This window comes from Calidifontimicrobium sp. SYSU G02091 (genome assembly GCF_022631395.1).
In the GTDB taxonomy this organism is placed as follows: Bacteria; Pseudomonadota; Gammaproteobacteria; order Burkholderiales; family Burkholderiaceae_C; genus Calidifontimicrobium; species Calidifontimicrobium sediminis.
Genome location: NZ_JALBGB010000025.1, coordinates 1 through 55,012, shown reverse-complemented (window position 1 = coordinate 55,012; position 55,012 = coordinate 1). Strand labels below are relative to the sequence as shown.

General features: G+C 71.8%; 57 protein-coding genes and 1 pseudogene. 25 read left to right on the top strand and 33 right to left on the bottom strand.

The window, feature by feature from the left end; all coding sequences use genetic code 11:
- The first annotated feature begins 187 nt into the window (after positions 1-187).
- Positions 188-892, top strand: a complete 705-nt coding sequence (locus tag MOJ79_RS14620; protein ID WP_241924808.1) for a haloacid dehalogenase type II — start codon at positions 188-190, stop codon at positions 890-892.
- Positions 893-928: 36 nt separating this feature from the next.
- On the opposite strand, the gene MOJ79_RS14615 is transcribed toward MOJ79_RS14620, so the two are convergent.
- The 6 genes from MOJ79_RS14615 to MOJ79_RS14590 all read right to left on the bottom strand — a co-directional run bounded on the left by MOJ79_RS14615 (position 929) and on the right by MOJ79_RS14590 (position 6,146).
- Positions 929-1,459, bottom strand: a complete 531-nt coding sequence (locus MOJ79_RS14615; RefSeq protein ID WP_241924807.1) for a hemerythrin domain-containing protein — start codon at positions 1,457-1,459, stop codon at positions 929-931.
- Between the two features lie 51 nt (positions 1,460-1,510).
- A complete protein-coding gene (locus MOJ79_RS14610) occupies positions 1,511-2,830 on the bottom strand; it encodes a TRAP transporter large permease (RefSeq protein ID WP_241924806.1) in 1,320 nt (439 codons plus the stop codon).
- Positions 2,830-3,336: a TRAP transporter small permease subunit gene (locus MOJ79_RS14605; RefSeq protein WP_241924805.1), complete on the bottom strand. Its 507-nt coding sequence runs from the start codon at positions 3,334-3,336 to the stop codon at positions 2,830-2,832. The genes MOJ79_RS14610 and MOJ79_RS14605 overlap by 1 nt, the downstream gene beginning before the upstream one ends.
- An 80-nt stretch (positions 3,337-3,416) precedes the next feature.
- Positions 3,417-4,484: a TRAP transporter substrate-binding protein DctP gene (gene dctP, locus MOJ79_RS14600; protein WP_241924804.1), complete on the bottom strand. Its 1,068-nt coding sequence runs from the start codon at positions 4,482-4,484 to the stop codon at positions 3,417-3,419.
- A 28-nt stretch (positions 4,485-4,512) separates the two neighbouring features.
- Entirely contained in the window at positions 4,513-5,325 is an 813-nt protein-coding gene (locus tag MOJ79_RS14595) for a sterol desaturase family protein (protein WP_241924803.1), read from the bottom strand.
- Positions 5,326-5,390: 65 nt separating this feature from the next.
- On the bottom strand, positions 5,391-6,146 hold the full coding sequence (locus MOJ79_RS14590; protein ID WP_241924802.1) for an alpha/beta fold hydrolase: 756 nt from the start codon (positions 6,144-6,146) through the stop codon (positions 5,391-5,393).
- Between the two features lie 62 nt (positions 6,147-6,208).
- Between MOJ79_RS14590 and MOJ79_RS14585 the strand changes: the two genes are divergently transcribed.
- From MOJ79_RS14585 to MOJ79_RS19115, 3 genes are all read left to right on the top strand, one after another.
- Positions 6,209-7,459: an iron-containing alcohol dehydrogenase gene (locus tag MOJ79_RS14585; protein WP_241924801.1), complete on the top strand. Its 1,251-nt coding sequence runs from the start codon at positions 6,209-6,211 to the stop codon at positions 7,457-7,459.
- 164 nt (positions 7,460-7,623) lie between these two features.
- Positions 7,624-8,223, top strand: coding sequence for a GntR family transcriptional regulator (locus tag MOJ79_RS14580; protein ID WP_442863129.1), 600 nt, complete (start codon positions 7,624-7,626; stop codon positions 8,221-8,223).
- A gap of 47 nt (positions 8,224-8,270) precedes the next feature.
- Positions 8,271-9,560, top strand: coding sequence for a polysaccharide pyruvyl transferase family protein (locus MOJ79_RS19115; protein ID WP_241924800.1), 1,290 nt, complete (start codon positions 8,271-8,273; stop codon positions 9,558-9,560).
- Positions 9,561-9,588: 28 nt separating this feature from the next.
- Here MOJ79_RS19115 and MOJ79_RS14570 read toward each other — a convergent pair.
- Positions 9,589-11,192: pseudogene (locus tag MOJ79_RS14570) on the bottom strand (GMC family oxidoreductase).
- Between the two features lie 134 nt (positions 11,193-11,326).
- Here MOJ79_RS14570 and MOJ79_RS14565 point away from each other — a divergent pair.
- Positions 11,327-11,854 (top strand): CBS domain-containing protein, encoded by a 528-nt coding sequence (locus tag MOJ79_RS14565; protein WP_241924799.1) that lies wholly within the window; start codon positions 11,327-11,329, stop codon positions 11,852-11,854.
- An 87-nt stretch (positions 11,855-11,941) separates the two neighbouring features.
- Here MOJ79_RS14565 and MOJ79_RS14560 read toward each other — a convergent pair whose 3' ends face one another.
- The 14 genes from MOJ79_RS14560 to MOJ79_RS14495 form a co-directional block, all read right to left on the bottom strand.
- Positions 11,942-12,424 (bottom strand): NUDIX domain-containing protein, encoded by a 483-nt coding sequence (locus tag MOJ79_RS14560; RefSeq protein ID WP_241924798.1) that lies wholly within the window; start codon positions 12,422-12,424, stop codon positions 11,942-11,944.
- A 175-nt stretch (positions 12,425-12,599) separates the two neighbouring features.
- Entirely contained in the window at positions 12,600-13,046 is a 447-nt protein-coding gene (locus MOJ79_RS14555) for an OsmC family protein (RefSeq protein ID WP_241924797.1), read from the bottom strand.
- A gap of 16 nt (positions 13,047-13,062) precedes the next feature.
- Positions 13,063-13,347 carry a metal-sensing transcriptional repressor gene (locus MOJ79_RS14550; protein WP_119353163.1) on the bottom strand — a complete coding sequence of 95 codons (285 nt, stop codon included), beginning with the start codon at positions 13,345-13,347 and terminating at the stop codon, positions 13,063-13,065.
- Between the two features lie 59 nt (positions 13,348-13,406).
- Positions 13,407-13,637, bottom strand: a complete 231-nt coding sequence (locus MOJ79_RS14545) for a YgaP family membrane protein (protein ID WP_241924796.1) — start codon at positions 13,635-13,637, stop codon at positions 13,407-13,409.
- A gap of 18 nt (positions 13,638-13,655) precedes the next feature.
- Complete coding sequence (locus MOJ79_RS14540) at positions 13,656-16,967, bottom strand: efflux RND transporter permease subunit (protein WP_241924795.1); 3,312 nt, start codon at positions 16,965-16,967, stop codon at positions 13,656-13,658.
- Between the two features lie 10 nt (positions 16,968-16,977).
- Positions 16,978-18,033, bottom strand: coding sequence for an efflux RND transporter periplasmic adaptor subunit (locus tag MOJ79_RS14535; protein WP_241924794.1), 1,056 nt, complete (start codon positions 18,031-18,033; stop codon positions 16,978-16,980).
- A gap of 108 nt (positions 18,034-18,141) precedes the next feature.
- Positions 18,142-19,470 carry an OmpP1/FadL family transporter gene (locus tag MOJ79_RS14530; protein WP_241924793.1) on the bottom strand — a complete coding sequence of 443 codons (1,329 nt, stop codon included), beginning with the start codon at positions 19,468-19,470 and terminating at the stop codon, positions 18,142-18,144.
- Positions 19,471-19,531: 61 nt separating this feature from the next.
- A complete protein-coding gene (locus MOJ79_RS14525) occupies positions 19,532-20,158 on the bottom strand; it encodes a Rieske 2Fe-2S domain-containing protein (RefSeq protein WP_241924792.1) in 627 nt (208 codons plus the stop codon).
- A complete protein-coding gene (locus MOJ79_RS14520) occupies positions 20,155-21,006 on the bottom strand; it encodes a universal stress protein (RefSeq protein WP_241924791.1) in 852 nt (283 codons plus the stop codon). The genes MOJ79_RS14525 and MOJ79_RS14520 overlap by 4 nt, the downstream gene beginning before the upstream one ends.
- A 20-nt stretch (positions 21,007-21,026) precedes the next feature.
- Positions 21,027-21,455, bottom strand: coding sequence for a hypothetical protein (locus MOJ79_RS14515; protein WP_241924790.1), 429 nt, complete (start codon positions 21,453-21,455; stop codon positions 21,027-21,029).
- Positions 21,446-22,399 carry a sulfite exporter TauE/SafE family protein gene (locus MOJ79_RS14510; RefSeq protein ID WP_241924789.1) on the bottom strand — a complete coding sequence of 318 codons (954 nt, stop codon included), beginning with the start codon at positions 22,397-22,399 and terminating at the stop codon, positions 21,446-21,448. The genes MOJ79_RS14515 and MOJ79_RS14510 overlap by 10 nt, the downstream gene beginning before the upstream one ends.
- Positions 22,400-23,332 carry a dimethyl sulfoxide reductase anchor subunit family protein gene (locus tag MOJ79_RS14505; protein ID WP_241924788.1) on the bottom strand — a complete coding sequence of 311 codons (933 nt, stop codon included), beginning with the start codon at positions 23,330-23,332 and terminating at the stop codon, positions 22,400-22,402.
- A gap of 1 nt (position 23,333) precedes the next feature.
- Entirely contained in the window at positions 23,334-24,059 is a 726-nt protein-coding gene (locus MOJ79_RS14500) for a 4Fe-4S dicluster domain-containing protein (protein ID WP_241924787.1), read from the bottom strand.
- Positions 24,056-26,887 (bottom strand): molybdopterin oxidoreductase family protein, encoded by a 2,832-nt coding sequence (locus MOJ79_RS14495; protein ID WP_241924810.1) that lies wholly within the window; start codon positions 26,885-26,887, stop codon positions 24,056-24,058. The genes MOJ79_RS14500 and MOJ79_RS14495 overlap by 4 nt, the downstream gene beginning before the upstream one ends.
- Before the next feature lie 562 nt (positions 26,888-27,449).
- On the opposite strand from MOJ79_RS14495, the gene MOJ79_RS14490 reads away from it, so the two are divergent.
- Positions 27,450-28,658, top strand: a complete 1,209-nt coding sequence (locus tag MOJ79_RS14490) for a GAF domain-containing sensor histidine kinase (RefSeq protein WP_241924786.1) — start codon at positions 27,450-27,452, stop codon at positions 28,656-28,658.
- Positions 28,655-29,341, top strand: a complete 687-nt coding sequence (locus MOJ79_RS14485) for a response regulator (protein WP_241924785.1) — start codon at positions 28,655-28,657, stop codon at positions 29,339-29,341. The genes MOJ79_RS14490 and MOJ79_RS14485 overlap by 4 nt, the downstream gene beginning before the upstream one ends.
- 38 nt (positions 29,342-29,379) lie before the next feature.
- Here the strand turns inward: MOJ79_RS14485 and recQ are convergent, their stop codons facing one another.
- Together recQ and MOJ79_RS14475 are read right to left on the bottom strand one after the other, a co-directional pair.
- Complete coding sequence (gene recQ, locus MOJ79_RS14480) at positions 29,380-31,260, bottom strand: DNA helicase RecQ (RefSeq protein WP_241924784.1); 1,881 nt, start codon at positions 31,258-31,260, stop codon at positions 29,380-29,382.
- A gap of 25 nt (positions 31,261-31,285) precedes the next feature.
- A complete protein-coding gene (locus MOJ79_RS14475) occupies positions 31,286-32,689 on the bottom strand; it encodes a chloride channel protein (RefSeq protein WP_241924783.1) in 1,404 nt (467 codons plus the stop codon).
- Positions 32,690-32,784: 95 nt separating this feature from the next.
- Here MOJ79_RS14475 and ssb point away from each other — a divergent pair, with 95 nt between their 5' ends.
- From ssb to MOJ79_RS14455, 4 genes are all read left to right on the top strand, one after another.
- Positions 32,785-33,255 (top strand): single-stranded DNA-binding protein, encoded by a 471-nt coding sequence (gene ssb / locus MOJ79_RS14470; protein ID WP_241924782.1) that lies wholly within the window; start codon positions 32,785-32,787, stop codon positions 33,253-33,255.
- 205 nt (positions 33,256-33,460) lie between these two features.
- Positions 33,461-33,688 carry a sulfurtransferase TusA family protein gene (locus MOJ79_RS14465; protein WP_119289948.1) on the top strand — a complete coding sequence of 76 codons (228 nt, stop codon included), beginning with the start codon at positions 33,461-33,463 and terminating at the stop codon, positions 33,686-33,688.
- A gap of 99 nt (positions 33,689-33,787) precedes the next feature.
- On the top strand, positions 33,788-34,258 hold the full coding sequence (gene dsrE2, locus MOJ79_RS14460) for a sulfur carrier protein DsrE2 (RefSeq protein ID WP_119353147.1): 471 nt from the start codon (positions 33,788-33,790) through the stop codon (positions 34,256-34,258).
- A gap of 170 nt (positions 34,259-34,428) precedes the next feature.
- Positions 34,429-35,556, top strand: coding sequence for a YeeE/YedE family protein (locus tag MOJ79_RS14455; RefSeq protein WP_241924781.1), 1,128 nt, complete (start codon positions 34,429-34,431; stop codon positions 35,554-35,556).
- Between the two features lie 24 nt (positions 35,557-35,580).
- Here the strand turns inward: MOJ79_RS14455 and MOJ79_RS14450 are convergent, their stop codons facing one another.
- The 10 genes from MOJ79_RS14450 to MOJ79_RS14405 all read right to left on the bottom strand — a co-directional run bounded on the left by MOJ79_RS14450 (position 35,581) and on the right by MOJ79_RS14405 (position 42,138).
- Positions 35,581-36,645, bottom strand: a complete 1,065-nt coding sequence (locus MOJ79_RS14450) for an Sfum_1244 family protein (protein WP_241924780.1) — start codon at positions 36,643-36,645, stop codon at positions 35,581-35,583.
- Complete coding sequence (locus MOJ79_RS14445) at positions 36,642-37,118, bottom strand: hypothetical protein (RefSeq protein ID WP_241924779.1); 477 nt, start codon at positions 37,116-37,118, stop codon at positions 36,642-36,644. Before MOJ79_RS14445 ends, MOJ79_RS14450 begins: the two co-directional genes overlap by 4 nt.
- 4 nt (positions 37,119-37,122) lie before the next feature.
- On the bottom strand, positions 37,123-37,347 hold the full coding sequence (locus tag MOJ79_RS14440) for a hypothetical protein (RefSeq protein WP_241924778.1): 225 nt from the start codon (positions 37,345-37,347) through the stop codon (positions 37,123-37,125).
- 22 nt (positions 37,348-37,369) lie between these two features.
- Positions 37,370-37,702 carry a S24 family peptidase gene (locus tag MOJ79_RS14435; RefSeq protein WP_119289934.1) on the bottom strand — a complete coding sequence of 111 codons (333 nt, stop codon included), beginning with the start codon at positions 37,700-37,702 and terminating at the stop codon, positions 37,370-37,372.
- A gap of 2 nt (positions 37,703-37,704) precedes the next feature.
- Positions 37,705-39,180: a 2Fe-2S iron-sulfur cluster-binding protein gene (locus tag MOJ79_RS14430; protein WP_241924777.1), complete on the bottom strand. Its 1,476-nt coding sequence runs from the start codon at positions 39,178-39,180 to the stop codon at positions 37,705-37,707.
- Positions 39,165-40,115: a TauD/TfdA family dioxygenase gene (locus tag MOJ79_RS14425; protein ID WP_241924776.1), complete on the bottom strand. Its 951-nt coding sequence runs from the start codon at positions 40,113-40,115 to the stop codon at positions 39,165-39,167. Before MOJ79_RS14425 ends, MOJ79_RS14430 begins: the two co-directional genes overlap by 16 nt.
- Positions 40,115-40,723 (bottom strand): hypothetical protein, encoded by a 609-nt coding sequence (locus MOJ79_RS14420; protein WP_162910990.1) that lies wholly within the window; start codon positions 40,721-40,723, stop codon positions 40,115-40,117. Before MOJ79_RS14420 ends, MOJ79_RS14425 begins: the two co-directional genes overlap by 1 nt.
- A gap of 148 nt (positions 40,724-40,871) precedes the next feature.
- Positions 40,872-41,201: a TusE/DsrC/DsvC family sulfur relay protein gene (locus MOJ79_RS14415; protein ID WP_119289926.1), complete on the bottom strand. Its 330-nt coding sequence runs from the start codon at positions 41,199-41,201 to the stop codon at positions 40,872-40,874.
- Positions 41,202-41,249: 48 nt separating this feature from the next.
- Entirely contained in the window at positions 41,250-41,891 is a 642-nt protein-coding gene (gene cas6 / locus MOJ79_RS14410) for a type I-MYXAN CRISPR-associated protein Cas6/Cmx6 (RefSeq protein ID WP_241924775.1), read from the bottom strand.
- Positions 41,892-41,904: 13 nt separating this feature from the next.
- Positions 41,905-42,138 (bottom strand): DUF6967 family protein, encoded by a 234-nt coding sequence (locus MOJ79_RS14405; RefSeq protein WP_241924774.1) that lies wholly within the window; start codon positions 42,136-42,138, stop codon positions 41,905-41,907.
- 257 nt (positions 42,139-42,395) lie between these two features.
- Here MOJ79_RS14405 and dsrA point away from each other — a divergent pair, with 257 nt between their 5' ends.
- The 14 genes from dsrA to MOJ79_RS14335 all read left to right on the top strand — a co-directional run bounded on the left by dsrA (position 42,396) and on the right by MOJ79_RS14335 (position 54,925).
- Complete coding sequence (gene dsrA, locus MOJ79_RS14400) at positions 42,396-43,694, top strand: dissimilatory-type sulfite reductase subunit alpha (RefSeq protein WP_241924773.1); 1,299 nt, start codon at positions 42,396-42,398, stop codon at positions 43,692-43,694.
- A 71-nt stretch (positions 43,695-43,765) separates the two neighbouring features.
- On the top strand, positions 43,766-44,833 hold the full coding sequence (dsrB, locus tag MOJ79_RS14395) for a dissimilatory-type sulfite reductase subunit beta (RefSeq protein ID WP_241924772.1): 1,068 nt from the start codon (positions 43,766-43,768) through the stop codon (positions 44,831-44,833).
- A 16-nt stretch (positions 44,834-44,849) separates the two neighbouring features.
- On the top strand, positions 44,850-45,209 hold the full coding sequence (tusD, locus tag MOJ79_RS14390; RefSeq protein ID WP_119353134.1) for a sulfurtransferase complex subunit TusD: 360 nt from the start codon (positions 44,850-44,852) through the stop codon (positions 45,207-45,209).
- Positions 45,210-45,211: 2 nt separating this feature from the next.
- Complete coding sequence (gene tusC, locus MOJ79_RS14385) at positions 45,212-45,568, top strand: sulfurtransferase complex subunit TusC (protein WP_119289914.1); 357 nt, start codon at positions 45,212-45,214, stop codon at positions 45,566-45,568.
- Between the two features lie 13 nt (positions 45,569-45,581).
- On the top strand, positions 45,582-45,881 hold the full coding sequence (tusB, locus tag MOJ79_RS14380; RefSeq protein ID WP_241924771.1) for a sulfurtransferase complex subunit TusB: 300 nt from the start codon (positions 45,582-45,584) through the stop codon (positions 45,879-45,881).
- A 42-nt stretch (positions 45,882-45,923) separates the two neighbouring features.
- Complete coding sequence (locus MOJ79_RS14375; protein ID WP_119289910.1) at positions 45,924-46,256, top strand: TusE/DsrC/DsvC family sulfur relay protein; 333 nt, start codon at positions 45,924-45,926, stop codon at positions 46,254-46,256.
- A 37-nt stretch (positions 46,257-46,293) separates the two neighbouring features.
- Complete coding sequence (locus MOJ79_RS14370; protein WP_241924770.1) at positions 46,294-47,022, top strand: respiratory nitrate reductase subunit gamma; 729 nt, start codon at positions 46,294-46,296, stop codon at positions 47,020-47,022.
- Between the two features lie 10 nt (positions 47,023-47,032).
- Positions 47,033-48,565, top strand: a complete 1,533-nt coding sequence (dsrK, locus tag MOJ79_RS14365; protein ID WP_241924769.1) for a sulfate reduction electron transfer complex DsrMKJOP subunit DsrK — start codon at positions 47,033-47,035, stop codon at positions 48,563-48,565.
- A gap of 39 nt (positions 48,566-48,604) precedes the next feature.
- The gene (locus MOJ79_RS14360) at positions 48,605-50,563 is read left to right on the top strand and encodes an NAD(P)-binding protein (protein WP_241924768.1); all 1,959 of its coding nucleotides are present in this window, start codon (positions 48,605-48,607) and stop codon (positions 50,561-50,563) included.
- 107 nt (positions 50,564-50,670) lie between these two features.
- Positions 50,671-51,153: a hypothetical protein gene (locus tag MOJ79_RS14355; protein ID WP_241924767.1), complete on the top strand. Its 483-nt coding sequence runs from the start codon at positions 50,671-50,673 to the stop codon at positions 51,151-51,153.
- The gene (gene dsrO / locus MOJ79_RS19045; protein WP_272885392.1) at positions 51,150-51,935 is read left to right on the top strand and encodes a sulfate reduction electron transfer complex DsrMKJOP subunit DsrO; all 786 of its coding nucleotides are present in this window, start codon (positions 51,150-51,152) and stop codon (positions 51,933-51,935) included. The genes MOJ79_RS14355 and dsrO overlap by 4 nt, the downstream gene beginning before the upstream one ends.
- On the top strand, positions 51,932-53,152 hold the full coding sequence (nrfD, locus tag MOJ79_RS14345; protein WP_241924766.1) for an NrfD/PsrC family molybdoenzyme membrane anchor subunit: 1,221 nt from the start codon (positions 51,932-51,934) through the stop codon (positions 53,150-53,152). Before dsrO ends, nrfD begins: the two co-directional genes overlap by 4 nt.
- Positions 53,149-54,558: a cobyrinate a,c-diamide synthase gene (locus MOJ79_RS14340; RefSeq protein ID WP_241924765.1), complete on the top strand. Its 1,410-nt coding sequence runs from the start codon at positions 53,149-53,151 to the stop codon at positions 54,556-54,558. The genes nrfD and MOJ79_RS14340 overlap by 4 nt, the downstream gene beginning before the upstream one ends.
- A 25-nt stretch (positions 54,559-54,583) precedes the next feature.
- Positions 54,584-54,925, top strand: a complete 342-nt coding sequence (locus tag MOJ79_RS14335) for a HesB/IscA family protein (protein WP_241924764.1) — start codon at positions 54,584-54,586, stop codon at positions 54,923-54,925.
- Positions 54,926-55,012 lie beyond the last annotated feature (87 nt).

The window sequence follows — 55,012 nt, the reverse complement described above, 5'->3', positions numbered from 1 at the left end:
CATCTGCTTCATCGTCATCCTCGCATCTTGCATCGACACCTCCAACGCATGTCACTACGATGCGGTGGACTTGATCAGCGTTTCCCTAGAAGGGGCCGCGACCGTGGGTCTGCCCGATGGCTGTCTGCATCCCTGTTGAGCTGCCCCGCCGCCGCGCGAACGGCGCGGCACGGGTGCCGGCCGTGCGATGAATGCGCCGGGCGCACTCGTCTTCGACGTCTTCGGCACCGTCGTCGACTGGCGGTCGACCGTGATCGCCGAGGGCCGCATGCGCGGCGCGCGCCTCGGCCTCGACGTCGACTGGGCCGCGTTCGCTGACGACTGGCGCGCCGGCTATCCGCTGGCGATAAACGAGGTGCGCCGCAGCGCGCTGCCGTGGACCAACCTCGACGGCCTGCACCGGCGCATCCTCGACCGGCTGCTCGCGGCCCGTGGCATCGTGCTCGACGATGCCGAAGCCGCCGAGTTCAACCGCGTCTGGCACCGCCTCGACCCCTGGGCCGACAGCCTCGAGGGACTGACGCGGCTGAAGGCGCGGTTTCCGATCGCGACGCTGTCGAACGGGAACGTGCGGCTGCTCGTCGACATGGCGCGGCACGCCGGGCTGCCTTGGGATGCGATCTTCAGCGCCGAGCTGTTCGGCCACTACAAGCCCGACCGCGAGGTCTATCTCGGTGCGTGCCGCCTGCTCGACCTGCTGCCGTCGCAGGTGCTGATGGTCGCGGCGCACCCGAGCGACCTGCGCGCGGCACGCGCCGCCGGCCTGATGACGGCCTACATACCGCGCCCGCTCGAGCGCGGCGCGGGCGCGGCGATGGAGCCGTGGAGCGACGGCGAGTTCGACCTCGTCGCCGACGACTTCGTCGACCTCGCGCGCCGACTCGGCGTCTGACCCCGGCGCCGGGCGGCTCGGGCGGCCGATGGCCGCTCACACCATGCCCCACTTCGCGGCCGGCAGCCGCGACAGCAGGACCGCGATCGCGAGACGGTCCTGCGCGTCGGGCGACAGCAGGCATCGCGCGAGCGGCACCAGCACCTCGTCCTCGAGCTGGGCGTGCTGTCGATAGGCCTCGACGAGGCGGCGCAGCGCCTGCGCGTCCACCGCCTCGCGCTGGCCGGCCGCGATGCCGTGCAGCGAGCGGGTCGCCTGCGTCCACAACCGCTCGAGCTCCTCGTGCTCGGCCTGCAGGTGCTGCGCGAGGCCCAGGACGCTCTCGCGCTGTTCGGCGGTGGCGTCTGCGCGTGCGACGAGCGGCCAGAACTCGCGCTCCTCCTCGCGATGGTGCGGCACGATGACCTGCTCGAACACGCCCAACAGGTCGCACGCCGACGCCCGCTGCTCGTCGCCGTAGGGCGTCTCGGCGGGCCACGCCGCGAGCTGCTCGAGCTGTGCCAGCGCGTGGCGGATCGCGTCGTGCGCGCCGAGAAACAGGGCGAAGGGGTCGCGGGTGGGCTTCATGGTGCGTCCTGTGCGGGCTTGCGTGCTCGCGGCGCCACGGCCGGCTCGTCGTCAGCGCAGCTGCAGCGCGAGCTGCGGCAGCCACGTCACCAGGGGCGGCCAGTACAGCGTCGCGGCGAGCACGATCAGCTGCAGGCCGATGAACGGCACCATGCCGGCGTACATGTGCCGCATCGTGATCTCCGGCGGGGCGACGGCGCGCAGGTAGAAGATCGCGGGCGCCAGCGGCGGCGTCAGGTAGCTGGTCTGGATCATGATGAGGAACAGGATGCAGAACCACACCGGATCGAAGCCGGCGGCCGTCACCAGCGGCGTGAAGATCGGCAGGAAGATCAGGACGATCGAGATCCAGTCGAGGAAGAAGCCGGCGATGAACAGCACCAGCAGCAGCAGGAGCAGCAGCGCCCACGGCCCGAGGTTCATCTCGCCGATCAGCGTGCTGGCCAGCCCGATGCCGCCGCTGCCGACGAACACGCCGGTGAACAGCGTCCCGCCGAGCAGCACGGCCATGATCATCGCCGTCACACGCACCGTCTTCAGCAGTGCGTCGTACATCCCCACCCACGTGAAGCGGCCGTACATCACCGTGAGCAGCACCGCGCACACGCAGCCGATGCTCGCCGCCTCCGTCGGCGAGGCCACGCCGCCGAGGATGGAGCCCAGCACCGCGACGATCATCGCCAGCGGCGGCACGAGGTTGCGGGCCGTGATCGCGAGCTTTTGACCCAGCCCCGGCTCGTCGGGCTCGCGCGGGATCCGCGGCCCGTGCCCGGGCTTGACGATGCACAGCGCCAGGATGTAGACGAGGTACAGGCCGGCCAGCAGCAGCCCGGGCAGCACCATGCCGTACATCAGGTCGCCGACCGACACGTTGGCCAGCGGCCCCATCACGATGACGACGACCGACGGCGGGATGATCGTGCCCAGCGAACCGCCCGCGCAGATGACGCCGCTGATCAGCCGCTTGTCGTAGCCGTAGCGCAGCATGATCGGGATCGTCAGCAGGCCCACGATCGACTCGGTCGCGCCGATGACGCCGCTCGAGGCGGCGAAGATGATGCACATCACCACCGTCGCGATTGCCAGCCCGCCTGGCAGGCGCCGCGTCCAGATGTGCACCGCCTCGAAGAGCCGGTCGGCGATGCCCGACTTCTCGAGCACCGCGCCCATGAACACGAACAGCGGGATCGCGGCGAAGACGAAGTTGGACGCGAGGTCGTCGATCTTCTCGACGAACTGGTGGACGACCGCCGCGCCGAAGGTGACGAGACCGAACAGCGTTGCGGTCAGCAGCATCGCGAACGCGACCTGCACGCCGAGGAACATCAGCCCGAACGCGACGGGCAGCATCAGGAACGGCAGGTACTCCATCACGACGGCCGCCGAGGTTGCGCCAGCGCGGCGAGCGACTTCAGCAGCTCGCACAGCACCTGCAGGCACAGCGTCGCGAAGGCGACGCAGAAGACGAGCCGGAACGGCCACACCGGCAGGTTGAGCGCCGACTGGCCGGACGTCTCGCCGCGCGCGTAGCCCTCGCTCATGTAGCGCCACAGCGTCGCGACCAGCCAGACCAGGATCGGCAGCACGAGGGCGTAGACGACGGCGTCGACGGCGTGGCGCAGCCGTCGCGGCATCTTGCCGCTGAGGACGTCGATGCGGATGTGCTCGCCCTGGCGCAGGGTGTACGCCAGCGCCAGCAGGAAGTGCGCGCCGGTGAGCGTGTAGCCGACTTCGTAGGCCCAGATCGTCGGCGCGCCGTACGCATACCGCGCCACGACCTCCCAGGTGGTGGCCAGCACCAGCGGCACCAGGAGCAGCGCGGCGAACGTGCCGATGCCCACGACCAGCCGTTCGGCATGGCCGATGAAGTGATTCACGGATGTCCCCTGTGGTCAGCGGGCCGTGGCGACCCGCGGCAGCGGCGCGCGCCTGCACGGGCGCGCGCCGCGCGAGACGCTCAGGCCCTCTGCACCTTGACCTTGCGCCAGCTGTCGGCGTCGCGCCAGGCGAGGTCGAAGTCCTGCTGGCTCTTGTGCACCCGCGCGAACCACTTGAACTTGCCCTCCTGCGCGGTCTTCGCCGCCCACTCGAGCCCGAGCTTGCGGGTCGCGAACTGCACCTCGTCGTCCAGCTCGATCATCGTGACGCCGTTCTTCCTGTAGAAATCGAACGCCTTCGCGTCCTCGACACCGATGCGCGCCCAGCTCTCGAACGTGACCAGCTTGGCGACGACTTCGACGAGGCGGCGGTCGTTGGCGGGCATCTTGTCCCACACGCCCTTGTTGATGACGAGCTCGAACGGCGCGCAGGGCTGGTGTACGCCGGGGTAGCTCAGGAACTTGGCGACCTTGAAGAAGCCCGGCGAGATGTTTTCCCACAGCGTGCCCCACTCGGTCGCGTCGATGGCGCCGCGCTCGAGCATCGGGAACACGTCGCCGCCGGCGGTGGTGACCGGGGCTGCGCCGAGGTCCTTCGCCATCTCGAGCCACGCCCCGGCGGTGCGCAGCTTCAGCCCCTTGAGGTCGGCCAGCGTGCGCACCGGGCGGCGCGAGTGCAGGAAGACCTCCGCGGTGCGCATGAACAGCGGGAACGAGACCACGCCGTCGACCTCTTCGCGGAACTCGCGCTGCATCTCGGCGCCGCCGGCCTCGTACAGCCAGTGCAGCATGCGCTCGGCGTCGAAGCTGCCGGCGTAGCCGCCGAACAGCACCGTCGTCGGGTCCTTGCCCCAGTCGTAGCCGATCCAGGTGTGGCCGCACTCGGCGAGCCCGTTCTTGACGGTCTCCGGAACCTTCAGCGCATTGCCGAGCGCGCCGCCCGGGAAGGTCTGGATCTTGAAGCGCCCCCCGGACAGGAGTTCCATGCGTTCGGCGAACGCCTTCGCGCCGATGTCCATCAGCGGGCCGCCCGCCCAGCCGGTGGCCATCTTCCAGTTGTAGGTGGGTCCCGTCTGCGCCTGCGCGCCGACGGTGGCGAGCATGCCGAGCCCGGCCACGCCGGTGCCGATGAGGTGGCGTCGTTTCATGGTGTGTCTCCTGGAGGGTTGGAAGGGCTCAGGCCAGCGCCTGCTTTTCCTCGGGGGTGAGGATCGGGCCATCGAGCGTGACGCGCTGCTCCTGGGTGTCGCTGTTGCGGAAGCGCGCGACGATGGGTTTCAACTCGGGCTTGATGTAGGTCTCGTCGTAGCCGTTGAACAGCGTGCCGATCAGGCCGCGGTTCAGGTCGCTCGTCCCCATGATCCAGTCGAAGATGGGGAAGGTCAGGTTCATGTTCTTGTGCATCATGATTCCCTGGTTGTGGTGCGCGGTGTGGTGGCGCCGGATCGTGTTGATGAACGGCATGTGGCGCACGAACCAGTTGTCCTTCACGTGGCAGCACAGGTGGAAGACCTCGTACACGAGGTAGTGCCCGACCATCGTGATGTAGAGGATGTAGCCGGCGTTGGGGTTGAAGATCTGCGCGGCGATCCAGCCGAGGATCGTCCCGGCGACGCCGAGCACGATGAGGACGCGCCACGGGAAGAACACGATGCGGAACTCCCGCGGCGAGTCGATCGTGATGTCGTTGTCGGTGAAGTACTGGTGGTGCTCCCGCGTGTGGCGCTCGTAGATGGCCCGCAGCGCGAACACGTCGATGCGGCGGTGCATCACGTACTTGTGCATGGCCCACTCGATGAAGTTGCCGGCGAGGAACACCGGCACCACGAGCAGCCACTCCCAGGTGGCGTTGTCGAGCTGGTTCAGGCAGTACCAGATCGCCCCGATGCCCACCGCGAACATCACGCCGGTGTGCACGAAGCCGTTGTAGAAGGGGCTGATGCGGCCCTTGTACTGCTCACGGAAGCGGCGCTGCTTTTCGGTCATCATGATTCGTACCTCCATGACATGTGACTGACATATCAGTGGCATCGTAGAAGTCGTGGCGAGCGGTGTCAAGCCTCGAGAAAGGCGCGCATCGCCTCGCCGACGGTGGTCGTCGCCTGCGACAGTGCGGCGTGCCCGACGCCGGGCAGCGGCATCCACCGGCTCGCGCGCAGGTGGTTCGCCAGCCACAGGCCGTGCCCCAGCGGGCACTGGTCGTCGGCCTCGCCGTGGATGACGAGCGCGGGCACGGTGACGGCCTGCGCGGCGGTGCGCAGGTCTGCGGCACGCACCGAGGCCCAGCTCGCGGCGACCGCATCGGCGTCGGCGACGGCGGTCAGTCCCAGCCGCCGCGCCCGCGCGTGCGCTTCCTCGGCGACCTCCCGGGCCGACTCGCCGCGAAACCACACGGCGCCCGGTACCGCGCAGGCCGTGCCCGAGACCAGCACGATGCGGTCGATCCCGGCCTGCCCGTGGCGCGCCAGCAGCGAGAGGATCACGCTGACCCCCATGCTCCAGCCCGCCAGCGCGACCGGCCCGTCGTGACGGCTGCGCAGACCGTGCAGCAGCGCGTGCACGAGGTCTGCGTAGTGGTCGATGTGGTAGTAGGCGTCGTGCGTGCGCGTCTCGGCGGCCGACCAGCGTGGCGACAGGCCGCGGCCGGGGAGGTTCGGCGCGACGCAACGGCGCCGCAGCAGGTGGGGCAGCACGGGCGACCACGCATCGGCGGTGCCCTGGATGCCGTGGATCAGCACCAGCGGCGCGCCGGCGCCGGCCTGCCGAAGCTCGAGGCTCGCAGCGATGCGACTTGTGTCGCCCACAAACATGCCAGTAGTATGTCAGTGATGTACGGCAAGTCTCTCAACGTGGCGACGACCACGCATCCGTCATGACCCTAAGTCCCGACAACCCGATCACCCTGTGCACGCCGCCGCGCGTGCTGTGCGCCGACGGCGCGCGCTTGCGCATCGCGCCGCTGTGCCGGCGCCTCGGCTGGCGGCGCGCCCTCGTGGTCACCGACCGCTGGTTCGTCCAGCACAGCGCCGAGTTCGGCGGGCTGCTCGCTGCGCTGCGGGGCCACGGCGTCGCGGTGCACGTGTTCGACGGCGGTGCGCCGGACCCGTCGACGACGCTGGTCGACGAGGCGACACAGTGGGTCGCCCGCGAGGGTGTGGCGCCCGACCACCTGATCGCGTGGGGAGGCGGCAGCAACATCGACCTGGCCAAGGCGCTGTCGGTCACGATCCCGAACGCGCGGCCCGTCGGCGAACTGGTCGGCCACGCCGACTGGCCGGTCGCGCCGCTGCCGCTCGTGGCCGTGCCCACCACTGCGGGCACCGGCTCGGAGATCACGCCGGGCGCGATCCTCGTGCAGCCGGGCAGCGCGACGAAGGTCGCGCTGATGGCCAACGGCTTGCGGCCGGCCGTCGCCGTCGTCGACCCCGAGCTGACGCTCACGTGCCCTGCGCGCGTGACCGCCGATGCGGGCCTCGACGCGCTGACGCACGCGATCGAGTCGTGGCTGACGAAGGACGCCATCGACTTCGACGTGGAGGGCGACCCGGATCCCGGCTACAGCGGCCGCAGCGAACTCACCGTCCTGTTCGCCCGCGAGGCGACGGCGCTGGTGTTCCGTCACCTCGCCACGGCCTTCGAGCACCCGCAGGACCGGCAGGCCCGCCGGGGCATGGCGCGGGCCAGCCTGTATGCCGCGATGTCGTACGCGACGGCAGGCCTGAACGCGGTCCACGGGCTGGCGTATGCGCTCGCCGGGTTGACCCACGCGAGCCACGGCAGCACCAACGCCGTCATGCTGCCCTACGTGATGGACGCGCTGGTCGACGTCCGGCGCGACGAGCTGGCCGAGATCGCACGGCTGGCCGGCGCGCAGGGCGCCGACAGCCTCGCGCTGGCGCGCTCGGCGCCCGTGCTCACGCGCGAGCTGGTCCGCCGCGTCGGCATCGCCACCGATCTGGTAGCGTTCGGGGTCGCTGAGGAGGACCTGCCACGGCTGGTGGCAGATGGGCTGGCGGTGAAGCGCTTGGCGAAGGCCTGGCCCGGCGGGGCCGTGGCCGACGACTACGCCCGCATCGTGCGCCACGCGTTCCACGGCGAACTTTCCGGGTGCAGGCGTCGATGACCAGAAAAATCGCGGACCGGCCAACGCAAGGCCTCGCTCGAAAATCGGCCTCGGGCCGCAGCAGCGCGGCCCGCCGGGCCGTCAAGCGCGCGACCGATGCGGCCCGACGTGACCACGCGCCGTCACCGAGTCTGACGACACAGGCCTACGAGCGCATCGAGGAGATGATCGTCCAGCTCGAGCTGCGACCCGGGGCGGCGATCAGCGAGGCGGAGCTGTCGGCGCGGCTGGGCATCGGGCGAACCCCGGTGCGCGAAGCGCTGCAGCGCCTGGCGCGCGAGCACCTCGTGCAGATCCTGCCGCGTCGCGGCGTGCTCGTGTCCGAGCTCGACATCAAGCGGCAGCTGCGCCTGCTCGAAGTGCGCCGCGAGGTCGAGCGCCTCGTCGCGCGCTTCGCTGCGCGCCGCGCGACCGAGGCCGAACGCAAGCAGTTTGCCGATCTCGCGCGCGAGTTCATGACGGCGGCGAAGACCAAGGACCAGACGCGCTTCATGCGCGCCGACAAGGCGTTCAACGACCTGTCGGTGCGCGTGGCGCGCAACGAGTTCGCTGCCGGCGCGATGGGCTTGATGCACGGCCTGTCGCGGCGGTTCTGGTTCCTGCACCACCGGCAAGCGGGGGACATCGAGTCGATGGCGTCGCTGCACGGCGCACTGGCCAAGGCCATCGCCGACGGCGACGAGCCCGGCGCCGCCAAGGCATTGGATGCGCTGATCGACTACACGACGGCGTTCACGCGCGAGACCGTCAGTACCGATTTCTGAGCGCGCGCCCGCGCCCCGCCGTCCCGAGCCCCCGAACCGCGCCGCCGGTGAACCACCGCCGTCGCCCCCGCGACGACCCGCACGACCGCCTGCCGCCCGGCGGCGCGGCCGGCGCGCCGGGCGGTGCCGAGCCGGCGCGCTCACCGGCGTCGCTCGTCGTCTTCGGCGCGTTCGACCGCCACAACCTCGGCGACCTGCTGTTCGCGCACCTCGCGCAGGCGCTGCAGCCCGGCGAGGCGCCGATCTTCGCCGGGCTGGCCTCGCGCGACTTGCGCCCGCTCGGCGGCCATCGCGTGCACGCGCTGCCCGAAGTCGCGGCCGAGCTCGGCGAGCGTCCGGTGCGCGTGCTGCAGCTCGGTGGCGAGCTGCTGACCTGCACCGCGTGGCAGGCCGCGGTGATGCTGCTGCCGCCCGGGCAGGTGCAGCCGACGCTGGCGTGGCTCGCGCATCGTCCGTCGACGCGCCGGCGCTGGGTGCGCGACGTGCTCGGCCGTGACGATCGCGCGCCGTACCTGCTCGCGCGCGGGGCGCTGCCGCACGTCGCTCACCTCGTCGTCGCCGGCGTCGGCGGCGTCGACCTCGCGCGCTGTGCACCGGCGATGCGCGCCGAAGTCGCCGCCAAGCTGCGCGCGGCCGACGCGCTGAGCGTGCGCGACCGGGTCACGCAGCGCGCGCTGCACGACGCCGGCGTCGAGTGCGCGCTCGTGCCCGACCCGGCGGTGCTCGTCGCGCAGGCATTCGGCGCGCGCATCGCCGCGCAAATGCAGGCAGGCGAGGTGCAGCGCGCCACCGCCGCGTTCGCCGACGGCTACGTCGCCGTGCAGGCGAGTGCGGCCTTCGGCGACGACGCGACGCTCGACGTGCTGGCCGCGCAGCTGCGCGCGGTGCAGGTTGCCACGGGCCTCGGCATCGTGCTGTGGCGCGCCGGCGCCGCGCCGTGGCACGACGACCTCGGCGTGCTGCAGCGGCTGGCCGCGCGGCTGCCGGCCGCCGGCGTGCGCGTGTTCGAGTCGCTGCACCTGTGGAAGACGTGCGCCGTCGTCGCCGGCGCGCGGGCGGTGTGCGCGAGCAGCCTGCACGCGCGCATCGTCGCGCTGGCCTTCGGCCTGCCGCGCGTGAGCCTGCGTCCACCCGGCGAGCCGGGGCAGCGGCGCAAGCTCGCCGCGTGGATCGCGACCTGGGATGCCGACACCGGCGGCCCCGTCGACGTGCCGCACACGGCCAAGACGCTGCTCATGGCGCTGGCCACACCCTGCGCGGCGCTGCGGCAGGCGGCGGCGCAGGCCGTCGCCGCGTGGCAGGCGCACTGGCCATCGCACGGGCCGCCGCGGCAGTAGCCCGCCGTGCGCGGCACCATGCCGCGCGTCAGACCGGCGCCGCCTTCGCCGCTGCGCGGATCAGGTCGGCTGCCTTCTCGGCGATCATGATCGTCGGCGCGTTGGTGTTGCCGCTGACGATGGTCGGCATCACCGACGCGTCGACGACGCGCAGCGCCTGCACGCCGTGCACGCGCAGCTGCGCGTCGACGACGTCGGCCGGCCCCGGACCCATGTGGCACGTGCCCACCGGGTGGTAGATCGTGTCGGCGTGGCGGCGCACGAACTGCTCGATCTGCGCGTCGTCGCGCGCCGCGGCCGACGTCGCGAACTCGCGCGCGCCGTGCGCCGCGAGCGCCGGCTGCGCGAGGATCGCGCGCGTGATCTTGACGCCGCGCACCAGCGCGTCGACGTCGCTGCGTTCGGCGAGGAAGTTCGGGTCGATGCGCGGCGCGGCCAGCGGGTCGGCGCTGGCCAGCGCGACGCTGCCGCGGCTGGCCGGGCGCAGCAGACACACGTGGCACGAGTAGCCGTGGCCGAACACCGTCTTGCGCCCGTGGTCGACGAGCTTGCCGATCACGAAGTGCAGCTGCAGGTCGGGCGTCGCGACGTCGGGCGGCTGCGCACGAAGCCGCCGGCCTCGGCGAAGTTGGTCGTCAGCATGCCGGTGCGCCGGCGCCGCCACTCGACGATGCCCCTGACGGCGCGCACCGCGCCGGCCAGCGAGATGCCGAACAGCTCGGTCAGGTGCGGCGCGTCGTAGCCGAGCACGACGTCGGGGTGGTCGTGCAGGTTCGCGCCGACGCCGGGCAGGTCGTGCACGACGGCGATGCCGTGGCGCTGCAGCGCGGCACCGGGCCCGATGCCCGACAGCATCAGCAGCTGCGGCGACTGCAGCGCGCCCGCGCTGAGCAGCACTTCGCGCCGCGCGCGCAGCGTGCGCACCTGGCCGCCTTCGCGCACCTCGACGCCGACGGCGCGGCGCCCCTCGAAGACGACGCGCAACGCCTGCACACCGGTGCGCACGTGCAGGTTCGCGCGGCCGAGGTGCGGCGTCAGGTAGGCCTTGGCGGCGCTGCAGCGCTCGCCGTCGCGGTGCGTGACCTGGTACAGGCCGAAGCCTTCCTGCCCGGCGCCGTTGAAGTCGGGGTTCAGCCGGTATCCGGCCTGCTGCGCGGCCTCGACGAAGCGTTGCGCGAAGCGGTTCGGGCTGCGCAGGTCGGCGACGTTCAGCGGTCCGCCGGTGGCGTGGAACGCGTCGGCACCGCGCTCGTTGTGTTCTGCCTTGCGGAAGTACGGCAGCACGTCGTCCCAGCCCCAGCCGGGGTTGCCGGCGGCGGCCCACGCGTCGTAGTCCTCGCGCTGGCCGCGCAGATAGATCATCGCGTTGATCGAGCTCGACCCACCGAGCACCTTGCCGCGCGGCTGGTAGCCGCGCCGACCGCCCAGCCCCGGTTGCGGCACCGTCTCGAAGGCCCAGTTCGCACCGCCGGTCTGCGCCAGCACCGCGAGGCCGGCGGGGCAGTGGATCAGCACGCTGTCATCGCGCGCGCCGGCCTCGACCAGGCACACGCTCGCATCGGCGTCCTCGCTCAGGCGCCCGGCGAGCACACAGCCGGCGGAGCCGCCGCCGACGATGAGGTAGTCGTACACGAGGTGTCTCCCGCGCCGCGATGCGCGGGCATCTTAGGGGCCGCGCCCTCGGCGCCGGTAGTGACGCCACTCCACGCCGGCGGGCCGCGCGGCGCGCACATACTTGCCGTACCGCACGTCCTGGAGGAACCGCCATGACGATCGCCTCGATCTGCACCCGCACCGTCGTCACCGTCGACGCCGGGGCCACGCTCACCGATGCGGCGCGCCGCCTGCGCGAACACCACGTCGGCGCGCTCGTCGTCACGCACACGACGCCCGACGGCGACGCCGTCGCCGGTGTCGTCACCGACCGCGACCTGGCCGTCGAAGCGCTCGCGCGCGGGCTCGACGCCGGCGCCGTGCGCGTCGGCGCGCTCGTGCGCGGGCCGCTGGTCGCGGTGCCCGAGGACGCCAGCCTGGCCGACGCCGTCGCGCAGATGCAGCAGCACGGCGTGCGCCGGCTGCTGGTGTCGGGCGCGCAGGGGCAGCTGGTGGGCGTCGTCTCGCTCGACGACGTCCTGGGCGCCTACGCCGAGCAGCTCGGCGCGCTGGCGCAGGTCGTCAAGGCCGCGCTCGCGCGCGAGGTGCAGGAGCGAGCGGCACTGGCCGCACCGCCTCTGCCGCCGCTGCGCGTGCCGGCGATGGGCACGGCCGGCTGGCAGCCGCCCGGCGGGTTCTGACGCCGCGCGCTCGCGGGCGGCGGCGCCGCGCTGCCGTCGCGACGCCCCCGACGAGGCGCCCCGTGCGGGGCACCGGTGGGGCAGCGTTCAGGCGGCCACCGGCGCGTGGCGGCGCAACCGCTGCAGCACGCGCGGCAGGTCGACGCGGCTGACGAGCACCGACGCGAGCTTGGGCCGGCACTGTACTGCGACCGCGTCGAACGCGAACCAGCCGAAGGCGTCCATCTCGGGCAGCTTGCGCCCGCTCGTCGGGCACGTGAAGCGGCTCTCGCAATGCAGGCCCTGCGGGTCGAGCCGCGGCTGCAGCGTCGCGAACAGGTGCAAGTCGGTGCGCGCGGTGTAGGCGAAGCGGCCGAGGTCGAGCAGCGCGGCGTCGGCCAGCGCGAGGCCCGTCTCCTCACGCGTCTCGCGCAGCGCCGCCTCGCGCGGCGACTCGCCGGCGTGCGCGCCGCCCTTCGGCAGGTCCCAGTGGTCCTGGCCGGTGACGTGACACAGCAGCAGCTCGGCGGCGTCGTTGACGATCACGATGCCGCAGCTCAGACGCCGGGAGCCCCACTCGAACGCTGCCATGCACCCTCCAGGGCAACGCGCTGCAACGATCACGCGCGGCGCGTGCCTGCGGTTGACACCGGCGCGACCACTGCCCCGCAGACGCGGGGCGTGCGTGCGCCATTGCCGGGAGGCTAGCGGCGTCGTGTGACAGCGATCGGTCGAAAAGGGGGCGCATCGGCGCCGCCGCGCGGGCCTACTTCAGCCGCGCGCCGTGGGCGTCGAAGACCTGCACCGTGACCGGGATGCCCTGGCCGACGCTCTGCGTGACGGTGCAGAACGCCTCGAACTGGGCCAGCACACGGTCGAGGTGCTCGAGTGCGTCGGCCGGCACGCCCAGCGTCAGCACGGCGCGCAGGCCGAGCACGCGCAGCCGGCCTTCGGCGTTGCGGCCGACCTCGGCGGTGACCTCGGCCGTGATCGGCTCGGGCTGCTGCTTGAACTTGCGCAGCGCGAACAGCAGCGAGTCCGACAGGCAGTTGCCCACCGCGGCGGCGAGCAGCTGCATCGGCGACGGGCCGGCGCCCTGGCCCAGCGGTGGCGGCTCGTCGCTGCGCAGCACCGGCACGTCGCCGCCGAAGTGCACGTCGAACTGGTAGTCATGCGCCTGCGTCAGGCGCACCGTCACGCTCTTCTCGCTCATCGCGACCCCGCGCGCGTCAGCGCACCTTGCCCAGCAGCGTCTGCACGTCGTCGAGCACGGCGTGCAGCTCGCCGCGGCGGCCGTCGCCGACGCGCGAGGCGAGCTCCTGCTCCATGAAGCACACCGTCATGCGCACGTAGGTGGCGTCGAGCGCCTTGCGCACCGCGGCCATCTGGCTCGCGATGTCGAGACAGGGCTGGCCCTCCTCGATCATGCGCTGGATGCCACGCAGCTGGCCTTCGGCGCGCTTGAGGCGGTTGAGCAGGTCGGTACGGCTCTTTTCGTCGGTCAGCATGGACATGGCGCAACCCCGGTCGTCAGGACGGTCGTTCGAGGCGGCCATTGTCGCGCTCCCGGGGCTCAGCTGGCGCAGGCGGTGCCGGCCTTCGATTCCGGCACGCCGAGCTTCTTCAGGATCAGGCCGAGCGGGCAGAAGTTGGTGAAGCCGAACTGGAACAGGTTGAAGCCGACGAAGGCGGTGAAGGCCAGCCACCACTTGCTGACGAACAGCGGCGAGCCTTCGACGCCCAGCGCCAGCGACAGCATGATGAACAGGCCCGCGAAGATGCGGATGTAACGTTCGACGGTCATGGGTTCACTCCTTGGGGTTCACGAGGGAAGCACCGGGCTTTCGAAGCGGCGCCGGTACGCCGCGTAGTACAGGACCGGGATCACGACGAGCGTCAGCAGCGTCGACACCAGGATGCCGAAGATCAGCGAGATCGCCAGCCCGTTGAAGATCGGGTCGTCGAGGATGAAGAAGGCGCCGATCATCGCGGCCAGCGCCGTCAGCGCGATCGGCTGCGCGCGCACCGCGGCCGAGTTGACGACGGCCTGCTTGAACGGCACGCCTTCCTTCACCTGCAGGTCGATGAAGTCGACCAGCAGGATCGAGTTGCGCACGATGATGCCGGCCAGCGCGATCATCCCGATCATCGACGTCGCGGTGAAGTTGGCGCCCAGCAGCGCGTGGCCGGGCATCACGCCGATGATCGTCAGCGGGATCGGCGCCATGATGACCAGCGGCACGCCGTAGTTGCGGAACTGCGCGACCACCAGCAGGTAGATCAGCACGAGCCCCACCGCGTAGGCCGCACCCATGTCACGGAAGGTCTCGTAGGTGACCTGCCACTCGCCGTCCCACTTGATCGCGTACTCGCGGAACGGGTCGCTCGGCTGGCGGATCCAGTACTCGCCCAGCGTCGTGCCCGGCAGCGCCGCTTCCGCCAGGCGGCTGCGGATGCCGAACAGGCCGTACAGCGGCGAGTCGGGCGTGCGCCCGCCGGCGCCGACGTCGCCGAAGACGTAGCTCACGTGCTGCAGGTCCTTCGTGTATAGCGGCTTGTCGATGACGCCCTTTTCGACGCGCACCAGTTCCGACAGCGGCACGAGCTGGCCGTTGGCCGCGCGCAGCGGCAGTGCGAGCAGTGCGTCCAGCCCCACCTGCGCCTCGCGCGGCAGCTGCAGCCGCACCGGCACCGGGTACTTGCTCTGGCCGTCGTGCAGCCACGCGGCGTCGGCGCCCGACAGTGCGCCGTGCACCGTCTGCGCGACCACCGCCACCGGGATGCCGAGCGACTCGGCGCGCTGGCGCTGCACGCGCAGGAAGGCGCGCGGTGCGTCCTCCTTCAGCGTGGTGTCGACGGCGACGATGTCGGGCGTCGCGTGGAAGGCCTGCTCGATGCGGCGCGCGAGCGCCTGGCGGCCGGCCTCGTCGGGGCCGTAGACCTCGGCCACCAGCGGGCTCATCACCGGCGGGCCCGGGGGCACCTCGACGACCTTGATGCGCGCGCCGTGCGCGGCGGCGATCTTCTCGAGCTCGGGGCGCAGGCGCTGCGCGATCGCGTGGCTCTGCTCGTGGCGGAACGCCTTGTCGACGAGGTTGACCTGCAGGTCGCCCTGCTCGGCGTCGGCGCGCATGTAGTACTGGCGCACGAGACCGTTGAACGTGATCGGGCTCGCGGTGCCGGCGTAGCCCTGCAGGTCGCGCACCTCGGGTTGCCGGGCGAGGAAGGCGGCCATGTCGTGCAGCGCGGCGGCGGTGTCCTCGAGCGGCGTGCCGGCCGGCATGTCGACGACGACCTGGAACTCGCTCTTGTTGTCGAACGGCAGCATCTTCAGCACGACCCACTGCACCGCGGCCAGCCCGACCGACAGCGCGAGCGCGGCGACGATGCCCGCGGCGAGCAGCCAGCGCTTGCGCGCACTGTCGAGCAGCGGCATCAGCAGCGCGGTGAAGAAGCCCGACAGCTTGGCGGCCAGCCCCTTCGGCGCGTGGTCGGCGCCGGCGTCGTGCGCGGCGTGGCCGTGCGGCTTCATCAGCTTGAGCGCGAGCCACGGCGTCACGGTGAACGCGATCGCCAGCGAGATCGCCATGCCCATGCTCGCGTTGATCGGGATCGGCGCCATGTACGGGCCCATCAGCCCGGTGACGAAGGCCATCGGCAGCAGCGCCGCGATGACGGTCAACGTCGCGAGGATCGTCGGCCCGCCGACCTCGTCGACCGCCAGCGGGATGATCTCGGCGAGCGGCTTGCCCGGCGTCAGCTGCTGGTGGCGGTGGATGTTCTCGACGACGACGATCGCGTCGTCGACGAGGATGCCGATCGAGAAGATCAGCGCGAACAGGCTGACGCGGTTGAGCGTGAAGCCCCAGGCCCAGCTCGCGAACAGCGTCGCCGTCAGCGTCAGGATCACCGCCGCGCCGACGATCACCGCCTCGCGGCGGCCGAGCGCCAGCCCGACGAGGACGATCACCGAGCCGGTCGCGAACGCGAGCTTCTGGATCAGCTTGTTGGCCTTCTCGGCCGCGGTGGCGCCGTAGTCGCGCGTCACAGTGGCGCGGATGCCTTCGGGGATCACGGTGTTGCGCAGCTCGTCGAGGCGCTGCGTCGCCGCCGCGGCGACGTCGACGGCGTTCTCGCCCGGCTTCTTCGTCACGGTGATCGTGACCGCCGGGTACGCGGTGCCGGCCGGCCCGACGGCCTGACCGCCGGGCTGCGCCTCGGCCGGCGCCGCGCCGGGCGTGAACCACACGTAGCGCTGCGGCTGCGCCGCGCCGGGCTCGACGCGCGCGACTTCGCGCAGGTACACCGGCTTGCCGGCGTGCACGCCGACGACGAGGTCGCCGACCTCCTCGGCCGAGCGCAGGAACTCGCCCGTCTCGACCGTCATCGCCTGCCCGGCCGCGCCCATCACCTGGCCCGCGGGCATCCCGAAGTTGGCGGCGGCCAGCGTCTCGCGCAGCCGCACGACGTCGATGCCGCGCTGGCGCAGCCGGCTCGGGTCGAGCGTGACCTGCACGACGCGCCCGGGCCCGCCGATGGTCTGCACCTCGCGGCTGCCGCGCACGCGCTTGAGCTCGGCTTCGACGGTGTGCGCGACGCGCTCGAGCTCCTCGGCGCTGCGCGCGTCGTCGGCCCACAGCGTCACCGCGAGCACCGGCACGTCGTCGATGCCCTTCGGGCGCACGATCGGCGGCAGCGTGCCCAGGCCCGCCGGCAGCCAGTCCTGGTTGGCGTTGAGCACGTCGTACAGCCGCACCAGCGCCTCGGTGCGCGGCACGCCGACCTGGAACTGCACCGTCAGCACCGCCACGCCCGGGCGCGAGACCGAATAGGTGTGCTCGATGCCGTGGATCTGGCTGAGCACCTGCTCGGCCGGGCGCGCGACCATGTTCTGCACGTCGGCGCTGCTGGCCCCGGGGAACGGGATCAGCACATTGGCCATCGTGACGTTGATCTGCGGCTCTTCCTCGCGCGGCGTCACGAGCACCGCGAACAGCCCCACCAGCAGCGCGACAAGCGCCAGCAGCGGCGTGATCGCGTTGGCCTGGAACGCGCGCGCGAGCCGGCCCGACACGCCCATCGGCGCGCCCGGTTCGCCCGCCGTGTCGGCGGCGGCTTTCAGCTCCGTCGTCATCGCGCGCCCCTCACGGTGCCGGCGTCGCACCGGCGAGGCCGGCGCGCACCGGGTCGGTGGCCACGCGGTCGCCGGCCTTCAGCCCGGCCAGCACCTGCACCTGCTCGCCCACCGGCGCGCCGGTGCGCACTGCACGCAGCACGAAGCGGTCACCCTGCACGACGTAGACGGCGGTCAGCTCGCCGCGCTTGAGCAGCGCCGCGGCTGGCACGGTGGGCACCGCGTCGGTGGCGGCGGGTGCCGACGGCGCCGCGAAGCGCACGCGCACCGTCGCCCCCGGAAGCTGGCCGGCGGCGGCGTCGGCGGGCAGGTCGAGCCGCCACTCGACGGTCTGCGACACCGCGTCGGCCGACGGCAGCGGCGTGACTTTGGCCGGCGCGATCCACTGCGTCGCGCCGGGCAGCAGCACCTCGACGCGCTGCGCCGCACGCGCCAGCGGCAGCCGCGAGGCAGGCACCTGGACGACGGCGCGCAGCGCACCGGGCACGTAGACGGTGGCCACCGGGCGGCCCGGCGCGGCGAGGTCGCCGGCTTCGAGGTGCGTCGCGAGCACGACGCCGGCGAACGGCGCCGTCACCGCGGTGAAGCCGCGCGCCAGCGCCGCCTGCGAGCGCGCCGCCTGCGCCTGGCGCAGCGCGGCCTCGGCGGCCTTGAACTGCGTCTCGGCGACGTCGAGCGCGGCCTGGCTGACGAACTGCTGCGCACGCAGCTCGCGCGTGCGCTCGACGTGGACCTTCGCGTTGCGGAACGCGGCCTCGGCCTGCGCGACGCCGGCGTCGGCCTGCGCGACGCCGGCGGCGGTGTCGCGGTCGTCGATGCGCGCGAGCACCTGGCCGGCCGTGACGCGGTCACCGGCCTTGACGAGCAGTTGCGTGACGTTGCCGGCGACCTGGGCGGCCACCGTGCTCTGGCGCAGCGGCTCGAGGGCGCCGTCGAGCTCGAAGCCGGCGGCGGTGGCGCCGGTCGCGACGGCGACGGTGGCCACCGGGCCGGCGGCGGTGGCGGTCCACGGGGCGGCCGCCAGGGCGGCGGCCGCGGCGAGGGCGATCAGGGGCGGGCGGTACACGTTCATGGTCCGGAGTGTCGATCCGGACCGAACTGTACCACATACCTACTAGGGTATGTGGCGCCCGCTTTCTTCCCACCGGCCGGCGTGGGCGCCGGCGGGTGGGCGTCAGAAGCGGTGCGTGTACATCAGCTGGACGTTCAGCTGGCGGTGCGAGATCTCGATGCCGGTGTTGGTGTTGGTCACGGTGTTGGTCGAGGCGACGGTCACGGAGCCGTTGAATTCGCTGGCCGGCGAGAACTTGTAGCCGAGGCCGACGGTGTAGTGCTTGTCGACGGTGGCTGGGAACAGCGGGTTCACCGTCGCATCGGGGACCGGGTTGTCGGCCAGATTGACGCCCCCGCGCAGCGTCAGCTGACCGTTGACGGCATAGGCGACGCCCACGTTGAAGATCGTCTGGTCCTTCCAGTTCTGCGGGATCGCGAAACTGACCGAACCGCTCGCGTTGTCGAACTTGAACTTGAAGTCCTTCATCACGCCGGACCAGTTGACCCGCTTGACGTCGGCGGCGACCAGCAGCGACGGCGTGGCCTGCCAGCCGAAGCCGGCCGCCAGCATCGACGGCCACTGGAAGTCCTCGACCGTGATGCGTCCCGGGATCACGATGCCGCCGTCGGCGCTCAGGGTCGCGCCGGACGACGAGGTCTTCATGTCGTTGAGCCGCGACTGGATCTGGTAGGAGGCACCCAGCGTCAGGTCCGGTCGCGCCTTGTAGACGAGGCCAAGCTTCGCGGCCCAGCCCATGGCCCTGGCCTTGCCGGTGAAGTCGCTCGAGTCGGAGAAGTCGATGCGCGCCCACGACGCGCCGGCCAGGGCGCCCAGGCCCGCATAGAGCGGACCGTCACCGCCGGTCACCAGCGGCACGAGGTCGCTGCCGGGCGCTGCGAACCGCATGTCGAGCCCGGCCCACATCAGGTCGAGCGTGCCGCCGAGCGCCAGCCCGGGTGTCACCTGGTAGGCGAGCGGCAGCAGCACGCGGCCGACGCCGAGTTCCGAGCGCACCGGCTCGCCCGATCCGGCGGCGAGGAACGAATCGGCCTTGTACTCGGTGCCCATGCCGCCCTGGGCGAACACGCCCAGGCCGTAGACGATGTCGCCGTTGCGCCGCACGTAGCCGAGGGCGGGCATCACATACGAGGTGCCGCCGGACTTGGCCGAAAACGGCCCGACGCTGCTCTCGATGTGGGGACCGAGCAGGCCGAGGGCGACGTCCAGGCGCGCCCCCTGCCCCATCAGCGCAAGCGTCGCCGGGTTCTGCGCGAGCGCCGCCGTGCCGTGGTCGATCGCCTGCGAGGCACCCCCCATCGCGGTCGAGATCGGCCCGTAGCCTTCCATGTTCATGCCGTTCGTCGCCAGCGCCGGCAGCGCGCACGCGAGCGCCGCCGCGAACGCGGCCGCGCGCAGCGGGGTCCTGATCGAATGCCTCGTCGTTCTCATCGTCGTGTCTCCTCGTCTCCGGGGGGTGGGAAAACCGAATGAATGCCATGCACCGGCGCGCTCACCAGCGGGCGTACAGCCGGCCCTTCTCGACCTTGGTCGGCCACTGTCGCAGCGGGCTCGTGCCCTTGGCGATGCACTCGCCGCTGCGGATGTCGAACTGCCACTGGTGCTTCGGGCAGGTCAGCGTCGTGCCCTGCAGCGCCAGGTGCGGGATGTTGGTCGTCTGGTGCGGGCAGCGGCTGTCGTAGACGCGCCAGCCCTTGGCGTCCTTGTAGACGAACAGGCCGCGGCCGTCGCAGTCGACGCGCTGCACGCTGCCGGCCTTGACGCCCCTGGTCGGCATCACGTCGTGCCAGGTGCCCTCGGCGCCGAGCGCGGCCGGCTGGAACTCGGGCAGGTCCATCGCGAGGATGATGTCGACTGCCCACACGATCTTGGCCAGCCCGAGCGCCGGGAACGCCATCAGCAGCGCGTCGAGCACCTCCATCGGCGTGACGCCGTCGCGCAGCGCGCGCCCGAGGTACTGCTTGAAGCCGCGCTCGGTCTGCGCGTGCACTTTGGTGATGATCGAGATCAGGTCGCGCGTCTTCGGGTCGAGGTGCTTGCCGCACGCCTTCAGGAACGCGAAGTAGTGGCCGACCGCGTCGGGGCGGGCCTTGACGAGATAATTCAGTGCGTCGCTCATGCCTGCGTTTCCTTCGGGACGCCCACCAGCACCGGCCGCTCGGCCAGCCCGATGACTTTCTGCGCCGTGCCGCCGAGCCATGCGCGAGTCGCCACCGCGCCGCCGTGGCGGCCGACGACGACGAGGTCGGCGCCGGTGGCGTCGGCCGCGGCGACGATCTGCTCGTAGGGCCTGCCGCTGCGCACGGCGCCCTCGGCGTCGACGCCGCGCGCCTGCGCCTGCCCGCGCGCGTGCGCGACGACCTCGGCGGCGGCGGTGTGCTGCGCCGTCGCGCCGCCGTCGACGACGCAGGTCACGTGCAGCGGCAGCGCGCACTCCTGCGCGAGCCCGACCGCGATGTCGGTCAGCGCCTGCCGCAGCGCGGCGGGCGCGCCGGGATCCAGCGCCACCAGCACGCGCCGCGACCACATCGCCGCCGCACGCGGCACGAGCAGCACGCTGCACGGCGCGTGCGCCACGACTTCGCCGACCATGCTGCCGAGCAGCAGGTTGGCGAGGAACCCGCGGCGGCCGCGCCGGCGCGCGACGATGAGGTCGCTGCCGAGTTCGCGCGCCTCCTCGACGATCTCGAGCGACGGCTCGAGCCCGCGGCGCACGTGCAGCGCGATCTCGACCCCGGCGGCGCGCGCGGCCGCCTCGAGGTCGCGGCACTTGGCCGCCGCTTCGGCGTCGGCGCGTTCGGCGAGTTCGGGGGCCACCAGCTCGTACTCGGCGTTGCTGACCACCGGCAGCACCGCGGCCAGCGGCACGCCGCAGCGCGCCGCGAGCTGCAGCGCGATGCGCTCGGCACCGACGTCGAACTCGGTGTGCTCGGTCGCCAGCAGCAGGCGCTCGAAGACGTGGCCCATCGCGTGCCCTCCGCGGTGCGTCAGTGCCCAGCCGTCAACACGCCGGAGGCGGCGAGCACGACGACGGCGATTTCGGCCGCGCAGATCGCGGCGTACAGCCGCTCGCCACGGCGCAGGTACAGCCCCACCAGCGCAAGGAGCGCCAACAGCGAGCAGCCGGCCAGCACTGCGATGCCGACCAGGTTCGCGACGTCGCCGCGGTGCGCGAAGCGCACCCACTGCCAGCCGGCGGGCAGTCCCGTGGCCTCGAGGAACTGTGATACCGGCAGCGCCCAGACCTCGGGCAGGCGTTCGAGCGGCACGTGCGGCGTGACGAACCCGAACGCATAGGCGACGAACGCGGCGACGAGCACGGCCAGCCCGATGCGCGTGCCCGCGTCGAGCAGCCGCGCGTACAGGACCTGCTCGGGCGGCTGCCCGCTGCCCGGCGACGCGGCGCTCACGGCCACACCCCCAGTCCCTTGAGCAGCGCGCGCACGCCGGCGAACAGCAGCAGCGCGATCACCATCTTGCGGATCACCGACGCCTTGAGCACCGTCAGCAGCCGCGCGCCGATCTTGGCGCCGAGCATCATGCCGACCACCGACGGCACCGCGATCATCGGCAGCACCGCGCCCTTGTTGACGTAGACCCACGCCGCCGACGAGTCGACGAGCGACAGCACCAGCCCCGACGTGCCGGCCGAGACCTTCAGCGGCGCGCCCATCAGCAGGTTCAGCGCCGGCACGTTGGCCCACCCGGCGCCGATGCCGAACATGCCGGCCAGCACGCCGATGCCGAGGAACACGACCAGCCCCAGCGGCGTGCGGTGTACCTGCCACTCGACGCGCCGCCCGGTGGCGCCGTCGGTGAAGACGCCGTGCAGCTGCAGCGCGCGGCCGAGCGCGTCGGGCCGCTCGACGTGCGGGAACTCGCTCTTCTTGGCCACGAACATCAGCGCGACGATGCCCAGCACGATGACGCCCAGCGCCGTCTGCACCACCGCCACCGGCAGCGCCAGCCCGAGCAGCGCACCGGCGATCGAGCTCGCCGACGCGAGCAACGCCAGCGGCAGTGCCAGGCGCACGCTCGCCAGTCCGCTGCGCATCAGCGTCGGCGCGGCCGCCAGCGCGCTGGCCAGCGCGACGAGCAGCCCGGCGCCGCGCACGAAGTCGAGGTGGAACGGGAAGAAGCCGCCGACGATCGGCACGAACAGCGTGCCGCCGCCGATGCCCGCCGGCACCGCGACGATGCCCATCAGAAAGCACGCGACGAACAGCGCCAGCGGCCAGACCCACCACGGCGTCCCCGGCGCTGCCGCGGTGGCCGCGTGCGCCGGCAGCGCGGCGGCGGCGAGCACGGCCGCGGCGAGCACGGGCCGCAGCGGGGCGACGGCGCGTCGCAGGTCACGCATTCAGCCGACCACCTGGTAATACAGGTTCTGCGGGTGGTTGGCCTGCGCGAAGAAGAACCAGCGCTCGGCCAGCAGGCCCACGTACTGCACCGCGAACGCGAGCGCGAACCACGTCGCCGAGGCGCCGCCCAAGCCGAGTGCCAGCAGCGCCAGCGGCAGCACGAACGCCAGCGCGACGAAGGCCCACTTGACGTTCTTCAGCACCGATGGGGTCTGGCCGTGGAAGAACTCGCGCGTGTTGAACGAGCCGCCCATGAAGCCCATCGAGCGCTGCACGACGCGCGGGTGCTTGACGCCGATCGCGGTCTGCAGCGTCGACTTCGGCTTCAGCCGCGCGTTGCGCACCAGCGACGCGCCGCGCGTGACGAGCCCCGCGAGCGTCAGCGCCAGTGCCGCGAGCGCGAACGGCCGCGCCAGTGCCGGGGCCTGCGCGGCCGCCAGCGCCGACGCCAGCGTCAGGCCCGACGCGCAGCCGAGCACGAGGTAGTTGACGACGGTCAGCGCACTCGCCCACTCCTGGATGAAGCGCACCGACGCGTAGATCATCGCGGTGCAGACGAACAGCGCCAGCGCCGCGAGCGCCGCAGCCGCGCCGAGCGCGCGCGTGGCCGGCAGGCCGAGCGCGTGCGCCGCGGCCCACGCGAGCGCGAGGCCGCCGAAGGCCGGCAGCACGATGACTTCGCGCGACAGCCACGACGTGCGCCACATCGCCGCGGCGCGCCACGCACGCTCGGGCCGGCCGAGGTGGAAGAACGACGCGGCGAGGCCCAGCCCGGTCAGCACGACGGCCACGAGGCCGCCGAACGCGAGGAAGCGTGCCTGCCCGTCGCCCGCGCCGAAGCCGGCGAGCTCGGCGGCGAACAGCGCGAGGAACAGACCCTGCGCGGCGCCGATCAGCGTCGTCAGGAAGATGACGGAAAACGCCGGTTGCATGTCAGGTGGCGAAGTCTTCGCGGCCGGGGCCGGCGGGCGACGCCGGCTGCAGGCCGTCGACCTGCAGCGGATTGTCGACGCGCTGCAGGTCCTCGGGGTGGATCGTGATCTCGGTGCGCCGGCGCGGCAGGTAGTGGTTGGCCGGCTTCGTGCCCCACTCGGGCATCAGCGCGTAGCCGCCGCGCTCGGCGATCGCCTTGGCTGCGTCGGACGCCGGGTCGTGGATGTCGCCGAAGAGGCGCGCCCCGGGCGGACACGCGAGCACGCATGCCGGCTTGCGCTCGGCCAGCGGCAGCGTCGTGTCGGTGACGCGGTCGACGCACAGCGTGCACTTGGTCATCACCTTGCGCTGCTCGTCGAGCTCGCGTGCGCCGTAGGGGCAGGCCCAGCTGCAGTACTTGCAGCCGATGCACTTGTCGTAGTCGACGAGCACGATGCCGTCCTCGGCGCGCTTGTAGCTCGCGCCGGTCGGGCACACCGGCACGCACGGCGGGTCCTCGCAGTGCAGGCAGCTCTTCGGGAAGTGCACCGTCTGCGTGTTCGGGTACTCGCCGACCTCGAACGTCATCACGCGGTTGAAGAAGGTGCCGCTCGGGTCGGCGCCGTAAGGGTCGAGGTCGACGAGCGGGCCGGCCGCGCCCGACGTGTTCCACTGCTTGCAGCTCGTCACGCAGGCGTGGCAGCCGACGCAGACGTTGAGGTCGATGACCAGCGCGAGCTGCGTCACTTCTTGCCCCCCGCCATCCACGCGCGCGCTTTCGGCGGCTCGATCGGCATGCCCGGCAGCCGCGGCATCGGCTCGAACTGCGGCCACGTCGCCGCCGGCTCGTCGGGCTGCGCCGGGTAGATGCGCACGCGCACGTCGTACCACGCGGCCTGGCCGGTGATCGGGTCCGAGTTCGACACCGCGCCGCCCTGCGCGACGGGCAGCTCCTCGCGGATCAGGTGGTTGAGCAGGAAGCCGCGCCGCGACTCGTTGGCGTCGTCGGCCAGCGACCACGCGCCGGCCGACTTGCCGATCGCGTTCCACGTCCACACCGTGCCCGGTTCGACGGCCTCGGAGGTGCGGCACATGCAGCGCACCTTGCCCCACGGCGACTCGACCCACATCCAGCCGCCGTCGGCCACGCCGGCGCTGCGCGCGGTGGCCGGGTTGACGTAGAGGTAGTTGTGGGTGTGGATCTGGCGCAGCCAGGCGTTCTGCGAGTCCCACGAGTGGTACATCGCCATCGGCCGCTGCGTGACGGCGTTGAGCGGGTACTTCTGCGTGTCGGTGGCCTGCTGCTCGAGCGGCGCGTACCAGAACGGCAACGCGTCGAAGTAGGTCGCCACGCGCTCGCGCAGCCGCGCCGGCGGCTGCTTGCCGGCGCGCTTGCCCTGCGCCGCGAGGCGGAAGCTGTGCAGGAACTCGGAGTACAGGTGGATGACGATCGGGTCGTTGTCGCGCCGCAGGCCGTTCTTCTGCGCCCACGCCATGTAGTCGCGGTTCCAGTTGCGCATGTACTGCGCCTCGGGTGGCAGCACGTGGTGGTGGACGCAGTGGTTCTGCGCGTACATCTCCCACTGGCGCGGGTTCGGCTCGCCGCGCATCGACTGGCTGCCGTCCTTGCCGCGCCAGCCGGCGAGGAAGCCGATGCCCGAACCGGGCGCCGTCTCGTAGTGGACGATGAAGTCGGGGTAGTCCTTGAACCTGCGGCTGCCGTCGACGTTCGTGAACGCCGGCAGCTTCAGCCGGCTCGCGAGCTCGACGAGCACCTCCTGGAACGGCTTGCACTGCCCGAGCGGCGGCAGCACCGGGACGCGCACCGCGTCGACCGGGCCGTCGAACTCGCTGATCGGCCGGTCGAGGATCGACATGCAGTCGTGCCGCTCGAGGTACGTCGTGTCGGGCAGGATGAGGTCGGCGAACGCCGTCATCTCCGACTGGAACGCGTCGCACACGACGAGGAACGGGATCTTGTACTCGCCGTCGGGCCGCTTGTCGTTCAGCATCTTGCGGACCTCGGACGTGTTCATCGTCGAGTTCCACGCCATGTTGGCCATGAAGATCAGCAGCGTGTCGATCGGGTACGGGTCGCCGCGCCAGGCGTTGGTGATGACGTTGTGCATCAGCCCGTGCGCCGACAGCGGGTGCTCCCAGCTGAAGCCCTTGTCGATGCGCACCGGCTCGCCGCGCTCGTCGACGAACAGGTCGTCGGGGCTCTCGGGCCAGCCCAGCGGCGCGCCGTCGAGCGGCTTGTTCGGCTGCACCGCCTGCGGGCCCTTCGGCGGTCGTGCGTTCGGCGGCACCGCGCGCGGGTACGGCGCCTTGTGGCGGAACCCGCCCGGGCGGTCGATCGTGCCGAGCAGGCTCATCAGGATCGCGAGCGAGCGGATCGTGTGGAAGCCGTTGCTGTGCGCGGCGAGCCCGCGCATCGCATGGAACGCGACGGGCCGGCCGATCACCGACTTGTGGCGCTGGCCCCAGCAGTCGGTCCACGCGATCGGCAGCTCGATGCGCTGGTCGCGCGCCGTGATGCCGATCTCGTGCGCCAGCCGCCGGATCGTCGCCGCCGGGATGCCGGTGATCTCGGCCGCCCACTCGGGCGTGCAGTCCTTGACGCGGTCGACGAGCAGCTGGAACGCCGGCACCGCGGGCGTGCCGTCGGGCATCGTGAAGCGGCCGAGCAGCGCCGGGTCGGCGCCTTCGGTGTGGTCGGCGACCGGCTTGCCGGTGTGGCGATCCCACCAGTAGAAGTTGTGCGGGCGCAGCGGGTTGACGACGTCGCCGTCGGGGTTGCGCAGCATCATGCCGAACGCGTCGCTCGCCGCGTCCTGGTTCACGAGCTGGCCGGCGTTGGTGTAGCGCGCGATGAAGTCGCGGTCGTACAGCCCGAGCGCGACGATCTCGTGGATCAGCGCCAGCAGCAGCGCGCCGTCGGTGCCCGGCCTGATCGGCACCCACTCGTCGGCGATCGCCGAGTAGCCGGTGCGCACCGGGTTGATCGACACGAAGCGGCCGCCCGCGCGCTTGAACTTGCTGATCGCGATCTTCAGCGGGTTGCTGTGGTGGTCCTCGGCGGTGCCGATCATCACGAACAGCTTGGCGCGGTCGAGGTCGGGGCCGCCGAACTCCCAGAACGAGCCGCCGATCGTGTAGATCATGCCGGCGGCCATGTTCACCGAGCAGAAGCCGCCGTGCGCGGCGTAGTTCGGCGTGCCGAACTGCCGTGCGAACAGGCCCGTGAGCGCCTGCATCTGGTCGCGCCCCGTGAAGAGAGCGAACTTCTTGGGGTCGGTCGCGCGGATCTTCGCGAGGCGCTCGGTCAGGATCGCGAACGCCTGCTCCCACGGGATCGCGTCGTACTGCACGGCGCCGCGCTCGGTGCCCGGGCGGCGCAGCAGCGGCTGCGTCAGGCGCGCCGGCGAGTACTGCTTCATGATCCCCGAGCTGCCCTTGGCGCAGATCACGCCCTGGTTCAGCGGGTGCTCGGGGTTGCCCTCGATGTAGCGCACCTCGGGGCCGTTCGGCCCCTCGCGCAGGTGCACGCGGATGCCGCAGCGGCACGCGCACATGTAGCACGTGGTGTTGCGCGTCTCGGTCTTGGCGCCGGGAATCGGCGGCGCGGTCGGGTCGTGCAGCGGGGTCGGCGCCATTCGTTGTCGTTCATGCGGCCGACGCGGGGCCGGCATGCGTGACCCCGACCGCCGGGGGCAGCCGGGGGTGTCTCCTGTCGCCATTAGGCAAAAGGGGGCATTGCAGCGTCTATAGCCGGGACGGGTAATGGCGTGTAACCCATCTGGGGGATGACCGCCGCCGCGCGTCAGCGGCGTGCGCGACGGCGCCGCACGGCTTCCTCCGGGTCGGCGGCGTCGGGCCGGTCTCGATCACCGCTCAGGCGGCGGCATGGGCGGCGGCCTCGGGCCACGCGTCGATGGCGGGTGCCGCCGTCGCGGTCAGCCGCCGCGCAAGCGCGTTGACCGTGGTCAAGACCGGCCGCCGGCGGGCGATCGCGTTCCCGTGACAATGGAACGGGGCATCGCGGGTAGGCGTGGGGGTATCGGGTCGCGCCCGATGGCCAAACCGACGCGGACCGGTTCCAATGCGAAGCTCCTCGCCACAGGCGTCAAGGCCTCGATGATTTCCCTTTCCGACCGGACGAGCGGCGGTGGCATCGCCGACGCGCAACGCCCGCCCGATACCAGCCTGCTCGCCGAGATCACGGCCGACCTCGGCGCCGGCCACGACGTCGAGGCGCTGCTGCGCCGCTTCCTGCTGCCGATCGTCACGCTGGCCGGCGCCCAGGCCGGTGCGGTGCGCGTGTTCTGCGACGAGACGCGGCGGCTGCGGCTGGTCGGTCACCTCGGTCTGGCGCCCGAGGTCGTGCAGGCCGAGGCACTCGTCGACCGCCACTGCGGCGTGTGCGGCGTGGCCACCCACGGCCAGCAGCTCGCGTGGAGCGAAGCCGCCGGCGACTGCAAGCTGCACGGCGTGCGCGCCAGCGGCGCGGCCGGCGGCGGGTGCGCGCACGTGCTGGCGGTGCCGCTCGCGCACCGCGGGCGCCTGCTCGGTGTCTACAACCTGTTCTTCGAGACCGCGGTGCGCTCCGACGACGGCGTGCAGACGGTGCTGCGCGCCGTCGGCGACCTGCTCGGCCTCGCGCTCGACCACCTGCGGCTCGAGCGCGAGCACCTGCGCGCGACCGTGCTCGCCGAGCGCCAGCTGATGGCGGCCGAGGTGCACGACTCGGTCGCGCAGACGCTGACCTTCGTGAAGATGCGCCTGCCGCTGCTGCAGCAGGCCATCGAGGGCGACGAGCGCGCACGGGCGCTGAAGTACGTCGCCGACGTGCGCGGCGCCGTCACGCAGGCGCACGCGAGCCTGCGCGAGATCCTGACGCACTACCGCGCACCGGTCGACCCGAAGGGCCTGCTGCACGCGCTGGCCGACTGCGCGCGGCAGTTTCCGGCGCGCACCGGCGTCGCGCTCGCCTACGCCAACCGCGCCGGCGCGCTCGAGCTCAGCACCGAGCAGGAGGCGCAAGCGTTCCACGTCGTGCAGGAGGCGCTGGCCAACGTCGCGCAGCACGCCCACGCGCGCCACGCGTGGCTGTCGGTCGACGCGCGCGACGGGCTCGTCGAAATCGTCGTCGAGGACGACGGCACCGGCCCGCGCGCGGCCGACGATGCCACAGCGGCCGGGCCGACGCACCACGGGCTGATGATCATGGGTGAGCGCGCGCGCCGCCTCGGCGGCCAGCTCGAGATCGGGCGGCGCGCCGGCGGCGGCACGCGCGTGCGGCTGGCGTTTCCGCGTGCCGGCGCCGACGCGAGGACGACGGCATGACGACGGCACCGCTGCGCATCGTGCTCGTCGACGACCACTCGCTGTGCCGCAGCGGGTTGACCGACCTGCTGACCCACCGCGGCAAGATGCAGGTGCTCGCCGCCGCGGCGACTGCCGACGAGGTGCTGCCGGTGCTGCGCGAGCAAAAGCCCGACCTGCTCGTGCTCGACCTGCGCATGCCCGGTGCCGACGGCCTGACGCTGCTGCGCCGCTTGCGCGCCGAGGGCATCGACACGCCGGCGCTGATCCTGACGATGAGCGACTCCGAGGCCGACCTCGCGGCGGCGCTGCGCGCCGGCGTGCGCGGCTACCTGCTCAAGGACATGGAGCCCGACGAGGTGATCGCCGCGATCGGGCGCGCCGCGCGCGGCGAGCTGACGGTGGCACCGGCGATGACGGTCAAGCTCGCGCAGATGCTGCAGCAGCCCGGTGGCGGCAGGCCGACCGACCGCGCCGGAATGCTCGCGTCGCTGACCGAGCGCGAGCGCGAGATCCTCGAACACCTCGCCCGCGGGCAGAGCAACAAGGCGATCGCGCGCGCGCTCGACATCAGCCACGACACCGTCAAGCTGCACGTGCGCCACATCCTCGCGAAGCTCAACCTGAGCTCGCGCGTCGAGGCGGCGGTGTTCGCCGTCGAGTCGCGCGCGGCCGGCGAACGCGCCGACGGCGGCTCGCGCTGAATCGCCCGCGTGCTCGCGCTCGGCGGCCGGCGGACGCCTCAGCCGCCGGCGGCGAGCACGCGCAGGATCTCGCGGCCGTAGGCCTCGAGCTTCTTTGCGCCGACGCCGCTGATGCCGGCCAGCGCGTCGAGCGTGGCCGGCGCCTCGCGGGCCATCTCGGCCAGCGTCGCGTCGTGGAAGATCACGTAGGCCGGCAGCCCGTGTTCGCGCGCGACTTCGGCGCGCCAGGCTTTCAGCGCGGCGAAGCGCGCGAGCGCGGGTGCGTCGAGCGGCAGCGGTGGCGCATGCGTCTTGGCCGCACGGCGCGCCGCCTTCGCGCGCGGCGCGAGCGCGCTCGGCCGGCGCAGCCGCAGCGTGACCTCGCCGCGCAGCACCGCGCGGCTCGACGCAGTCAGCGCGAGGGTGTGGTACTCGCCTTCGGCCTTCAGGTGGCCGAGCGCGATCAGCTGGCGCAGCACGGCGCGCCACTGCGCCTCGCTCAGGTCGGCGCCGATGCCGAACGTCGACAGCCGCTCGTGGCCGTGCTGGCGCACCTTGTCGGTGGCCTTGCCGCGCAGCACGTCGATCAGGTGGCCGGCGCCGAACGCGTCGGGGCCGAAGCCGCGGCCGTGCTGCGCGAAGCGGTAGACGCAGCTCAGCGCCTTGCGCGCGGCCTCGGTCGCGTCCCAGGTCTCGGGCGGAGCGAGGCAGTTGTCGCAGTTGCCGCACGGCTGGCTCGCCTCGCCGAAGTACGCGAGCAGCCGCACGCGCCGGCAGTCGGTCGCCTCGGCGAGCGCGAGCAGCGCGTCGAGCTTGTCGCGCTGCAGGCGCTTGAACTCGTCGTCGGCGCTGCTCTCGTCGATCATGCGCCGCTGCTGCACGACGTCGGCCAGGCCGTACGTCATCCACGCGTCGGCGCTCAGCCCGTCGCGGCCGGCGCGGCCGGTCTCCTGGTAGTAGGCCTCGATGTTCTTCGGCAGGTCCAGGTGCGCGACGAAGCGCACGTCGGGCTTGTCGATGCCCATGCCGAACGCGATCGTCGCGACCATCACGAGCCCGTCTTCGCGCAGGAAGCGGTCCTGGTGCGCGCGGCGCACGTCGGCGTCGAGCCCGGCGTGGTACGGCAGCGCCGCGATGCCCTCGCCCTCGAGCCACGCCGCCACCTCCTCGACCTTGCGCCGGCTGCCGCAGTAGACGATGCCCGCGTCGCCGTCGTGCTCGTCGCGCAGGAAGCGCAGCAGCTGACGGCGCGGGTCGTCCTTCTCGACGATCGTGTAGCGGATGTTCGGGCGGTCGAAGCTGCTGACGAAGGTGCGCGCGCCCTGCAGCTGCAGCCGCTCGACGATGTCGGCGCGCGTGACGGCGTCGGCGGTCGCGGTCAGCGCGACGCGCGGCACGCCCGGGTAGCGCTCGGCGAGCACCGACAGACCGAGATATTCCTCGCGGAAGTCGTGCCCCCACTGGCTGACGCAGTGCGCCTCGTCGATCGCGAACAGCGACAGCCGGCCACCCGCGTGCAGCGCGTCGAGCATCGCAAGGAAACGCGGCGTCAGCACGCGCTCGGGCGCGGCGTACAGCAGCACCAGCCGGCCGCTGCGCAGTTCGCGCTCGACGGCCTGTGCCTCGTCGGGCGCGAGCGTCGAGTTCAGGAACGCGGCGTGCACGCCGGCCTCTTCAAGCGCGCCGACCTGGTCGTGCATCAGCGCGATCAAGGGGCTCACGACGACGGTGACGCCGCGGCCGGCGCGGTGGCGCACGATCGCTGGCACTTGGTAGCACAGGCTCTTGCCGCCGCCGGTGGGCATCAGCACGAGCGCGTCGCCGCCCGCGATGACGTGCTCGACGATGGCCTGCTGCGGCCCGCGGAACGCCGTGTAGCCGAACACCTCGTGCAGCACCCGCAGCGCGGGGGGCGGGGCGGGAGCAAGGACGGCGGACATCGGGGCGGCGGCGGAAAGAGGCATGTTACGGGGCCGCGCCGGGCTGGCGCGCGTCCCCGGCCCCGCCAGCCGCCGACGGCGGCGCCTGCGGCGGCATCAGCAGCGCGGCCAGCTCGAGGTACATCGGCCGCGTGATCAGTCGCGAGATGCCGCTGGCCAGCAGCGCGGTGGCCATCAGGCTGAGCACCATCGCGTGGCCGGCGACCATCTCCATCACGATGATGAACGCGGTGATCGGCCCCTGCGTCGTCGCGGCGAGGAAGCCGACCATGCCCAGCGCGATCAGCGGGATCGCACGCTCGGCGCCGACGCCGGCGAGCAGCGCGACGTCGTGGCCGATGCCCGCGCCGATCGCCAGCGACGGCGCGAACACGCCAGCCGGCACGCCGGTCCACGCCGACAGCCACGTCGCGCAGAACTTGAGCAGCGTGTAGATCGCCGGCAGATCCTGCTGGCCTTCGAGCAGCGCGCGCGTCGTCGTCGCGCCGGCGCCGGCGGTGGCGCCGTGCGTCACCAGCCCGATCACGGCGACGCCGAACGCGCAGCCGGCGGCGAAGCGCAGCGGGTGCGCGCGCCGCCAGCGGCTGAAGCGGTCGGCACCCCCTTGCATCGACACGACGATCAGGCGCGAGAACAGGCCGCCGGCCAGCCCGGTGGCCAGCGCGACCAGCACGCCGGGGCCGAACAGCCCCCAGTCGAGCTGCTGCACCGCGAGCTTGCCGAAGTAGGTCACGTTGCCGAACACCGACACCGCGACGAGGCCGGCGGTGACGATGGCCACGATGACGAGCGAACTGTGCGACAGGTGCCGTCGCCGCGTGAGCTGCTCGAGCGCGAAGATGACGCCGCCCAGCGGCGTGTTGAACGCCGCCGCGATGCCGGCCGCGGCGCCGGCGACCATCAGGTCGTGCGCGTCGATACCGGCGCCCGGCGACAGCCAGCGCCGCGCGTGCAGCATCACGCCGGCGCCGACCTGCACCGTCGGGCCCTCGCGGCCGATCGACAGCCCCGCCAGCAGCCCGCCCGAGACGAGCCAGATCTTGTGCAGCGACACGCGCAGCGACACCAGCGCGCCGCGGCGCGGCTCGCGCGCGCCGTCGTCGAGCGCCGCCATCACCTGCGGAATGCCCGAGCCCATCGCGGCGGGCACGAAGCGACGCGTGAACCACAGCACGGCCACCGTCAGCGCCGGCGTCCACGCCAGCGTGAGCCAGGCGCCCCAGCTGCCCAGTGGCCCGTTGGTGGCGCGCGCGTGCGCGAACGCGTCGCTCGCCCACTCCGACAGCAGCGTAAACGCAACGACGACCAGCCCGGTGGCCACCGCGTAGCCGATCACCACCGCGCGGTCGATCCACGGCCGCCCGGCGACGATCTCCTGGCGCAGGTTGCGCCAGAAGTCGGGCTGGTGCGTCACGTCGGGCTCATTCATCGTCCCCACCTTAGCAGGCGGCGTGCCGGCCCCCGGTCCCGCGCAGCGCTGCGGCACAATGATCCGCATCGAACCCCACCGCGGCGGAGGCATCCATGGCCAGCGTCAACAAAGTCATCCTGATCGGCAACCTCGGCAAGGACCCCGAGGTGCGCTACACGCCCAGCGGCGCGGCCGTGTGCAACCTGCGGCTGGCCACGACGCGCAACTGGAAGAACCGTGAGACCGGCGAGCGCCAGGAAGAGACCGAGTGGCACTCCGTCGTGCTGTACGACCGCCAGGCCGAGATCGCCGGCGAGTACCTGCGCAAGGGCCGCCCGGTCTACATCGAGGGCCGGCTGAAGACGCGCAAGTGGCAGGACAAGGACGGCAACGACCGCTACACGACCGAGATCGTCGCCGAGACGATGCAGTTGCTCGGTGGCCGCGAAGGCATGGGCGGCAGCGACGAGACCGCGGCTGCGCCGGCGCGCAGCGCCGCGCCCGCACGGCCGGCACCCAGCAAGCCGGCGCCGCAGAAGTCGTCGACCGGCTTCGACGACATGGACGACGACATCCCTTTCTAGACGGCGTCGGCCCGGGGTGTCGATCGGCGACAACCCTGCTACCCATGTGGGCTATGACCGGTCACCCATTGCGGTAATAGACGGTGGCGCGCCCTTCGTCCGTAATAGCCGCAGCGTGCTGCGACCGTGCGGGCACCGCGGCGTCGCCGCGGCCGGCGGCTGCGGACTCGACACGGCCCGCAGGCCGGCGCAAGGAGACAGACGCATGAACTACGACAAGGAATTCGACGCCTCGGGCCTGTCGTGCCCGCTGCCGATCGTCAAGACGAAGAAGTCGCTCGCCGACATGGCCTCGGGCCAGGTGCTGCGCGTGGTCGCCACCGACCCCGGCTCGGTGTGCGACATGGCCGCGTTCGCCGAGCAGACCGGCAACGCGCTGCTGTCGTCGACGCAAGAAGGCGGCAAGTACGTCTTCTTCCTGCGCAAGGCCTGATCCTCACCGACCGACGCGTCCACCGCCGCGGCGCCACGCACTGCGGCGGGTGGGTGCGCACGTCCGTGCACTTTCCTCGCTGACCGTTCCGGAACTTCGATGGCTACCAAGAAAATGGCGATCATCGCCACCAAGGGCACGCTCGACTGGGCCTACCCGCCGCTGATCCTGTCGTCGACGGCCGCGTCGCTCGGGTGGGACGTGCAGATCTTCTTCACGTTCTACGGCCTGCAGCTGCTGCGCAAGAACCTCGACCACATCAAGATCAGCCCGCTCGCGAACCCGGCGATGCCGATGCCGGTGCCGATGCCGGTGCTCGTGCAGGTGCTGCCGGGCATGGAGTCGATGGCGACGATGATGATGAAGAACAAGATGAAGTCCAAGGGCGTCGCGTCGCTCGAGGAGCTGCGCTCGCTGTGCCTGGAAGCCGACGTCAAGTTCGTCGCCTGCCAGATGACGGTGGACCTGTTCGAGTTCAGCAAGAGCGACTTCATCGACGGCATCGAGTACGGCGGCGCAGCGACGTTCATGAAGTTCGCCGGCGAGTCCGACGTGTGCCTGTACATCTGAGGCCATCGTGGGTCGCGCTGGCGCGGCCGGTGCTGGGCATGGGCCGGTGTTCATGGGCATCGTGCGCGCGTCCGACGCGATCCGCGGCGCGTGGCTGGTGAAGCCGCGGCCACTAGACTCACGGCGATCGCCGGCGCGCCGCGCGCTGGCCCGACAGGAGGAGGTCTTCGATGAGCACTGAGGCGGCAGCCGATCCGTCCAGCCTGGTGGTGTGGGGGGGCTTCGGCCTCGCGTTCGTGTTCGGCGCCATCGCCAACCGCAGCAACTTCTGCACGATGGGCGCGGTGTCGGACGTCGTCAACATGGGCCACTGGGGCCGCATGCGCATGTGGCTGCTCGCGATCGCGGTGGCCATCGTCGGCACCAACCTGCTGTTCCACGCCGGGCTGATCGACCTGCCGAAGACGATCTACCAGCGTCCGACGCTGAGCTGGCTGTCGCTGCTGGTCGGCGGCGTGCTGTTCGGCGTCGGCATGTCGCTGGCCGGCGGCTGCGCGAACAAGAACCTGATCCGCGTCGGCGGCGGCAGCGTGCGCTCGCTGGTGGTGCTGACCTTCCTCGCGATCTCGGCGTACATGACGCTCAAGGGCCTGTTCGGCCAGTGGCGCGCGAGCGTCCTCGACCCGGTGTCGTTGGACCTCGGCAAGATCGGCCTCAGCGACCAGAGCCTCGCCTCGCTCGTCGCCAAGATCACCGGGATCGACGCCAAGACGGCGCTGATGGCCACGCTGTGGGTCGTCGGCCTCGCGCTGGCGGCGTTCGCGTTCGCCGACAAGCGCTTTCGCGCCAACGCGACGCAGTGGAGCGCCGGGATCGTGATCGGCGCGGTCGTCGTCGCGGGCTGGTACCTCACCGGCCACCTCGGCTTCGGCGAGAACCCCGAGACGCTCGAGAACGTCTATTTCGCGACCAACACGCGCACGCTCGAGTCGATGAGCTTCGTCGCACCGACCGCGTACACGCTCGAGCTGCTGATGCTGTGGACCGACAAGTCGCTGCGCGTGACGTTCGGCATCGCGACCGCGCTGGGCGTGATCGCCGGCTCGCTCGCGTGGGCGCTCGCGTCGAAGACGTTTCGCTGGGAGGGCTTCGCGTCGTTCGACGACCTGCGCAACCAGCTGATCGGCGCCGTGCTGATGGGCTTCGGCGGCGTCACCGCGATGGGCTGCACTGTCGGGCAGGGTCTCACGGGCGTCTCGACGCTGGCGATCGGCTCGTTCATCGCGCTGGCCGGCATCGTCGCCGGCTCGGCGGCGACGCTGAAGTACATCACCTGGCGCGCCGAGCGCGACGCCTGAGCCTGCGGGCACCGGCGGCGCGCGTCAGCGCTGGAACACCGCATCGGGCCGCGACAGCCGCTCGCCGATCGCCACGGCGGCGTCGCCGTCGCGCGCGTGCAGCGCGAGCACCTCGTCGGCCAGCGCCGTGAAGTGTGTCGCCGCGGCGGCGCAGGTGTCGCGCAGCCCGCGGCCGCCGTCGCCGCCGCGCCACGTGGCATACGCCCGCGGCAGCGCCGGGCACAGCGCGGCACGCAGGCCGTCGAAGGTCGCGAAGAAGAAGTGCAGCGACGGCGCGTCGTCGCGTGCGAGCAGCGTCGGCAGCGTCGTCTCGAGGTCGGCGACGAGGTCGCGCACCGCACGCACCTGCAGGTCGGCACGGCGGTCGTCGAGCGCGCGCCGCATCGCCGCCCAGCCGGGCTCGAGGCGCTGCGCGGCGCGCCACTCGCCGAGCTCGTGCAGCACCAGCGTCTCGCCCTGCTCGTCGAGCAGGCGCGGCAGCGCGGCGTCGAAGTCGCGGTCCAGGCCGTAGGCGTCGACGACAGCCTTGAACGCGCCGTCGGCGCGCCTGAGGCCGAACGCTTCGAACTTCTCCCACATCCAGCGCGCGAACGACTCGCGGCGCAGCACGACGGTGTCTCCGACCAGCGCCGCCGGCGGCGCGAACAGCCCGCGCGCGAGCTCGCGGCCGCACACCTGCAGCGCCAGCCCGTCGTCGAGCGCGCGCGCCTCGAGCAGCTCGGCGAGGAAGAATGCCGGCCGCTCGCGGCCGGCCAGCGCAGCGCCGTACGCCAGCCCGTGGGCGGCCAGCGGGCTGGCGAGCGCGTCGACGTCGAACGGGTCGACGTCGGCCTCGGCCGCCGGCGACGGCAGCGCGACGAAGTCGCGGCCTTCGAGCTGCGCCCACTCGCGCTCGCGCCGTGCGAGCCAGGGGCCCACCGCGTCGCGCGCCAGCGGCGCGCCCAGCGGCAGCCGCTGCTCCCAGCGGTACAGCTCGCGCATCTGCAGCAGGTAGCTGCACAGCGTCAGCTCGGCCGCGTGGCGCGCGTCGGCGATGTGGCAGTTGGTCTGCACCGCGGCGGTGAGCGCCGCGACATCGTGCGCCGTCATCGTGCCCCCGGCCGGTGGCGGCGTCGCGGCTGCCACGTGGCCAGCGCCGGCACGATCTCGCCCCACGGGGCGTCCATCAGGCTGCCCCAGCGCGCGTGCGCGAGCCCGACGAGACGGTGCACGTCGGGCGGCGTGGTGGGCGCATCGGGCGAAGGCGCGTCGCCCAGCGCGCGCTGCAGTGCGCGCACGCCGCCGCACTGCAGCTGCAGCGCCTTCGCGTGGACGAGCGGCGCGCCGTGCGGCGGCAGCCGCAGCGCGAACGTCGCGCGCTCGCGCAGCAGTGCCACCAGCGTCGCGCAGTTGGTGTGCGCCACCGGCGACGCGCAGGTCACGAGGTCGCGCTCGCCCACCGCCTGCCGGCGCGCGAGCCCGCAGCCGGCCTCGCGCGCGAGCACGGCCTTCGTGAACACGCACGCGGTCGGTCCGGCGCAGCAGTCACCGGGGCGGTCGTCGGTGGCGGCGTCGGCGGCCATCGCGTCAGTCGTCGTCGGCGGTGCTCGGCGGCGCTTCGCGCACCTGGCCGAGCAGGTCCTCGGCGGCGAGCTCGTTGTCGGCGAACATCACTTTCACGCGTCCGGCGGTGCCGGGCGCGTCGGCGGCGCGCACGGCCTTCGCGTGCGCCGACGCGTCGCGGAACGACGCGAACTCGGCGAGCTTGGTCAGCACGCCGAGCGTGCCGACACGGTAGACGTAGTAGGGCATCGTGGAGGGCTTCGCAGCGGGGTCAGACGTAGCGTTTCGACGCGCGCCGGCGTCCCGGCAGCGCCTTCTGGATGATCACGCCGCGCACGGCCTCGAGGCCGGGGATCGGCAGGTCGGGCCATGCGGGGTCGAGCGCGTGCAGCCACCAGCGCGTGCCGTCGCCGCGCAGCTGGCGGAAGATCCACTCGCCGTCATGCAGCGCGAGCACGAACGAGCCGTCGCGCGCGAGGCCGTCGGGCTCGACGATCACGATGTCGCCGTCGTTGAACTCGGGCGCCATGCTGTGGCCGATCACGCGCAGCGCGAACGACTCGCCGCCGCTGCAGTCGCCGCCGAGCGTGGCCTGCGGATCCACCGTCAGACGACCTCGGCGAAGCGCTGCGCGGCGGGCACGCCGGCGCCGGCGAGCTGCGCATCGAGCGTGGCGACGAAGGCCTCGGGGCCGGCGAGGTAGAAGTCGCAGTCGATGTCGAACAGGTCGGCGCGCATCGCGCGCGCCATCTCGCGCGCGCCTTCGCGCGCGTCGTCGTGCCGCGACAGCGAGACCTCGAACGCGTCGAGCGCCTCGGACCACGCGCGGCACTGGTTGGCCATGAAGTGGCCGTCGGGCCGCGTCGCGAGCCAGAACAGCGAGATCGACGGCGCCGCGTCGAGCGCGAGCGCGTGCTCGATCAGGCTCTTGACCGGCGCGAAGCCGGTGTCGCAGGCGGCGAAGACGAGCGGCCGCTGGCTCTCGGCGAGCACGAACGTGCCGAGTGGCCCCCACACCGTGACCGGCTGGCCCGGCTTGACGGTGCCGGCGAACAGCGCGCGCGCGAACGCGTCGCCCTCGTCGCGCGCGACGTAGAAGTGCAGGTTGCGGTCGTCGCACGGGCAGCTGGCCACCGGGTGGGTGGCGTGCACGTCGTCGCCGCCGGCGCCTGCGATGCCCAGCGTCACCGACTGCCCGGCGAGGAAGCGCAGCCGGTTCGTGCGCGGCGTCTGCAGGTGCAGCAGCCGCGTGTCGGGCGCGAGCGCGGTGACGGCGCGCACCGTGGTCGTGATCTGCTGCGCCGCGATGTCCTGCGGCCCGCGGGCCTCCAGCGTCTCGAGCACCAGTTCGCTGCTCGCGGCTGTGTGCGCGCACATCAGCGTGTAGCCCTGGGCGCGCTCGGCTTCCGACAGCGCGTAGTCGCAGTGCTGCACCTTGGCGACCTCGCCGGCGATCACGCGCACCTTGCACATGCCGCAGCTGCCGTTGCCGCAGCCGTAGTTGAGCTTGAGCCCGGCGCGCAGCCCGGCCTGCAGCAGCGTGTCGCGACCCTCGACGGTGAACTCGTGGCCGCTGGGCCTGAGCGTGACCTGCGCCGACATCACCTTGAGCATGTCATCCATCACGTCGAGCACGTCGACGGTCTCGGTGGCGAGCACGCGTGCCAGCCCGCGCTCGATCTGCTGCTGCAGCCGCTGCCAGCGCGCGTCGTCGCCGTCGCGCGCCATGTCGCGCACCGTCTCGCGCAGCTCCATCACCAGCGCGTGGTAGCGCTCGAGGTGGCGGCGCACGTCGGCGAGCTCCTGCGTCTGCGCGAACAGCCGCTGCGCGAGCACTTCCTGGCTCGGCAGCAGCCGCTCGCGCACGCGGCGCCCGAACGCCTCGTCCTTGATGCGCGCAACGCGTTCGAGCAGCCCCGACTCCTCGAGCCGCGCCTGCGGGTACAGCGCGAGCAGCGCGTCGGTGGACACGCGGCCGTCGTCGCTGAGCTGCAGCGCGCCGTCGCGGATGCGCTGCTGCAGCACGCCGCGCGAGACGCCGACGAGCTGCGCGGCGCGCCAGACGGTCACCCATTGCGCCATGCGGCGTCTCCGCGCGCGGCGCGCGGCGCCACGCGGTCGAGGTAGCGGGCGCGGTACAGCAGCCGCGGGCGCGCCGGGTCGTCGACGAATGCGGTGCGCTCGTGCAGCACGTTGTTGGCGACGATGCCCATCCCGGCGTCGAGCTTGAGCCGCAGCGCCGGTGCCGCGTCGCCCGCGAGGACCGCCTCGAGCGCGGCCACCGCGGCGCGCGTGGCCGGGTCGTCTTTCCAGATGATGCTGCGCGTGCGCGCGGTGTAGCGCATGTGCAGCGCGCCGTCGTCGTCGACGGAGAACACCGGCCCCGACTGCGCCGCGCGGGCGACGCCGCCGACGGTGTCTTCGCGCGCAGGGATGGTCATCGCGTCGTCGGCCATCAGCGCGGCGATGTGCGTCGGGTCGGCGTCGCGCAGCGCGATGTAGACCCATTCGTGGTCGAGCAGCGCGTTGACGCCGCCCTCGGCGGCCGGGCGCACGCAGTGCAGGATCATGCCGCGGATGCGCCGGCCGGCCGGGTGGTAGTAGCCGTCGGTGTGCCAGCGGATCGCGCGGTCGGTGTACGGGATGAAGCCGCCGCGCCCGCCGTCACCGTCGCTGCGGTCGCTGACGGTGATGTGCGAGATGCCGTCTTCCTCGGCGAGCCAGTTGGCGTCGAGCCGCTCGAGCCCGAGCTGGCGCCCGAGCGCGCGCGGCAGAGACGCGTCGGCCGCGCTCGCCGGGCCGCGGTAGACGGCCATGTTCGCGCGGGCGCAGCGCTCGAGCAGCGCATCGCGCTCGCGCAGGGTCAGCGCGAACGGGTCGGCGACGTCGACGATCAGTTCGTCGACGTCACGCGGCGCGGCAGCGAGCTTCGCGGCGCGCCAGCGGCAGTACGCGACCTCGTCCGCGAGGTCGAACGGGCTCGCGGCGGCGGTGCGCACCGAGGTGGCCGTCGTCATCAGTCGGCTCCGAGCGCCGAGGCGCGGCGCGCGCGCTTCTCGGTCGAATAGACACCGGCCATGCCGCGCTCGACGAGCGCGACGGCCTCGGGCGCCTCGATGTCCATCACCTGGTCGAGCACCCACGGGCGGTCCTTGGGCGGCAGCAGCGGCTCGATGCGGCTGCCGAGGTAGCGGCGAAAGCCGAAGTCGGGCCCGTCGTCGCCGTAGCCGAACTCGGCGTAGTGCGGCGCGACCTCGTTGAACAGGTCGATGAAGCGCTCGCGGTAGCTCGCCGTGCCGGGCGCCACCGGGCCGAGCAGGTCACCCTCGTTCTCCTCGAGGAAGTCGGCGGTGCGCAGCACGAGCGCCGTCGTGAACGCGGCGCGCTCGTCGCCGGCCTGGCGCGCGTAGGCGATGCGGTCGGCGCACTGGATCAGGAACACCAGCACCTCGCGCAGGAACGCGAAGTACGGCGGCCCGACGTCGATGTCGAACCCGGCCTTGCGCATGCGGTCGAGCATCTGCCGCGCGACGCGCCAGACGATGAACGCGATCGCGCTGGCGCGCTGCTCGGCCGACTTCGGCTGCTCGGGCTTGAACCAGTGCGTCTTCAGCCGCATCGCCACGGGGCGAACCCTCCGACAGAGCTTGCGCGCACGCAGACCGCAAGCGAAGCGAAGCGCCCGTCCCGCGGCCGCCGCGGGTCCGGCTTCGCCGGCCCGCTGGCGGCGCCCCCCTGGGGGGGAGCGCCGAAGGCGCTTCGGGGGGGAGCCATCAGTACCCGCCTTTGCCATAAGGCTGCGGCAGCCCCGCGACCTTCGCACCCTGCTTGGCCGGCCCCAGCGGGAACAGGTCGTACAGCGCCTTGCTGTCGCAGCCCGGCAGGATCTCGGCGACGCCCTTGAGCATGTGGCGGAAGTTCGGCGTGTGGCCGTGCTCGCGGTACTCGTTGCGCAGGTACTCGACGACCTTCCAGTGGTCGTCGGTCAGCGTGATGCCTTCGGCCGCGGCGATGACGCGCACGACCTCGTCGCCGAAATCGGGCTCGATCAGGTAGCCCTGCTCGTCGGTTTCCAGTTCGGTGCCGTTGACGACATACCCCATGTCGAATGTCTCCTGTCGTGGTTCAGGGTCGGACGGATCGTGACCGGTTCAGCTGCCCACCGCCGCGGCCGAGCGGTGCGGCACGAACAGGCCCGCGCCGAGCCGCCGGTGCGGGCCGACACCGGCTTCGAGCACGCGCAGCGCGTCGGCGGCCGCGAGCCCGTGCAGCATCAGGCTGAAGCCCACGAGCACGCCGTCGCCGCCGCGGATGCGCTGGCGCTGGCCGCAGATGCGCTGGCACGCCGCACCGAGCGCGTCGAGCTCGGCGTTGACGGCGGCGAGGAACGCCGCTTCGTCGTCGCCGCCCGTGGCCTCGGCAAGGTCGGCGGCGACGAAGTGCGCGTACAGCGTGTTGTGCGGCAGCAGCTCGCGCAGGTGCGGCGTGCCCAGCCGCAGCCAATGGCCGTCGACGTCGAGCTCGCGCCCGGCCAGCGCACGCAGCGCGTCGGCGTGCGTGCGCGGCACACGCAGGACCAGGCGCGCGCGCTGCGACAGCAGCACGTCGCCGCCGGCCGTGTCGGCGACGTTGACCGGGTGCAGGCCGGCGCCGGGCAGGTCGCGCAGCCAGGGCGCGGCCGCATCGAGCGCGTCGGCCAGCGCAAGCCGGTAGTCGCGTGGCAGCGTGCGCCCCTCGAGCGGGAACACGGCGTCGACCATCGTCGAAGGCGGCAGCTCGGCGTCGTCGATCACGGCGGCCTCCGCCTCATGCGTCGCCCGCGTCGCCGGCGCCGGGCTGCGCACGCGCCCACGCCAGCAGCGCCTCACCCCAGGCGCGCGCCGTCAGCGGGTCGACGTCGAAGACCGTGAAGCGGCTCTTCTCGCGGATGCGCGTGCGCAGCAGGCTCATGCCGCCGGCGTCGTGGTCGACCTGCTGCAGCTCGATGTCCTGCCCGCCCAGCGGCACGCGCAGCTTCGCAATCGGGGTCAGGCGGGTCATCGCAGCGCAAGGCGGTCGAACCGAAGCGTGCATTGAGCGCGGCCATGCCCGGCGGCGTCCATACCCGGCACGGGGGATCGCTGCATAGCCCATCCGGGTAGTGTCGGTCTGCCCATTCGGGTCTATCGTCGCTACCCGACGCGGGTGATAGCGCGCCGCACGATGGCGCCCGTAGCATTCGCCGACCTTCGAACAACCGCCCGCCGAGGCGGGACAGCGCGCTGCAGGACCGGCGCCGGCCACCCAAGGAGACAAGCATGGCCAAGAAGATGCACGACACGCCGATGCTCGACGCGCTCGAGACCGGTCCGTGGCCCAGTTTCGTCACCGGCCTGAAGCGACTCGCGAAGGACAAGGACTACGTCGTCGACCTGCTCGGCACGCTCGAGACGTCGTACCAGACGAAGAAGGGCTACTGGAAGGGTGGCACCGTCGGCGTGTTCGGCTACGGCGGCGGCGTGATCCCGCGCTTCACCGAGCTGAAGAACGAGAAGGGCGAGCCGCTGTTCCCCGACGCGGCCGAGCTGCACACGCTGCGCGTGCAGCCGCCGCCGGGCATGCACTACACGACCGACGTGCTGCGCAAGATGTGCGACATCTGGGAGAAGCACGGCACCGGCCTGATCGCGTTCCACGGCCAGTCGGGCGACATCATGTTCCAGGGCGCGACGACCGCCAAGGTGCAGGAGGCGTTCGACGAGCTCAACGAGCTCGGCTTCGACCTCGGCGGCGCCGGCCCCGCGGTGCGCACGTCGATGAGCTGCGTCGGCGCCGCGCGCTGCGAGCAGAGCTGCTACGACGAGGGCCGCGCGCACCGCACGGTGATCAACACCTTCGTCGACGACATCCACCGCCCGGCGCTGCCGTACAAGTTCAAGTTCAAGTTCAGCGGCTGCCCGAACGACTGCATGAACTCGATCCAGCGTGCCGACATGGCCGTCATCGGCACCTGGCGCGACAACATGCGCACCGACGAGGAACTGGCGCGCAAGTGGTTCGACAAGCACGGCATGAACGAGCTCGTCAACGACGTCGTCGCGCGCTGCCCGACGAAGGCGATCCAGCTCAAGGAAGTCAAGGACCTGCGCCAGGGCGAGAAGATCAGCAGCGTCAAGGTCAGCGACACGCACGCGCTCGAGATCGACAACGGCGACTGCGTGCGCTGCATGCACTGCATCAACGTGATGACCGGCGCGCTCGCGCGCGGCACCGACACCGGCGTGACGGTGCTCGTCGGCGGCAAGCGCACGCTGAAGATCGGCGACCTGATGGGCACCGTCGTCGTGCCGTTCATGCCGATGAAGAGCGACGAGGACTTCGACAACCTCGTCGACCTCGCGCAGCGCGTGATCGACTTCTTCGCCGAGAACGCGCTCGAACACGAGCGCACCGGCGAGATGATCGAGCGCATCGGCCTCGTCAACTTCCTCGAGGGCATCGGCGTCGACATCGACCCGAACATGGTCTCGAACCCGCGCACGAACCCCTACGTGCGCACCGACGGCTGGGACGAGGAAGTGGCAAAGATCAACGCCAAGAAGAAGGCAGCGGCCTGAGCCGCCGCCTGGCACCCGCCGTCGCCGGCGCGGCGGCGGGACCCCGCTGAATCCATCGCGGAACACGCACCATGGCCCATCGCACCCCGATCGAGAGCGGCGCTCCCGACAACAAGCAGTACATGCACCCCACGTTGCTGAAGAACTACGGCAACTGGCGCTACCACGACCGCCCGCGCCCCGGTGTGCTGCACCACGTCTCGCACAGCGGCGACGAGGTGTGGACCGTGCGCGCCGGAACGCAGCGGCAGATGGACGTCTACACGATCCGCAAGCTGTGCGACATCGCCGACACCTATGCCGACGGCTACGTGCGCTTCACGATCCGCAGCAACATCGAATTCATGGTCGCCGACCCGAACAAGGTCGCGCCGCTGATCAGTGCGCTCGAGGAGAACGGCTTCCCCGTCGGCGGCACCGGCAACTCGGTGTCGATGATCGCGCACACGCAGGGCTGGCTGCACTGCGACATCCCGGGCACCGACGCGTCGGGCGTCGTCAAGGCGCTGATGGACGAGCTCTACGAGGAGTTCAAGCGCGAGGAGATGCCCAACCGCGTGCACCTGTCGACGAGCTGCTGCGAGATCAACTGCGGCGGCCAGGCCGACATCGCGATCATCGTGCAGCACACCAAGCCGCCGAAGATCAACCACGACCTGGTGGCCAACGTCTGCGAGCGCCCGGCGGTCGTCGCACGCTGCCCGGTCGCGGCGATCCGGCCGGCACTGGTCAACGGCAAGCCCTCGCTCGAAGTCGACGAGAAGAAGTGCATCTGCTGCGGCGCCTGCTACCCGCCGTGCCCGCCGATGCAGATCAACGACCCCGAGCACTCGAAGCTGGCGATCTGGGTCGGCGGCAAGAACTCGAACGCGCGCGGCAAGCCGACCTTCATGAAGATGGTCGCGGCCGGCATTCCGAACAACCCGCCGCGCTGGCCGGAAGCGTCGGCGATCGTCAAGAAGATCCTCTACACCTACAAAGCCGACGCGCGCTCGTGGGAGCGCCTGAGCGACTGGGTCGAGCGCATCGGCTGGCCGCGCTTCTTCGAGAAGTGCGACCTGCCGTTCACCAAGTACCTGATCGACGACTGGCGCGGCTCGCGGGCCAACCTGAACGCGTCGACGCATATCCGTTTCTGAACCGGCGCGGCACCCGATGAAATTCACCCTGCTGGTCAGCGAAGGCCCGTACACGCACCAGGCGAGCGACACCGCGTACCAGTTCGCTGCCGCCGCGATCGCCAAGGGCCACGAGGTGATGCGCGTCTTCTTCTACCACGACGGCGTCTACAACGCGACGCGGCTCACCGAGCCGCCGCAGGACGACCGCCACATCGTCAACCGCTGGTCGGCGCTGAAGGAGCAGCACGGCGTCGACCTCGTCGTGTGCGTCGCCGCCGCACTGCGCCGCGGCATCAAGGACGAGGTGCTCGCGCCGGGCTTTCGCATCAGCGGGCTCGGCCAGCTCGTCGACGGCGGCATCAAGAGCGACCGCACGGTGACCTTCGGAGACTGACGATGAAGAAGTTCATGTTCGTCAACCGCAAGGCCCCGTACGGCACGATCTACGCGCTCGAGAGCCTCGAGGTGGTGCTGATCACGGCCACGTTCGACCAGGACGTCAGTCTCGTGTTCGTCGACGACGGCGTCTACCAGCTCGTCAAGGGCCAGGACACGAAGGCCATCGGCATCAAGAACCACAGCAAGACGTATCGCGCGCTCGAGGGCTACGACATCGAGAAGCTGTATGTCGAGCGCGAGTCGATGGACGCGCGCGGCCTGACCGAGGACGACCTGCTCGTCGACGTCACGGTGCTGTCAAGCGCCGAGATGGCCGACCTGATGGCCGCGCAGGACGTCGTGCTGTCGTTCTGACCGAGGAACCCCGATGCTGCACATCGTCAACAAGTCCCCCGCGCAGACGACGGGCCTCGCGAGCTGCCTGCGGCTGGCCAAGGACGGCCACACGCTGCTGCTGATCGAGGACGGCGTCTACGCTGCCACCACCGGCATGGCCGTGGCGAGCGGGCTGGCGGCCGCGACGAAGCGGCTGAAGGTCGTCGCGCTCGCGCCCGACCTCGAGGCGCGCGGCGTCGCCGGCCGCCTGATCGACGGCGTGGCCACGGTGGACTACGCCGGCTTCGTCGACCTCGTCGCCGAGCACCCCACGAACCAGTCCTGGCTCTGAAGCGCGAGCCAACCCCTTCACCCGACGCACGAGGAGAACGAGATGTCGATCGAAGTCAACGGCCACACCATCGAGACCGACGAGGAAGGCTACCTGGTCAACCTGTCCGACTGGAACGAGGACGTGGCCGCCGCGATCGCCAAGCAGGAAAACGTCGAGATGACACCCAACCACTGGGAAGTCGTCAACTTCCTGCGCCAGTACTACGACGAGTACCAGATCGCCCCCGCGGTGCGCGTGCTGACGAAGGCCATCGGCAAGCAGCTCGGCGAAGAGAAGGGCAACAGCAAGTACCTCTACGAACTGTTCCCGTACGGCCCGGCGAAGCAGGCGTGCAAGATCGCCGGCCTGCCCAAGCCCACCGGCTGCGTCTGAGGGGCCGACGGGCGCCGTCACCGGCAGGATCCACGCGATGACGGCGCTCGGCTGGGCCTACGCGGTCGTCTTCTACGCGGCGACGGCGCTGTTCGTCGTCGGCCTGGCGCTGAAGATCCGGCGCTACGCGACGACGCCGGCGCCGCTGAAGATCCCGACGACGCCGGCGCCGACGACGGGCGGCGGCGCGGCGCTGCGCATGGTGCGCGAGGTCGCCCTCTTCGAGAGCCTGTTCAAGTCCAACAAGTGGACCTGGGCCTTCGGCTGGCTGTTCCACGTCTCGCTGCTGCTCGTGATCCTGCGCCACGTGCGCTACTTCCAGCAGCCGGTGTGGGAGCCGATCGTGTGGGTGCAGCCGTTCGGCACCTACGCCGGTTTCACGATGGTCGCGGGCCTGGCGGGGCTGTGGGCGAGGCGTTTCCTCGTCGACCGGGTGCGCTACATCTCGACGCCGTCGGACCACCTGCACCTGGCGCTGCTGATCGCGATCGGCCTGTCGGGGCTCGGGATGCGCTTCGTCGCGCACACCGACATCGTCGCGCTGAAGGCGTTCACGCTCGGGCTGATGCGCTTCGACGTGCAGCCGCTGCCGGCCGACCCGCTGCTGCTGCTGCACCTGGCGCTGGTGGCGGTGCTTCTGATCGTGTTCCCGATCAGCAAGCTGCTGCACGCGCCGGGGCTGCTGTTCAGCCCGACGCGTTACCAGGTCGACAACCCGCGCGAGGCGCGCCACGTGGCGTCGTGGGCGGCCGCGCTCGACAAGTGAGGGCAGTGGCGTGGCCACCGCGGCGTTCCAGACTCCCGAACTGAAGCCCTACCCGGTCATCCCGCTGGTGGCCGAGGGCGCGATGGCGCACACCAGGCCGTTCGTCGCGTCGCCGCAGATCCAGAGCCACATCGGTTTCCCCGGCGAGCTGAGCGAGGGCTGGGAGCAGCGTGCGATCGCGAAGATGGGCGAACTGCTCGGCAAGTACCGCTCGCTGCAGGTGTACATGGACGCCTGTGTGCACTGCGGCGCGTGCTCCGACAAGTGCCACTACTTCCTCGGCACCGGCGATCCGAAGAACATGCCGGTGGCGCGCCAGGACCTGATGCGCAAGGTCTACCGGCGCTACTTCACGCTCGCCGGCAAGCTGTTCCCGAAGCTCGTGGGCGCCGTCGACCTCACGCGCGAGGTGCTCGACGAGTGGTACAGCTACTACCACCAGTGCTCCGAGTGCCGCCGCTGCAGCGTGTTCTGCCCGTACGGCATCGACACCGCCGAGGTCACGATGGCCGCGCGCGAGATCATGGACTCGGTCGGCCTCGGGCAGAAGTACAGCAACGAGATCATCGGCAAGGTCCACAAGATCGGCAACAACCTCGGGCTGCCGGGCCCTGCGCTCGAGAACACGCTCGAGGACCTGGAAGAAGACGTCAAGGCAGACACCGGCGTCGACGTGCGCTATCCGATCGATGCCAAGGGCGCCAAGGTGCTGCTGGTGACGCCGTCGGCCGACTTCTTCGCCGAGCCGCACGTCGAGAGCCTGATCGGCTACGGCAAGGTGTTCCACGCCGCCGGCATTAGCTGGACGCTGTCGAGCAAGGCGAGCGAGGCCGGCAACTTCGGCATGTTCATCGGCAACTACGAGCAGCTGCGCAAGATCGCGATGCGCATCCGCGAGGCGGCGCTCGAGCTCGGCGTCAAGCGCATCGTCGTCGGCGAGTGCGGCCACGCGTGGCGCGTGGCCTACAGCTTCTGGAACACGCTGATCGGCGTCGGCGCGGGCGGCAAGGACCCGTTCGCGATCGAGCTGCAGCAGCAGCTCGACCCACGCTACAAGCAGCCGACGCACATCTGCGAGCTGACCCACGACCTGATCCAGCGCGGTGCGCTCAAGTTCGACAAGGAAAAGAACGACGACCGCATCATCACGTTCCACGACTCGTGCAACGTCGCGCGCGCCTCGCGCATGGGTGACATGCCGGGCGGCCAGTTCGTGATCCCGCGCGAGATCATCAAGGCCGTGGCCAACCACTTCCACGACATGGCGCCGGGCACGATCGGCGAGGCCACGTTCTGCTGCGGCGGCGGCGGCGGGCTGCTGACTGACGACTTGATCGAACTGCGCGTCAAGGGCGCGCTGCCGCGCATGGAGGCGCTGAAGAACGTCGTCGACCAGCACGGCGTCAACTTCATGGCCACGATCTGCGCGATCTGCAAGGCGCAGTTCACGAAGGTGCTGCCGTACTACGGCTTCGACATGAGCATGGTCGGCGGCGTGCACCAGCTCGTCAGCAAGGCCATCCGGCTCGGCGACGCCCGCTGAACGGCGCCGCGCCGCACACGATTCCCCAGGAGACCCGCGATGTCTGCCGCAACCGAGACCACCGACGTCAAGCCGCTGACCTTCCGCCGCTTCAAGGACGGCGACCACAAGATCAAGCGCTGGCAGGAGCAGATCTTCGACGCCGACCACTCGCACAAGTGCCCGACGTACATCCAGAGCACGCCGCCGTGCCAGGCGTCGTGCCCGTCCGGCGAGGACATCCGCGGCTACCTGAACATCGTGCGCGGCATCGAGAAGCCGCCGGCCGGCGTGCCGTGGCAGGAGTACGCGTGGCGGCGCCTGACCGAGGCCAACCCGCTGCCGTCCGTGATGGGCCGCGTCTGCCCGGCGCCGTGCGAGTCCGGGTGCAACCGCAACGAGGTCGAGGACTTCGTCGGCATCAACTCGGTCGAGCACTTCCTCGGCGAGTACGCGATCGCGAACAACCTGCAGTTCCCGAAGCCCGAGAAGCTCACGGGCAAGAAGGTCGCCGTGATCGGCGGCGGCCCGGCCGGGCTGTCGGCGGCGTACCAGCTCGCGCGCAAGGGCCACTCGGTGACGATCTTCGACGAGCGCGCCGAGCTCGGCGGCATGATGCGCTACGGCATCCCGGGCTTCCGCACGCCGAGGCGGGTGCTCGACGCCGAGATCCAGCGCATCCTCGACCTCGGCGTCGAGGCGCGCCTGAACACGCGCATCGGCACCGACATTACGCTCGAGCAGATCCAGGCCGAGTTCGACGCCGTCTTCCTCGGCCTCGGTGCGCAAAGCGGCCGCCCGCTGCCGGTCGAAGGCGCCGACGCGCCGAACTGCGTCACCGCGACCGCGTTCCTGAAGGCGTTCAACGATGGGCGGCTGCGCCACGTCGGCAAGCGCGTCGTCGTCGTCGGCGGCGGCGACACGTCGATCGACGTCGCCACCGTCGCGCGCCGCCTCGGCCACATCGAGCAGGTGCACGAGAAGGACCGCCCCGAGATGGCGATCGCCGGCCACGTCGCGCACGACGTCGCGTCGGTGTCGGCGCGCCAGGGCGCCGAAGTGACGCTGACGTCGATCTTCGCCGTCGACAAGATGCAGGCGAGCAAGCACGAGGTCGAACACGCCCTCGCCGAAGGCATCGCGATCCGCGGCGGGCTCGCGCCGGTGGCCGTCGTGCGCGGACCTGACGGGCGTGCCACCGCGCTGCGCGTCGCGCGGTGCGAGGCGTCGATCAAGGGCGGCCGGCTCGAGATCAAGATGATCGAAGGCACCGAGGAGGACATCCCGGCCGACCTGATCGTCTCGGCGATCGGCCAGGCGGTGGACTTCACCGGGCTCGAAGCGCTGAACAACGGCAAGGGCGGCATCAGCGCCGACAAGAACTACCAGGTCCAGGGCCACAAGGGCATGTTCGTCGGCGGCGACGTCGTGCGCCCGCACCTGCTGACGACCGCGATCGGCCATGGCGCGATCGCCGCCGACAGCATCGACCGCTACCTCGCCGGCGAGCCGCTCGACAAGCGGCCGAAGATCGACGTCCACACCTGGGACATCCAGCGCAAGCTGATCGAGAAGGGGCTCGTGCTGTCGGAGGTGCACGAGCCGATCCGCGGCACCGACAGCACCAACGTCGCGATCCACAACTTCGACAACCGCTCCGACCGCTACGTGATCCCGCACGAGGAGCTGTTCCTCGGCCACTTCCAGTACACGCCGCGCCACAAGCGCAAGATCGTCACGCTGACCGCCGAGCAGGCACTGAACAACTTCGACGAGCGCGTGCTGCCGCTGACCGAGGCCGAGGCGATCGCCGAGGCCAAGCGCTGCATGAGCTGCGGGCTGTGCTTCGAGTGCGACAACTGCGTCGTCTACTGCCCGCAGACCGCGGTGTTCAAGGTCAAGAAGTCGCAGGCGACGACGGGGCGTTACGTCGACACCGACTACACGAAGTGCATCGGCTGCCACATCTGCCACGACGTGTGCCCGACCGGGTACATCCAGATGGGTCTCGGGGAGTGATGGCCCCCCCCCGCAGCGCCTTCGGCGCCTCCCCCCCGGGGGGGCGCCGCCAGCGGACCGGCGAAGCCGGATCCGCGGCGGCCGCTTGGACCACGGCGGCGTGGCGGATGGGGATCCTGTCGCTGGCGCTGGGTGCAGCAGCTTCTTGCGCGCTGGCTCAGGGCAGCGGCCGCACGCCCAAGCCGGTGATCGAGCCGGCCAAGCCGGGCACCCAGTGCATCGCCGACCCGGCGACGATGCGCCGCGAGCACCCGGCGATGCTCAAGCACCAGCGCGACGAGACGGTCCACGGCGGCATCCGCGGCGCGAAGGCGAGCCTGAAGGCCTGCATCGCGTGCCACGCGAGCCCGACGACCGGCAGCGTCGCGGCCGCCGAGACGAACTTCTGCATCAGCTGCCACAGCTACACCGCGGTGCGCATCGACTGCTTCGAGTGCCACGCGACGAAGCCGGCGCCCACCGCGTTCCACCCGATCGTGCCGGTGGGGCCGAACGCGGCGGCCGTGATGCGCCTCGGGGCGCAGGCCCGCCAGCTCGACGGCGGCATCGCCGCGGCCGACGCCGCCACCTTGCAGCTGCTGAAGCCATGAGCGAATACGAGCACGCCCCTGCCGCGGCCCGCGATGCCGCCAAGGCCACGCGGCGCGGCTTCTTCGGCGTCGCCGCCGCCGGACTGGCCGGCGTGATGGTCGCGCCCGGCATCCGGCTGATCGAGGTCGCGCGCGCCGCCGGCGCCGACGGCCCCACTGCGGGCGCCAGCCCGAAGGTGCGCTGGGGCCTGCTGATCGACACGACGAAGTGCGCCAGCGGCTGCACCGACTGCGTCGACGCCTGCAACGCCGAGAACGGGCTCGACCCGCGGCCGACGCCGACCTCGGCGCAGTGGATCCGCAAGGTCGAGATCAAGGAGATCAAGACCGGGCGCGTCAGCTCGGCACCGGTGATGTGCCAGCACTGCGCGTCGCCGCCGTGCGTCGACGTGTGCCCGACCGGCGCGTCGTTCAAGCGCGCCGACGGCATCGTGCTCGTCGACCGCCACATCTGCATCGGCTGCCGCTACTGCATGATGGCCTGCCCGTACAAGGCGCGCTCGTTCGTGCACGAGCCGCTGACCGACCAGAAGCCCGACGTGCCGCGCGGCAAGGGCTGCGTCGAGAGCTGCACGCTGTGCGTGCACCGCATCGACGCCGGCGGCACGACGACCGCGTGCGCCGAGGCGTGCACGAAGGCCGGCCACGGCGCGATCCTGTTCGGCGACCTCAACGACCCCGACAGCGCGATCTCGAAGCGCCTGCGCGAGGTCGCCAGCGTGCAGTTGCGCGCCGACCTGCGGCTCGACCCGGGCGTGCGCTACCAGGGGATCACGTCATGACGGCGCTCGCCGAAGCGCGCGACGACGCGCGCCGCTTCTGGCTGCTGGTGCTCGCCGGCGGCCTCGTCGCCGCGATCGGGCTCGGCGCCGCGCACTACATGGAGGTGCACGGCCACATCGTCACCGGCATGACGAACCAGGTCGTCTGGGGTCTGCCGCACGTGTTCGCGATCTTCATGATCGTCGCCGCGTCGGGCGTGCTCAACGTCGCGTCGATCGGCTCGGTGTTCGGCCAGACGGTCTACAAGAAGCGCGCGCCGCTGTCGGGGCTGCTGAGCCTGGCGCTGCTCGCCGGTGGCCTGATGGTGCTGATGCTCGACCTCGGCCGCCCCGAGCGCGTGATCGTCGCGGCGACGCACTACAACTTCAAGTCGGTGTTCGCCTGGAACGTGTTCCTGTACTCGGGCATGGCGGCGATCGTCGCGCTGTACCTGTGGACGATGTTCGAGCGCCGCATGAACCGCTGGTCCAAGCCGGCGGGCATCGCCGCGCTGGTGTGGCGCTTCGTGCTGACCACCGGCACCGGCTCGATCTTCGGCTTCCTCGTGGCGCGCCAGGCGTACCAGTCGGCGCTGCTCGCGCCACTGTTCATCGTGCTGTCGTTCGGCTGGGGCCTGGCGGTGTTCCTCGTCGTGCAGTCGACGATGTACGCGTGGAACCGCATCACGCTGCCGGCCGAGATCCAGCGCCGCCTGGCGCGCCTGCTCGGCGTGTTCATCGCCGCGTCGCTGTACCTGGTGGCGGTGTACCACCTGACGAACCTGTACTTCGCGCGCCAGGGCGCGTTCGAGGCCTTCATCCTGTTCGGTCGCGACGGCGGCGGCACGTTCGCGCTGCTGTTCTGGGTCGGCTACGTGCTCGTGGGCTCGCTCGCGCCGCTGGCGCTGCTGTTCAGGCCCAAGCCCGACGGCAGCAGCCTGCTGGTGGCCGCCGCGCTCGTCGTGCTCGGCGCGTTCGCGTGGCTGTTCGTGTTCATCATCGGCGGGCAGTCGTTCCCGCTCGAGATCTTCCCCGGCCACGTCGTGACGAGCCCGTTCGCCGACGGCGCCGTCGAGCACTACGTGCCGCGCCTGCCCGAGTGGCTGCTCGGCTTCGGCGGCGTCGGCGCGGCGTTCGTGCTGACGACGGTGGGCGTGCGCGTGCTCGATTTCCTGCCGCAGGACGACGTCGCGCCGGCGGCGAAGGCGGCACCCGCGACGGAGGGCGCGTCGTCGTGACGCCGCTGCCGCGCCTGTTCATTTCGGCGGCGCACAAGTCGTCGGGCAAGACCACGGTCGCGATCGGGCTCGCCGCGGCGTTCGCGGCGCGCGGCGTCGCGGTGCAGCCGTTCAAGAAGGGGCCCGACTACATCGACCCGATGTGGCTGACGCGCGCGGCCGGCCGCGCCTGCGTCAACCTCGACCCGCACCTGCAGACGCCTGCGGCGATCGGCGCGACGTTCGCCGACGCGGCCGCCGGCTGCGACCTCGCGCTGATCGAGGGCAACAAGGGGTTGCACGACGGGCTCGCACTCGACGGCAGCAACAGCAACGCGGCGCTGGCCAAGCAGCTCGGCGCGCCGGTCGTGCTCGTGCTCGATGCGCGCGGCATGACGCGCGGCGTCGCGCCGCTCGTGCTCGGCTTCCAGGCCTTCGACCGCGACGTGCGCATCGCCGGCGTGATCCTGAACCAGGTCGGCGGCGCACGCCACGAGTCCAAGCTGCGCGCTGCACTCGAGGCGTACACCGACGTGCCGGTGCTCGGCGCCATCGCGCGCGACGAGCGCCTCGTGCTGCCCGAGCGCCACCTCGGCCTCACGCCCGACGCCGAGTTCGACGGCGCCGCCGAGCGCGTCGCACAGATCGCGACCCTCGTCGCCGACGGCGTCGACCTCGACCGCGTGCGCGCCGTCGCCGCCGCGGCGCCGGCGTGGGCGGGGCCCGCGCCGCAGCGGCCCGCCGCCACCCCACGCGCCGACGTGCGCATCGCCATCGCGCGCGACCGTGCGTTCGGTTTCTATTACGCCGACGACCTGGCGGCGCTCGAAGCGGCCGGCGCGTGCCTGGTGCCGATCGACACGCTGCACGACACGTCGCTGCCCGCCGTCGACGGGCTGTTCGTCGGTGGCGGCTTCCCCGAGGTCTTCATGGCCGAGCTCGAGGCCAACGTCGCGCTGCGCCATGCGCTGCGCGACGCGATCGCCGCCGGCTTGCCGACCTACGCCGAGTGCGGCGGGCTGATGTACCTCGCGCGCTCGATCCGCTGGGGTGATCGCTGCGCCGAGATGGTCGGCGCGATCCCGGGCGACGTGACGATGCACGCGAAGCCCGTCGGGCGCGGCTACGTGCGTCTCGAAGCCCTTGCCGACCACCCGTGGGGGCAGGCCTCGGGCACCGTGCTGCACGGCCACGAGTTCCACCACTCGAGCCTCGACGGCCTCGTACCGCACACCGCGTTCGCGTACCGCGTGCAACGCGGCCACGGCGTCGACGGGGCGTGCGACGGCGTCGTCGTCGGCCGCCTCGTCGCGTCGTACAGCCACCTGCGCACCGGCGCCGGCAGCGACTGGGCGCCGCGCTTCGTCGATTTCGTGCGCCGCTGCCGCGCGACCGCCGCCGCGCCGGGCCTCGCGCTCGCCGCGTGAACCCACGCCCCTCTGGAGCCCGCCGATGCTGACCGTGACCGACGCCGCCCTCGAACAGATCCGCAGCGCCGCGCTGCAGGGCCGTGCGGTGGGCATGGCGCTGCGCGTCGCGGCGCGGCGCGCCGACGACGGTTCGATCGAGTACGGCATGGGCTTCGACGACACCCACGACGAGGACGAGGCGCTCGAGTTCGACGGTCTGACGGTCGTCGTCGCGGCCGCGAGCCGCCCGCTGCTGCAGGGCACGACGCTCGACTGGGTCGAGCTCGAGCCGGGCGAGCGGCGCTTCATCTTCATTCCCCCCGCCGACGAGGCGCCGCCGGCGCGCGGCTGCGGCAGCGGCGGCTGCTCGCGCTGCGGCGGCTGAGAGCGTGAGAGTTTTTCGTCCGCTGCCCTCGTGCTGGCATGTCTCTGGCTTGCTGTTGGGCATGAGCGATCCGACGCACCAAGACAG

Bases quoted from the DNA above. Each gene is read 5' to 3' on its own strand.
- MOJ79_RS14620 (WP_241924808.1), top strand. From the start codon at position 188: ATGAATGCGCCGGGCGCACTCGTCTTCGACGTCTTCGGCACCGTCGTC.
- MOJ79_RS14615 (WP_241924807.1), bottom strand. From the start codon at position 1,459: ATGAAGCCCACCCGCGACCCCTTCGCCCTGTTTCTCGGCGCGCACGAC.
- MOJ79_RS14610 (WP_241924806.1), bottom strand. From the start codon at position 2,830: ATGGAGTACCTGCCGTTCCTGATGCTGCCCGTCGCGTTCGGGCTGATG.
- dctP (WP_241924804.1), bottom strand. From the start codon at position 4,484: ATGAAACGACGCCACCTCATCGGCACCGGCGTGGCCGGGCTCGGCATG.
- MOJ79_RS14595 (WP_241924803.1), bottom strand. From the start codon at position 5,325: ATGATGACCGAAAAGCAGCGCCGCTTCCGTGAGCAGTACAAGGGCCGC.
- MOJ79_RS14590 (WP_241924802.1), bottom strand. From the start codon at position 6,146: ATGTTTGTGGGCGACACAAGTCGCATCGCTGCGAGCCTCGAGCTTCGG.
- MOJ79_RS14585 (WP_241924801.1), top strand. From the start codon at position 6,209: ATGACCCTAAGTCCCGACAACCCGATCACCCTGTGCACGCCGCCGCGC.
- MOJ79_RS14580 (WP_442863129.1), top strand. From the start codon at position 7,624: ATGATCGTCCAGCTCGAGCTGCGACCCGGGGCGGCGATCAGCGAGGCG.
- MOJ79_RS14565 (WP_241924799.1), top strand. From the start codon at position 11,327: ATGACGATCGCCTCGATCTGCACCCGCACCGTCGTCACCGTCGACGCC.
- MOJ79_RS14560 (WP_241924798.1), bottom strand. From the start codon at position 12,424: ATGGCAGCGTTCGAGTGGGGCTCCCGGCGTCTGAGCTGCGGCATCGTG.
- MOJ79_RS14555 (WP_241924797.1), bottom strand. From the start codon at position 13,046: ATGAGCGAGAAGAGCGTGACGGTGCGCCTGACGCAGGCGCATGACTAC.
- MOJ79_RS14550 (WP_119353163.1), bottom strand. From the start codon at position 13,347: ATGTCCATGCTGACCGACGAAAAGAGCCGTACCGACCTGCTCAACCGC.
- MOJ79_RS14545 (WP_241924796.1), bottom strand. From the start codon at position 13,637: ATGACCGTCGAACGTTACATCCGCATCTTCGCGGGCCTGTTCATCATG.
- MOJ79_RS14540 (WP_241924795.1), bottom strand. From the start codon at position 16,967: ATGACGACGGAGCTGAAAGCCGCCGCCGACACGGCGGGCGAACCGGGC.
- MOJ79_RS14530 (WP_241924793.1), bottom strand. From the start codon at position 19,470: ATGAGAACGACGAGGCATTCGATCAGGACCCCGCTGCGCGCGGCCGCG.
- MOJ79_RS14525 (WP_241924792.1), bottom strand. From the start codon at position 20,158: ATGAGCGACGCACTGAATTATCTCGTCAAGGCCCGCCCCGACGCGGTC.
- MOJ79_RS14520 (WP_241924791.1), bottom strand. From the start codon at position 21,006: ATGGGCCACGTCTTCGAGCGCCTGCTGCTGGCGACCGAGCACACCGAG.
- MOJ79_RS14510 (WP_241924789.1), bottom strand. From the start codon at position 22,399: ATGCGTGACCTGCGACGCGCCGTCGCCCCGCTGCGGCCCGTGCTCGCC.
- MOJ79_RS14505 (WP_241924788.1), bottom strand. From the start codon at position 23,332: ATGCAACCGGCGTTTTCCGTCATCTTCCTGACGACGCTGATCGGCGCC.
- MOJ79_RS14495 (WP_241924810.1), bottom strand. From the start codon at position 26,887: ATGTGCGCGTGCCGCTGCGGCATCCGCGTGCACCTGCGCGAGGGGCCG.
- MOJ79_RS14490 (WP_241924786.1), top strand. From the start codon at position 27,450: ATGATTTCCCTTTCCGACCGGACGAGCGGCGGTGGCATCGCCGACGCG.
- MOJ79_RS14485 (WP_241924785.1), top strand. From the start codon at position 28,655: ATGACGACGGCACCGCTGCGCATCGTGCTCGTCGACGACCACTCGCTG.
- recQ (WP_241924784.1), bottom strand. From the start codon at position 31,260: ATGTCCGCCGTCCTTGCTCCCGCCCCGCCCCCCGCGCTGCGGGTGCTG.
- MOJ79_RS14475 (WP_241924783.1), bottom strand. From the start codon at position 32,689: ATGAATGAGCCCGACGTGACGCACCAGCCCGACTTCTGGCGCAACCTG.
- ssb (WP_241924782.1), top strand. From the start codon at position 32,785: ATGGCCAGCGTCAACAAAGTCATCCTGATCGGCAACCTCGGCAAGGAC.
- MOJ79_RS14465 (WP_119289948.1), top strand. From the start codon at position 33,461: ATGAACTACGACAAGGAATTCGACGCCTCGGGCCTGTCGTGCCCGCTG.
- dsrE2 (WP_119353147.1), top strand. From the start codon at position 33,788: ATGGCTACCAAGAAAATGGCGATCATCGCCACCAAGGGCACGCTCGAC.
- MOJ79_RS14455 (WP_241924781.1), top strand. From the start codon at position 34,429: ATGAGCACTGAGGCGGCAGCCGATCCGTCCAGCCTGGTGGTGTGGGGG.
- MOJ79_RS14450 (WP_241924780.1), bottom strand. From the start codon at position 36,645: ATGACGGCGCACGATGTCGCGGCGCTCACCGCCGCGGTGCAGACCAAC.
- MOJ79_RS14445 (WP_241924779.1), bottom strand. From the start codon at position 37,118: ATGGCCGCCGACGCCGCCACCGACGACCGCCCCGGTGACTGCTGCGCC.
- MOJ79_RS14440 (WP_241924778.1), bottom strand. From the start codon at position 37,347: ATGCCCTACTACGTCTACCGTGTCGGCACGCTCGGCGTGCTGACCAAG.
- MOJ79_RS14430 (WP_241924777.1), bottom strand. From the start codon at position 39,180: ATGGCGCAATGGGTGACCGTCTGGCGCGCCGCGCAGCTCGTCGGCGTC.
- MOJ79_RS14425 (WP_241924776.1), bottom strand. From the start codon at position 40,115: ATGACGACGGCCACCTCGGTGCGCACCGCCGCCGCGAGCCCGTTCGAC.
- MOJ79_RS14415 (WP_119289926.1), bottom strand. From the start codon at position 41,201: ATGGGGTATGTCGTCAACGGCACCGAACTGGAAACCGACGAGCAGGGC.
- MOJ79_RS14405 (WP_241924774.1), bottom strand. From the start codon at position 42,138: ATGACCCGCCTGACCCCGATTGCGAAGCTGCGCGTGCCGCTGGGCGGG.
- dsrA (WP_241924773.1), top strand. From the start codon at position 42,396: ATGGCCAAGAAGATGCACGACACGCCGATGCTCGACGCGCTCGAGACC.
- dsrB (WP_241924772.1), top strand. From the start codon at position 43,766: ATGGCCCATCGCACCCCGATCGAGAGCGGCGCTCCCGACAACAAGCAG.
- tusD (WP_119353134.1), top strand. From the start codon at position 44,850: ATGAAATTCACCCTGCTGGTCAGCGAAGGCCCGTACACGCACCAGGCG.
- tusC (WP_119289914.1), top strand. From the start codon at position 45,212: ATGAAGAAGTTCATGTTCGTCAACCGCAAGGCCCCGTACGGCACGATC.
- tusB (WP_241924771.1), top strand. From the start codon at position 45,582: ATGCTGCACATCGTCAACAAGTCCCCCGCGCAGACGACGGGCCTCGCG.
- MOJ79_RS14375 (WP_119289910.1), top strand. From the start codon at position 45,924: ATGTCGATCGAAGTCAACGGCCACACCATCGAGACCGACGAGGAAGGC.
- MOJ79_RS14370 (WP_241924770.1), top strand. From the start codon at position 46,294: ATGACGGCGCTCGGCTGGGCCTACGCGGTCGTCTTCTACGCGGCGACG.
- MOJ79_RS14360 (WP_241924768.1), top strand. From the start codon at position 48,605: ATGTCTGCCGCAACCGAGACCACCGACGTCAAGCCGCTGACCTTCCGC.
- MOJ79_RS14355 (WP_241924767.1), top strand. From the start codon at position 50,671: ATGGGGATCCTGTCGCTGGCGCTGGGTGCAGCAGCTTCTTGCGCGCTG.
- dsrO (WP_272885392.1), top strand. From the start codon at position 51,150: ATGAGCGAATACGAGCACGCCCCTGCCGCGGCCCGCGATGCCGCCAAG.
- nrfD (WP_241924766.1), top strand. From the start codon at position 51,932: ATGACGGCGCTCGCCGAAGCGCGCGACGACGCGCGCCGCTTCTGGCTG.
- MOJ79_RS14335 (WP_241924764.1), top strand. From the start codon at position 54,584: ATGCTGACCGTGACCGACGCCGCCCTCGAACAGATCCGCAGCGCCGCG.